Source organism: Bacillus sp. FJAT-49711, assembly GCF_018343715.1.
Classification (GTDB): Bacteria; Bacillota; Bacilli; order Bacillales; family Bacillaceae_C; genus Lederbergia.
Genome location: NZ_JAGYPL010000002.1, coordinates 288,357 through 346,027 on the forward strand (window position 1 = coordinate 288,357; position 57,671 = coordinate 346,027).

A 57,671-nucleotide genomic window follows, 5' to 3' on the forward strand; every position below is an offset into this window, starting at 1 on the left:
AATAAAATCTAATTGTGATGTTTCTGAAATTATGTTTGGTTGAAATCCTGTTTCCCGGCAGGCAGATAAAATTAAATTTCTTAGCTCAAATTCTTGATTAAACATTATGAATTTTTCCTTTTTTAGTGCCTCCAGTGTCACTTCTTCTTTTTTAACGAGAGAATGGGAGAGAGGAACAACAAGTTTTAAATTCTCATTAATGAATGAATAGTAGTCAAGCTGACTGTGATCTTCAGGAAGAACGATTACACCTAGATCTAGTCGATTGTCGATAATCTTTTCCTCAATTAGTTTTGACCCATCCTCTTCTAACTGGAACGTCACGTCAGGATATTCAGTATGGAAGGAAGCGAGAAGCTCAGAAAAAAAGAATGAATTAGTAATCGTAGGCAACCCGATGCGTATACGTCCTTTTTTTGGAGTGAGCAAGTTGCCAAGCTCGGTTTTGAGCAAATCTACTTGCTTTACAATGATGTGTGCATGTTTGTTCAGGACGTGGCCTGCATCCGTTAGGATGATCTTTTTTCGCGAACGGACGAAAAGTGGTGTGCCTAATTCCTCCTCCAATGATTTTATAATTCTGCTAAGTGCAGGTTGTGTAATATATAAGTTTTCAGCCGCCTCGGTAAAACTGCCGGTTCGGGCTACTTCCATAAAATACTCTATGTATGTCGTTTTCAATATGTTCAACACCTTTGTATACAGAAAGTGATTTTACCTAGTTTATCATATACGAAAAAATAAGGTGAATTTTGAAAGCGAAAAGCCTTAAGGCTTTCTTTGTATATAGATCCGAGCCGCTAATTCCTTCCTCTTTTATAAAAAATCTATGACGAGCTTGGGTTTCCAAGCTCGTTTTGAATAATTGGCAGCTTATTCTCATTTTATATTAAATACCATATAGATCATATAAAACCTATGAACAGATAGTCTTTGTTCATAGGTTTTAATATAATATAGGTTAAAGAGAACAGAAACAGATTATTTGAACAAGTATATAATGAATGAATATATGAAAAGGGGTTTGAAAAATGGAAAAAAAGATTGATAGAGAAAGGTTAATGGCTAATTTATTTAAGGCGCGTTTTCCATTTCTTTATATATCGACGTGGGAAGAGGAAAGAGCACTTTCTCTCATTCAATCAATTGCTTCCAACCAAGAATTAATTAAGACGCAAAGAAAAGTGTTGACATGGAAGCTAACGACAGGATTTGAGGGAGAAGAAACTGGGAAATCAGGTACAAGATCGGCGATTAAAGCTTTAGAAATGATTGAAAGTTATCAAAGTCCTGCCATTTTCGTACTTCAAGACTTTCATATATTTTTCGGTGATGAAAGGCGTCAGCCAGATCATCAAGTTACCCGCAAATTAAGGGATATTAGCTTTAAATTAAAGCGCAGCCCCATTCCGAAAAACGTTGTATTTCTTTCTCCGGTTTTATTATTGCCGCATGATCTTGAGAAGGATATCACAATATTTGACTTTAACCTGCCTACCTTTAATGAAATCAAACAAATACTGGAAGAAATGATAGCTGTTAATAAGCAAAGCGGTCGAATTGAAATAAGCCTCAATGAAGAGGAAAAAGAAAAACTTGTAAATGCTGCACTAGGACTAACTTTATCTGAGGCTGAAAATGCGTTTGCCCGAGCAATGGTGGACGATGGAAAACTTTCCATCGATGATGTAGATGTCGTGCTTGGCGAAAAAGAACAAATCATTAAAAAGACGGAAATTCTTGAGTTTGTTAATAATCGTTTAAATATGGAGGATGTAGGTGGGCTGGAAAATTTAAAAAGATGGCTGCGAAAAAGAAATAAGTCATGGCTCGAATCAGCACAAAAATATGGCCTTCCCGCTCCAAAGGGTGTATTGATTACAGGTGTGCCTGGTTGCGGTAAAAGTCTTATCAGCAAAGCGATAAGCGAGATGTGGCAGCTCCCTTTATTACGGCTCGACATCGGAAAAATTTTTAGCGGGCTTGTTGGCAGCAGTGAAGAGAATATGAGAAAAGCAGTTCAAACGGCAGAAGCAATCGCTCCTTCAATATTATGGATCGATGAGATCGAAAAAGGTTTTAGCGGAGTAAATTCTTCTGGAGACGGAGGAACAACATCTAGAATTTTTGGTCATTTTCTAACGTGGATGCAAGAAAAGGAAAAGCCTGTGTTTGTTATTGCAACCGCAAATAATATTTCTAGCTTGCCTACTGAATTATTGCGCAAAGGGCGATTTGACGAAATATTCTTTGTCGATTTGCCGACACATCGGGAAAGAATTGAGATATTCCGAGTTCATTTAGAGAAAAGGTTAAAAGATCCTGCCATTTATGGTGATTTTCATATAAATCAAGACACTCTTAATAGACTTGCTAGCTTGACAGAAGGATTTGTCGGTGCTGAAATTGAACAAGTAGTCATTAATGGGTTATTTGAAGCATTTTACGAAGATCGAAGTGTTACATTACATGATTTCGAAAAAATATGTAAACAATTTATCCCATTGTCGGTCACGCAAGCGGAGCATATAAAAAGTATTCGTGACTGGGCAAATGTTAGAGCTGTAGCGGCAACTCCGTTTGAAGATCGATCAGAATATAGTGAAAGTGTTGAAACAGCTGATAGCGATATTAGTACATCACGCGGTGGCCGCACGATTGATTTTTAGAAAGAAAGGTGGATGAAGCTCTATGAGTATTGAACTCGTCCTCATACCAGTAGGGATTGTCGTCATACAAGCAGCTAGTTCATTAATTGAGAAAAAAGAAGGGAATACATATAGCATCCAAACGGTAATGAAGCGGCAGCATCTATTGCAAAAGGCGGTACAACAATATGGCTGCAACGTATCTGAAATAAACGAAAACGACTACTTGACGGAAGTGGGAGACATTAAAATCTTTTTCCGACAGAATGAAAAGGGGATATTTGAAGCGATATTTGATGAAAGTGTCAAAAAAGAGGACGCTGTGGAATTTATTGATAACCTGCATACCGAATATAAATATCTAATTCAGCAAGAGACGTACGAAAGACTAATGCAGCAGGCACATGAAAAAGGCCTTTCGTTGGAGTCAGAAGAAATTCAGCAAGACCGCTCTATTCTTTTAACCTTTAATATAAATCAATTCGATTGATAGGTGGGTAAAATGAACGATAAAAAGCTAACAATCAAAATTACAGAAGACGGGAAAATATTCGCTGAGACGATAGGGATTAAAGGCGCGGAATGCATGGAATACATTGAGCTTTTAGAGGAGCTGCTTGATGCGCAAATTGTTGATTCTGCGTATACGGCAGAATACTATGAAACAGAAAGGCGGATAACTCTCCAAAACGAGCAGTTCATTAAGGAGGAATAAAGTATGGCAATTACCAATAAAGGAAAGGCATGGGAACTAAGGAATTCGATCTGGATGCTTTGGGCGATTTTTTCATTCGGATTTTTGAATTATATTTCGTTTTTTTATACAGCGTATCGGGTGAAACAGAGGAAGTGGTTTATTGCCGGTATTATATATTCATTAATATTAATTATGAATATGGTTGTAACTGAAATTGTTTCAAAAGATCACTGGGTTTACGATCTATCAATGGCTACTTTTCTATTTGGTTGGATTTTTTCAGTTTTCCACGTATATAAAATCAGGGCAGAGTACTTATTAAGGCTCGAAGCGAGGATCACATCCGGACAAAAGGAAAAAGAAATTCAATCTTTGAAAGAGCAAATTAAACGAGAATATAGTGGAATTGAACCATTCCATCATGCGAATGACGATTCGAAGGAAACTTTAATTCAAACGAATCATGAAGAAGAAATGGGTATTATTGATATTAATACAGCTACGGAAGAAGAGATTGCTAGAGTACCGGGAATAGGTGCTTTATTTGCAAAAAAAGTAGTAGAAGCAAGGGACAAGGAAAATGGTTTTACTTCTTTTGACCACTTTGCACAAGTCATGTCCATCAAACCGCACCTTATTGCAAAGATCAAGCCTCATCTTGCTTTTCCTGAAAAACCAAAATTGAAAATTTCGGAGCGAGCCGAAGGAAGAATTGTGGATTTCTAATGGAACTAGTGATACATCGATATTTACCTCATACTACTGTAGAAGGACCAGGCAAAAGGTTTTGTCTATGGGTACAAGGATGTTCAATTCGTTGTGAAGGATGCGGCATTCCTTGGACATGGTCTAAGAAAAGTGGCAAAACAATGAAAGTCGAAGAGCTTTTTAGAGAAATTAAAAAAAGCAAGGATGAAAATAATATAGAAGGTGTGACATTCTTGGGAGGCGAACCGTTTGATCAAGCGGAAGCTCTTGGGGAGTTGGCTCTTTTAGTCAAAAACCTTGGATTAACAGTCATGACATTTTCAGGCTACTTGTATGAAGATTTGCAAAAAAGAAACGCTGCCCTAAATCTACTTGCCAACACTGATTTATTAATTGATGGGCCATTCATAAAAGATAAGCTGGACTTAAGCCGTCCATGGGTTGGATCTTCAAATCAAAGATATCATTTTTTGACTGCCTCCTATAAGCATTTAGAAAATAACTTAATGACAATCGGGAATAAAATTGAAATTCGCATTGGTGAAGATGGATCTGTGTCAGTCAATGGAATGGCAACACAACAAACATTAAGTGAGTTATTTGATAGGAAGGAATTTAGAAAAATAAAAAGCAAGTAATTGGTATTATTATAGAAACTCATTAAATTTAACGGCATCATCTAATAAGATTTCGAACGAGACCGCTTGGTTTAAGGCCAAGCGGTCTCGTACATTAATCTATTGTAATAACACCTTCACTGCCTTGCTTTACACTGCCTTGTTTCTTTACATTCAGCTTCGTTAAATTTGTAAAAATAACCGGAGTAATCTCTGATGTTGCATTGTTTTTGATGTAATCTAGATCAAATGTAAGAATTTCTTGACCCTTTGATACACGGTCGCCTTCTTTTACATGAGAGGTAAAGCCTTCTCCTTTGAGGTTTACGGTATCAACTCCTACATGGATTAGGAATTCATATCCTTGTTTTGATCTGATTCCAATGGCATGCTTTGTCGGGAATACACTTAAAATTTCTCCGTCAACCGGGGAGACGACCTTTCCATTTTCCGGGATAATCGCAAATCCATCTCCCATCATTTTCTCGGAAAAGACCTGATCTGGAACATCTGTTATTGGAATCACTTCTCCCGTAATAGGCATAACAAAATCATTTTCTTTTATTGGTAAAAGGCTATTCGTATCAACAGGATCATCACAAGACTCAGATTCGGTAAACTTCACATGATCCATATCCATCTTCTTCATAGCGTCCGCTACGAATTCCACATCAGTTCCGACAACGACTTGTAAATTTGTTTTGCTTAATTTCGATATTCCTTTGGCGCCATGCGCTTTTAAAGAGCTATCCTGCACCTTATCCATATCTCTTATATTGAGACGGAGGCGGGTTGTACAGTTATCGATAGCCGTAATATTATCTCGGCCGCCTAGATCTTGGATGAATTGATATGCCATCCGCTCATATTTATTACCAGTCGGACTTACAATATCATCCTCTTCAATAATCTCTTCATCCTCACGCCCCGGAGTTTTAAGATTTAACGCTTTAATTAAAAGATAGAAAATGATGAAATAGACAGCCGCGTATATGAGCCCAATTAATAATAGGAGCCATGGTTTTGTTGCGATATTAAAGTTTAGTAAATAATCAATGCCGCCTGCTGAAAATGTAAAGCCGTCTTTTATTCCAAGTGTCGTCGTCAGCCATAATGATATTCCTGTTAAAACGGCGTGAACTCCGTATAAAAGCGGCGCTACATACATGAAGGAAAATTCAATCGGTTCTGTAATCCCTGTTATAAAGGAAGTAAGTGCGAGACTGATAAACATCCCAAAAACGGCTTTCCTTCGCTCCGGTTTTGCTGCTGCAATAATGGCAAAAGCGGCCGCTGGAAGTCCAAACATCATGACTGGGAAGAACCCTGTCATGTACGTTCCAGCTGATGGGTCCCCAGCAAAAAATCTTGCAATGTCTCCTGTTTTTTCGTTAAATTCACCAAATTGGAACCAAAATAAATTATTTAATACGTGGTGAAGGCCAAGTGGAATGAGCAATCGATTGAAAAACCCGAATAGTCCTGCTCCTGCAGCACCAAGGCCAATAATCCAGTTTCCTAAACCATCGATGGCATTTTGAATGGGCGGCCATCCAAATCCAGCAATAAACGCCAATACAACCATAACGAGAGAAGTAATGATCGGTACAAAGCGGCGTCCGCCAAAGAATCCAAGCCAATCGGGCAGCTTTATATCGTGAAAGCGATTATATAAAGAACCTGCGATGATACCGGCAATAATCCCGCCAAGAACTCCCATATTAATTGTTTCGTTTAGTGCCTTTGCGCCTTCAGTCAGTACTAAATAACCGATAGCGCCCGCTAAAGCAGCGGCTCCATTACTATCCTTAGCGAAGCCAATCGCGACTCCAATGGCAAATATTAAGGCTAAATTATCAAAAACGGCGTTTCCAGAGTTGGCAAGAAACGGAATGTCCAATAAATCAGGTTGTCCAAAACGCAAAAGCAAACCTGCCGCTGGCAAAACCGCAATTGGAAGCATTAATGCTTTACCAATCCGTTGTAAAAATCCTAACATAAATGATTCTCCTCCTATTTTAGTATGTATTGAAAGCTCTAATCAGTAGGTATGTCATTTCTTTACCCCAATTCCCTATTTAATATCGTTGTGAAATTGCAAGGTGACATAATTTTAAGATATTTTGCCAATAATTAACTAAATATATTCAGCGAAGTGTAAATGGACTATTTATTGTCGATTTGCTTTCATGAAAAAAACACTGAACATAAGCTTCAGTGTTTAATATCATTTTATTGTTGTAAGCTCAGTGTCTTCAATTCCCAATAGCGCCCGATAGGCCTGTGGCTGGACGATGATGTCGGCCAAAGTGTATTTATCTAAAACAGACAAGTAAGCTGCAAGTGCTTCGTAAAGGATATGCTTTAATCCGCAAACAGGCGAAATAGTACAATATGCATCTCCTTTTTCAAAACACGGGACGAGTTGAAAATCTTCCTCTGTTTTTCTGACAATTGCTCCAATATTAATTTCACCTGGGGCAACAGCTAATTTAATCCCACCGCCGCGTCCTCGGATTGTCTTAATCACTCCCATTTTCCCAAGTTCATGAATAATTTTTGTTAAATGGTTTTTCGAAATATGGTAAGCCTCGGCAATTTCAGAAATAGTAGAAAGAGCATCGTGAGGCTTGGATGCAAGAAAAATAAGGACTCTTAAGGAGTAATCTGTATAATTCGTTAGTCTCATGTCTTCACCTACTTGGGTTCATTATACAATTTCTGTGATAAAAGGTTAAACGGATTTGCTAAAGTTTGTTCAATATTGAACATTTAAAGTAATTTTTGTGACAGTTTTTTTAAAGCTTCCTTGAGAGGATTGTTAAAAACGGATTGTAGGGTTTAACATTAAAGATGTATTTAAAATATATGTTTAAAGGGGTTTTAAAATGGCACTCTCAAAAAGAACGATAGATATTATTAAATCTACTGTCCCTGCTTTAGAAGTACATGGTGTTCAAATCACGAGTGTTTTCTATAAAAAAATGTTTTCCGCTCATCCGGAATTATTAAATATATTCAATCATGCAAATCAATCGCAAGGTCGTCAGCAAACTGCACTTGCGAATATGGTCTATACGGCAGCAAAACATATTGATCAATTAGAAAATATTCTTCCAGCTGTTCAACAAGTCGCATATAAACATCGTGGGCTAGGAGTTAAACCTGAACATTATCCGATTGTTGGGAAGTTCCTGCTTTTGGCGATTGAGGAGGTACTTGGTGAGGCGGCAACGGACGAAATATTGGAAGCATGGGGAGAAGCGTATGGCTTCATAGCTCAAGCATTTATTGACCTTGAAGATGGACTATATGAAGAAGCAAAAAACCAAGCAGGCGGTTGGGATGGATTCAAGGACTTTGAAGTAATCGACAAGGTAGAAGAAAGTGAAGTGATCACTTCTTTATATTTAAAACCTTCGGATGGGAAGCCTATTCCAGTATTTAAACCAGGACAATATATTACAGTTCGAGTTAGTATTCCAGGTGAGCACTATAAGCTAAATCGTCAATATAGCCTTTCCATTGCCCCTGGCAAGGAATACTTCAGGATTTCAGTTAAGAAGGAAACAGATTTTGTTCCTAATGGTAAAGTATCGAATTACTTGCATGATCATGTGTTGGTAGGAGATAAACTTGAAGTTAGTGCTCCTGCAGGCGACTTCCATTTAAATGAACAGGAAGACGCCCCCATCGCATTAATTAGCGGTGGAGTAGGATTAACACCGATGATGAGCATGCTTGATGCATTAGTGCAATCTAATTGTAAAAGAAAAGTGACTTACATCCATTCAGCTAGAAATGAAGGGGTTCATGCATTTGCAGAAGATGTACGTCATTTGATTTCCCAATTGGAAAATGGCGACTTTTATTTTGGTTACGAAAAACCAATGGATCGGAATGGAAACCATCACTTTACTGGATATATTACGAAAGAATTTTTGCAAAATAAAATGGATGAAAATACAGTCTGCTATGTTTGCGGACCAGTTCCATTTTTAAAAGCAGTTGTGAACATTCTAGAAGAACTGGGTCTTCCAGAAAACAATATTCGATATGAATTTTTTGGACCAGCAATGCAATTACAAAAAGAAAAAGCTACTGTTTAAGTTAAGGCTGTCTCAAGGAGGAGATGAATTCCTCAATTGAGATAGCTTTTTTGTTTGTGAAGATCGACTAGCAATCGTCCTGACCTTCTATAATAAGGAATCTTGTTCGCCTTGCAGATTCAGTTCAGGTTACAAAAATGTAAGGATGGAGGATAAATTGTAAGGATAAGTTATGGTTGCACCTCTTCGTTTCTTTTATAGTTAGACATATAAGATAAACGAGGGTGGATGGAATGAAAAATCATATTGTATTAGAGGCTGCAAATATAAAAAAGGTTTTTGGATCAAAGGGAAACATTCAAACGGCATTGGATGATATCGAGCTAGACATATATAAAGGCGAATTTGTAGGAATTATGGGGCCATCTGGTGCAGGGAAATCAACACTATTAAATGTGTTATCAACCATTGATGCTCCAACTTCAGGTGAAATAAAGATTGATGGGGAAAGTATCCTCAAATTTAAAGAAGAAGATTTGGCTGATTTTAGAAGGGACAAATTGGGTTTTATTTTTCAGGATTACAACTTAATTGATACCCTAACTGTAAAAGAAAATATTATCCTTCCGCTTTCTTTAGCGAATGTGTCGGTTGATAAAATCGAAAATACAGTAACTGAAGTATCTAAAGCGCTTGGAATTGAAGGGATTTTACAATCTTATCCTTATAACATTTCAGGAGGGCAGCAGCAAAGAACGGCAACAGCTAGAGCGATTATTACGAATCCTAGCCTAATATTTGCAGATGAACCGACAGGAGCACTTGATTCGAAATCGGCCTATATGCTGCTCGGAACACTCTCCGATTTAAACGAACAAGAGAAAGCCACAATCTTAATGGTCACCCACGATGCATATGCAGCAAGCTTTAGCAGTCGGGTTTTATTTATTAAAGATGGGTCGATTTTCACCGAAATCAGGAAGGGAGAGCGCAGCCGCAAGCAATTTTTTGGGCAAATCATTGATATCCTCGCTACCCTTGGAGGAGGTGGACATCATGACGTTATTTAGCCTTGCCAAAAAGAATATTAAAATGAATACGAAGCACTACTTGCTTTACTTTTACCCGATGGTATTCAGTATCGTAATTTATTTTACATTCGTTTCACTCCAGTACAATAAGCAAATTAACGAATCAGCGACAGTCCTTGGGAAAGTTCAGCCAGCTTTTATGGCTGCCTCAGGTTTGTTGTTGCTATTTTCAGCGATTTTTATATGGTATTCAAATGATTTTTTTATAAGAAAACGAAAAAAAGAGGTCGCTTTATATTCATTGTTTGGGATGCGAAAGAAGCAGGTTGCGAAGCTCTTATTTTATGAAAACCTCATAATGGGAATCATGGCTCTTGGGATTGGAATGATGATTGGCGTCCTTTTATCTAAGCTTTTTATGATGCTTTTGATAAGGCTAATGGGGTTTTCAATCCTCGCTAACTTTGAAATATCATCTGGGGCGGTTATTCAAACGTTAGTCGTTTTCGTTGTGATCATTTTCGTGACATCTATTCATAATTACCGGATGATATACCGATATACATTATTGGATTTACTAAAAGCAGATAAGCAAGGGGAAAAACAGCTCAAAGTATCAAAAGCGGGTGCTATAGCATCACTATTGGCCCTCGGGATAGGATATTATGTTTTACTACAACCAAGTCATTCTTCTATATATAAGGAATACGGCTTCGTTGCCGTTCTATTTTCCTTGTTCATGATTTTAATAGGTTCTTTTCTTTTTATTCGCTCTGTTTTTGCAGTTATGTTAGAAAGAATGATGAATGCAAAGGGGCTTTATTTTAAAGGTACGAATTTAATCAGTGTTTCTCATCTTTGTTTTCGAATGAAAGGAAACACGCTCATCTTATCTATGATTGCTTTATTAAGCACAGTGACGCTTTTTGCGCTAGGGACCATTTTTAGCTTACATCATAATTTAACAGCAACGGCTCAAAGGAATTATCCGTTAAGTCTCATGTATACTTCGCAAAGTAAAGAGGTGGACGCGGAAGTCGCAATTTTAATTAAGGAAAGCGGAGAACATCCCATCATTTTTTCGGATCGTATAGAGTATTTACAAGTAGAAGGTGATCTATCAGAAACGGGAAGATGGCCAGATCAGTTTCCAATTATGCTTTTATCAGAAAAGGAATATCAACGATTAGCTGAGAAAGTAGGAGACTATGGTGCGGGCATTGAAAAAGATGAAGCCATTGTTTTTAATGATGGAAATATCAATCAGCACGCTGACCCTTATACAGGTAAAACGATTTCGATAATGAATCAGAATTTTACGATTCAAAGATACGAACAGAAGGCGATGTTAAATCAAAGTTATTATATGTTTCCAATGGTCATCGATGATGCCAACTATCAGCTGATTAAAGAGAATGGTAATGTAAAAGAATTGCAAATCTATAAATTGAAAAATGAAAAGTCAATGGAAACGTTAATGGGAAATATTGAAGAAGTGGTATTGAATGATGTTCACGGTGAGTATGATTCTTTCTTATTTTCTTCCTTTTTTCTTGAGTATCAGAAAGGGACCCAAACTTACGGGTTGCTTATTTTCATAGGAGGATTTTTAGGAATTGTATTTTTGCTGGCCACTGGAAGCATGCTGCATTACAAACAGTTAACCGAAGCTACAGCCGATCAAGGACGTTATCAAGTACTTAGTAAAATTGGAATGAGCCGCAAGCAAATTCGAATAACAGTAGCCAAGCAATTATTGCCTGTTTTTTTACTTCCGCTAGTGATTGCCATTCCTAATAGTTCATTCTTAATAACGGCGCTTGCTAGGTTTTCAGAAATTAATATGCTTCTGCCATTTTTAGGCACAATCGCGATATATATCACAATTTATTCCATTTACTATTTGATGACTGTTAGAAAATATAACATGATTGTGAATTAGTAAATAGCTCATATCGGCTGACGCATCTAATAGAACTGCCGAATAATCTGATAGACCACTTAAAACGGCTAATAGAATTGAATAACGGCTAATAGGATGTTCGAAACGGCTAATAGAATCGGATAACGGCTAATAGGATGTTCGAAACGGCTAATAGAATCGGATAACGGCTAATAGGATGTTCGAAACGGCTAATAGAATCGGGTAACGGCTAATAGGATGTTCGAAATGGCTTATAGAATCTGACAACGGCTAATAAAGTCTCCAAAATTTTTAAATAGAGTTTCATAAATGGCTGATGGAATCAATTTTAAGAAAAGGACGTGATGCCGCATCACGTCCTAATTAAGTATTCTTCTCTTAACAAATCGACTGTTCTTGAAAAAGAAATTGAGGCCTCGGTATAATTCCCTTCCACTGAATGAAGGGTGAGCTGATGCCCTAATTTGGATGCGATCCTGTTTGCGAGATACAGCCCCACTCCAGTTGAGGCAGCAATTTGTCTGCCATTTTTTCCTGTAAAACCTTTCTGGAAAACTCTTGGCAAATCTTCTGCAGCAATCCCAATACCGTTGTCGCGGATTACAATTCTTCTTTCTTTTTGTTGAATTTGAACTGAAATCATCCCGCCAACTTCGGTATATTTTAATGAATTTGATAAAAATTGATTAAGGATAAATAGAAGTCCTTTTTTATCTGTTAAGACTTCTAATAAAGCTAGATCCAATTCAAGCTTTACTTTTTTAGACAAAAATAATTTCCGATTCCCTTTTATTGCTTCCTTTATTATTTGTTCAATGTTCCATTCTTGAATGAAATAATCCTTGCTGAAATCACTTGTTCTATTATAATAAAGAGCTTGATCGACCAGATGCTCAATCTTATCAATTTCCTCTTCCATGCTATTTGGTATTTGTTCTGTCTCAATCATCATTTTCGTAACAGAGATCGGTGTTTTGATTTCATGTACCCATGATGTCATATACTCATGCCATTCTTTTTGTTCATTATGAATTTGTTCGAGCTTTTTCTCATATTGATCCTTTTGAATGTGTAGTAGTTGAGTCCATAATCTTATTTCGGATGTGTGAGTTTGTAAGGGTTCTATAATATATCCTGAATGGACTTTTTCATTTGCATCACGATAGAATGATTTTTTCTTGCGGAAATCAAATAATAAATAAATCGAAAAAAGTAAGATTAATATGAACAATAAATACAGAAGATTGTTTATATGTATGTGAATGTTTGGATCCAACCAGATGATGACTGTTGTGGTTGCCAAGCTAAAGAAAAAAACAAGCAAAAGCGACAGATGGTCAGAAAGGTAGTTTTTCCAAGTCATTGTAATAAGTATCCTTGTCGTTTCTTAGTCGCGATGGCATCTTCAACCCCAATTTCCTCTAGCTTTTTTCGCAGCCGATTTACATTTACTGTAAGAGTGTTGTCATCAATAAACTGTTCGTCTTCCCATAGTGCCCGCATGATTTCATCTCGGGAAATTATTTGACCTGCTTTTTTCATTAAGAGGTAAAGAATTTGAAACTCATTTTTCGTAAGTGCTGCCTTTTTATTCCTGTACTCAACATAGGAGTTTTGTATATTAAGAGTGAGCTCTCCAACCGAGAGTAAGTCCTTCTCTACAATAGAGCTGGACCTTCTTAAAACAGCATTCATTTTTGCTACTAACACTTCGAGTGAAAATGGCTTTTGGATATAGTCATCCCCACCCATATTCATCGCAATGACAATATCCATACTTTCTGAGCGCGACGAAATAAAAATGATTGGTACATCCGAAAGTTGACGAAGCTTGCTGCACCAATAAAAACCATTATTTCCGGGGAGATTGATATCTAAAAGAATAATATGCGGATTTTCCTTCAATGTTATTTGGTCTATACGCTCGAAGTTATCGACAAAAAGAGGCCGGAAATTCCACTTTGCTAAATATTGCCCCATTATGTCTCTCAATTTATGATCATCTTCAACTATTAATACCTTATACATGTTCATCACCTAAATTCAGTATACAAAGGGATTAGTGAATTTAATAGAATCAATCTTCATATACTCACTGAAAAGTGTAATGTAAAAATGCATTCGAGATAAAGCTTGAGAGAGCAGGCTCTTTTGATTTGGAACAAATGAATTGATGGATAATGATTGCAACTTACTTAACCCTATTTTTCCTTTGTTAAAAGATAATGTTCAATCCCATCTAACATTCGCTCAAGTCCAAAGTCAAAGTCGTTTCCTACAGGGTTTTCCTCTTTATTTTCTTCTGTATAGGCTCCTGACATCAAAACAGGATAAAGATCTGGGTAGTTTTCTTGTTTAACTAGTTTTTTTAGCGCCGCGGTATAGTCAAGGCCGCTAATTTCACTAGGAAGTTTTCCGGTCTGAATTGCTTTGTTCATATCCTTTATGATAATTCCACACCAACGTGAATATCCGCTGAGGAGAAGAACAATCGACATTTTTTCATAATCGTTTAATGGGAGATTACGCGTCGTTCGGAGCGCCATATCGACTGCTTTGAGCTGATTTGGAGTAACAGGTACGCTTGTAATGGGAATGTCGCTAAACCAAGGGTGGTCCTGAAAAACCTTAATACAGATTCTTACATACTGTCGCATTTTTTCACGCCAATCTGTTTCCACTTCTCCATTTGGATAATCAATATCTGTAACTTTCTCCTGCATAAGTAAAAGTAAATCATCTTTACTAGGAATGTATCGATACAATGACATTGGCGTAAATCCTAGAGATGATGCTAGTCGGCTCATTGATAAAGCCTCGAGTCCTTCCGTATCTGCAATATCTATAGCCGCTTCAACAATTTGTTCAATACTTAGTTCCCTTTTTGGCCCACGCTGTGGTTGTTTTCCAAGTCCCCAGCTTATAGCTATCCCAGAAGGCAAACCTTCTATTTTATCTTCAAACTTTTCTTTTTCCTTCAAGTCATTCACCTCTAGTTTTATCACTAGCACCATTTCAAAAAAATACAAAAAATCAGTTGTATTTCAATTGTATATGCAATATACTGTGTATGCAATAAACTGTTTATGTTATATACAAATATTATTTTCCAGAAGGAGGGAGACGTTTGAACCAGTCAGCTATTGAAGTAAGAGGTTTAACAAAGAAATTTGGGAAACAAATTGTGTTGGATAGGATCGACTTGACTGTTCAGCAAGGTGAGATTTTTGCCTTGCTTGGTCCAAATGGTGCGGGGAAGACGACATTGATAAATATTTTATCAACATTGATTAACCCTGATGCAGGAAGCGCTCGAGTGGCTAGTTACGATATCGAGAGAAATAGAGAAGAAGTAAAAGGCTCCATTAGTCTTACTGGGCAGTTTGCAGCGGTTGATGAAATGTTAACTGGAGAAGAAAATTTACAGATGATGGGCAGGCTATTAGGTTTATCAGGAAAGGAAACACGTTCTCGCGCAAACGAGTTAATCGATTATTTTGATTTAAAAGATGCTGCTAAAAAAAGAGTCGGGACATATTCAGGGGGGATGCGGCGGCGCTTGGATTTAGCGGGAAGCCTTGTTGTCCACAGACCAATTTTATTTTTGGATGAACCGACAACAGGTCTTGATACTCGCAGTAGACGTGCATTGTGGGACATTATTCTTGAATTGGCTAGAAAAGGAGTTACGGTATTCCTTACGACACAATATTTAGAAGAAGCAGATCAACTAGCTGACATTATTGCAGTAATTTCAAATGGTCAAATTGTAGCACAGGGGACTCCGGTAGAAATGAAATCGCGGATTGGAAATGAAGTGGTTGAACTGCGGAATGAGAAAGACGAGGTCATTAGGGAGATTCCAACGAATGGAAGTATTCATGAAGTTAAACAGATTCTTGAAGATGTGGCTTTTACGATGCCGAAAAATACACGAATAAGCATCCGCAGACCAAGCTTGGACGATGTTTTTTTATCGCTAACTTCTGAAAAAGGGAGAGATTCATGATGAACATGATCACTCAATCAAAAAGACCATCGTTGTGGATCACAAGTTCTGTATTCATAAAAAGAAGCTTACTCCATAGCCTTCGTAACGTAGATGCGTTGATAATGGCGATTATGCTTCCAATTATTCTCATGTTAATGTTTACGTATGTATTTGGAGGAGCCATTGATCCAAGTGGGCAATATGTCAATTATGTAGTTCCAGGTATCATTTTATTGTGTGCAGGATTTGGGTCATCTTCGACAGCGTTTGATGTGGCCACTGATATGAAGAACGGCATTATTGATCGCTTTAGAACGATGCCTATTCAAAGTATGAATGTGATTACAGGGCATGTCGTTGCAAGCCTTGCACGTAATCTTCTCGCAACAAGCATCGTCATAATTATGGCCCTCGTTGTGGGATTTAGGCCAAGTGCAACTATATTTGAGTGGTTTGCTGCAATAGGTATTATTGCTTTATTTATATTGACCATAACATGGCTGTTTGCTGCAATCGGACTTATAGCCAGTACTCCAGCGGCGGCAAGTGGCTATGGATTTATCATATTATTTCTCCCATACCTGTCAAGCGCTTTCGTTCCAACAACTACAATGCCTAAATGGCTGCATGGAGTAGCTGAAAACCAACCGATAACACCTATTATAGAAACCATTCGCTCGCTCTTAATGGGTGGTGCAATTGTTAATTATATATGGTGGGCAATTGGATGGTGTTTATTCATTCTATTCCTGTCAATTATATGGTCCGCTTGGACATTTAAAAGAAAAGCGGGGCATCGTTAAGTTATGAAAAAATCCAAGATCAATGTCTCCTTTGTGGAATGACAATGGAAACGTTTAATGGAACATTATTCTTTCATCTCCATCTAAAATTTCTCTAATCAAAAAATTAATAGTTTTCTCAAAAAATCAAGTATAATAGAATTTACATTTATGATTAGGGGTACAGAACAATGATGAAAGAATGGAAGAAGATACTATTACTTGCAATACCATCAATTGCCTCGTTTGCTTCATCGACACTTACAGGTACGATAAATTTGATTCTAGTTGGTCATTTAGGAGCATTGGCCATCGCCATTGTCGGTGTGACGAATGTTGTCATGTATAATGTTTGGGCGCTGTTTTCGGGGATTGGCCATACTACGAACTATTTAGTTGCCCAAAATTATGGATCAAACAACATGAAAAAAGGGATAGAGAGAACGTATATCGCTTTTTACCTTTGTATAGCAGCTAGTGCTTTTATTTTACTAGTTGGGCTGATTCTGCCTGAAGGAATTTTCAAAGTGTTGGGAAGTTCAGCGGAAATGATAGAACAAGGAAAAAGCTATTTGCAAATTCGTTTCCTTGCGATGATATTCGGAACCTTTACGTTTGTGTTTCATGGGTTTTTACGTGGTGTAGGTGATACGAAGACGCCGATGATTAGTACAATCATAGGTGGGGCTTTAATGATTTTTCTCACATATGGATTAACATATGGCCATTTTGGCTTTCCGGAAATTGGGTTGGTTGGTGCAGGGATTGCCTTTTTTGTAGGTGAACTTGTGACATTTCTATTTTGCGCTTATATCTATTTCGTAAAATTACATCCGAAATATGGCACGCGTGTACGAATTGCTTTTAACCGCTTAGAATCTAAATTAATCTTTGGTGAAAGTTCAAAGTTAGGAATTCAGGAATTCTCCTTGGCGATGGCAATGTTCGTCTTTACTGGCTTTGTCACGAGATTAGGGACCGAAGCATTAGCTGCGAATGAAATTGCCTTGAGCGTAATGAGCTTTGGTTTTATGCCTGCCTTTGCGTTTGGATCAACTGCAACTATTTTAGTTGGTCAAGAAATTGGAAAAGGGAAGCCTCTTAACGGGAGAAGAGCGGGAACAAACACCGCTATTTTAGGGTGTATATTTATTTTATTGCTTGGCGTTATTGAGTTCTTCTTTTCGGAACAAGTTGCAAAGATCTATACCCAAGATGCCCAGGTCTTTCATTTGGCGGGTAAACTCATCATGATCTCAGCTTTTTTACAAATATTTGATGGATTGTTGAACTTCTATGCTGGGGGTCTTCGTGGAATTGGCGACACTTCATTCCTACTTAAAATTTCATTAGTATTAGGTTGGTTATTATTTATTCCACTAAGCTATGTATTAACCTTTACACTAAATTTAGGCAGTGTTGGAGCATGGATTGCGCTATATTCGTATTTAATGGTGTTTGGAATTGCCGTGATGATTCGTTTTTATCGAACAGACTGGGATACTGTTAGATTAAAAACGGTCGAAGGTGAAAGCTGATTTTTAGGAGCTTAAGCAACGAGAAATTACTCGTTGCCTTAAGCTCTTTTTAATGCTAGATATATCTTGTGAATAATGTGATGCTCAATTATAATACAAGACAATACAAATATATTTCTAAGGAGGAAAATGAGGCATGTTAAAGTTTGATGAAGAAGTTTTTTTACAGTATGTAGAAAAAAGTGGTTTATCCTTTAGAGATCAAATAGAAGGCTTTGTCGATGATATTTGCGAAAAAGGATATAAAAATATTTTTCTTATCGGCGTTGGTGGAACCGTTGCCATGATGTATCCGTATGAATACATATTAAACTCAAACTCTACTATAAATGTCTATGCTGTGAATGCAGCGGAATTCATGGCTATGAATCATAGGCAATTTGGCAAGGATTCCGTATGTATTTTTACGTCTGAATCGGGTACGACGAAGGAAACAGTGGCAGCAGCGAAGTATTGTAAAGAAAGAGGCGCCACTACATTTGCATTGGTTGCAATCCCGAACACACCTTTAACACAGATTGTTGATTATTGTGTTACAACTGGTTCGGAAAAGCATTCATTTGATACTTTCTTTTTACTTTTATATATAGTGATTTTCCGATTTATACATAATAACGATGAGTTCCCTCAATATGAGCAATTCACAGAGGAGGTTTCCCTGCTTCCACGTGCCATTGTTCAGGCTGTACAATCCTTTGAAGAAAAAGCAGAGAAGTTTGCTGTTAAACATAAAGAAACAGATTATCATATGTTGGTGGGCTCTGGTATCTTGTGGGGCAACACGTATTCATATGCGATGTGTATTTTAGAGGAAATGCAATGGATTCGTACGAAGTCGATTCATGCCGCAGAATTTTTTCATGGAACGCTTGAACTCGTTGAAGAAGATACAAGTGTTATTTTATTCAAAGGTGAGGATGAAACAAGACCGCTGATGAATCGGGTAGAAAAATTCGTTGAAAAAATTACAAAGGAACTTGCAGTCATTGATACTAAAGACTTTAAAATGGAAGGCATCAGTGAAGAATTTAGAAAATATTTTGCTGTTAGCATCAATTGGGCTGTTATCAATCGCTTCAACTCATATCTTGAGCGGGAAAGAAATCATCCATTAACCCTTAGAAGATATTACAGAAAAATGGACTATTAGAATGTGGAGGGTGTTTCAGTACCCTCCTCCACAAGGCGGGGAGAAGATGAGAATCATTACGGTCGGCGATAATTGTATGGATGTCTATCAGCCAAGGGGTGAAGCGTATCCTGGAGGAAATCCCGTAAATGTTGCTGTATTTTTAAAACGGTTAGGAGCTCGTTCAGCTTATATTGGTTGGGTAGGCAGTGATTCATATGGAGAAGTAATGAAAAACAGTATTTCAGAAAAGGGGGTCGATGTATCCCACCTATCAAAGAAGGAAGGGAAAACGGCTATCTCTTATGTGGAATTGGTGAACAATGAACGTTGTTTTGGAGATTATTACGAGGGAGTTATGGCTGACTTTATTTTAACAAGGGAGGAACTAGATTTTATTGGAAAACACCTGCTTGTACATGCGGGGATTTACGGACATGTGGAAGGATATTATCCGCTTTTTAAAGAAATGGGAGTGTCTACCTCTTTTGATTTCTCTGATAAATTAGATCATCATCTTGTTGAATCATTACCGAAGTTCGTGGATTACTCATTCTTCTCCTACACGAAAGATGATTCCTTTATCCGCGAATATTTAATGAATATTAACACCCTTGGATCTCCCATTGCTGTTGCAACTTTAGGTGAAAATGGTTCTATAGCCTATGATGGAGAAAATTTTTACACATGTTGTGCAGTTGATTCTGATGTAATCGATACGATGGGAGCGGGAGATTCTTTTATAGCTGGTTTTATTTACGGAAGAGTGAAAGGGCTTTCCATAACGGATTGTTTAGATTTGGGTTCAAAAATGGCAGCAGAAACGATCCGATACTTTGGGGCATGGTGACCAGTATTTCTAGGCAATGTATAATAGATGAATAATAGAATGATAAGGGAAGATTTATATGAATTTAAATCCAGCGACTCCTCAGCCATTGTACATGCAAATAAGGCAAATGTTGAAAAATAATATTCAGGATGGAACATACAAACAAGATGAACAGATACCAACTGAGGCAGAGCTATGTGAAATGTATAATGTTAGCCGAATCACGATTCGAAAAGCTATTGAGGAATTAGTTAAGGAGGGGCTATTAACGCGAATTCCTAGAAGAGGGACCTTTGTTACGACAAATAAATTCCAGAATGAATTATTATCAGTTAGTGGATTTTCTGAATTCAGTCACCAGCTAGGAATGATCCCTAATTCACGAATATTAAAAAGTGAAGTAATTCCTGCATCAGAAGATATAGCTGAACATTTATCCATTGAAGTGGGAAGTCCTATTCTAGAGCTGGAAAGGCTCATGTATGTAAATGATCGTCCTCTTTTTTATGATATTGCTCATTATTCACTCATTCGTTTTCCTGATTTAGAGAAGAAAATTACTGGAAATGAATCGACCTACAAAATTTTTTCGGAAGATTATCAAACGGAAATTGTTAGCAATGATAAAATTATTGATGTAATTGGTGCGACAAAGGAATACGCTCATTTATTTGGATGCGATATTGGCGCAAATCTATTTAGGATATTAAAAATAGCTTATGATGCTAAAGACGAACCAGTCCACCTTTCTACTTATATGTGTGAGACGAGCAAGGTTAATTTGACCGTTCACCGGACGAAGTAGGACAGATCCTTATTATTTTTAAAAAAATTGCAGGTTTTTGCAATTTTTTATTGAATTAGTGAAGTAGTAAACGAAATGAAAAGGGGGAAAGAAGATGGAAACATTGAAAAACCCATCTAGCTTTCATATGAGGGAAAATACAAAAAGTTTCTTAGAGATTATAAATATAGAAACTGGTGAGAGAAAAACGTTGGCTGCATTTGATTATGTGATAGAAGCTCCTAATTGGACTCGTGATGACAAGCTTATTTACAACAGTGGAGGTCTTCTATATTCTTTTGACATCCATACTCTTGAAAACGCTGTGATTGATTCGGGATTTGCCAACTTTTGCAATAACGATCATGTTTTGTCTCCAGATGAAACTCAAATTGCTGTAAGCCATCATACGTTGGAAGATCGGCAATCCCGTATATATATTTTGCCGCTTAAAGGTGGCAACCCAACGCTTATAACACCAATGGCGCCTTCTTATTTGCACGGCTGGTCACCTGATGGCAAAACATTAGCTTATTGCGCTGAACGGAATGGTCAATATGATATTTATACGATCCCTGCAAACGGAGGAGAGGAAGAGCAGTTAACGAATTTCTCGGGGTTAGATGACGGTCCGGAATATTCACCAGACGGCAAACATATTTGGTTTAATTCGACACGTTCGGGCCTTATGCAAGTCTGGCGCATGAATGCAGATGGCAGCGAGCAGACGCAAATGACATCTGAAGAAAGCAATAACTGGTTTCCACATGTATCTCCAGATGGAAAAAGCATAGCCTATATTGCTTATCGAAAAGGTGATGTCGAACCAGGTGATCATCCACCGAATAAAGAGGTGGAGTTACGTTTAATGTCAAGTTCAGGAGGCGAATCACGTTCACTTGTAAAACTGTTTGGAGGACAAGGAACGATTAATGTGAACTCCTGGTCACCAGATAGTAAGTATTTAGCTTTTGTAAGTTATGAACTTACGTAATGGGGCATGGTGCCTATAGAAGCCCATTAGAAAATGATCTTTTATAAAATAAATTTGGAAATTAAGTCTGCTAGATTACTAAATAAAGCGCGCTTTAAATGTTATTCTATTAATAGATGCATGCTTGCCTGTCAAGGCGGGGCATCCATGTAAATATACATAATGGGGAGGAAATGGGTATGAAAATTGGTGTATCAAGCTGGAGTTTGAACAAAGAATTTGTTGAAAAAGGGATGACGATGGTAGACTTCGTTCGTGTCGTTAAAGAGGACTTCGGAGCAGACGCAGTTGAAATGGTTCATTGGATGGTAGGTAATGTTAGTCCAGAGGGTGCAGAGAAAATGAAATTTGCTCTTGAGCAGTTCAGCAGTCCTGACCCTGAAAAAATTCAGCAAGCAATCGGCGGCTTTATGGAAGTCATGGATGAAATGAGCCTCAACAAGCCGGAAAATCTTGAAGACGTGAAGCAAGCACTTGAGAAATACGGCGTGAAAGTGCTCAATATGCCAATCGATTACGGTAATATCTCTGGGTTGGATGAAGAAAAACGCAAATCAGATTTAGAAGTTATTAAATCCTGGATCGACATAGCGGCTTACTTAGGAAGTAAGGGAGCTAGGGTCAATACTGGACAGCAGCCAGAAGGTGTTTTCGATCTTAGTATAACAGCAGATTCTTATAGAGAACTTGCTAAATATGCCGAGACGAAAGGTGTTGCGTTAGTTCTAGAAAACCACGGTGGTATGTCGGCAGATCCTAAAAATATTATAAAGCTATTTGAAATGGTCAATCATCCAAATTTCCGAGTGTGCCCTGATTTCGGAAACTTTGATCCAGAAATTCGCTACGAAGCGATTGATATGATTTTTAATAACCCGATCTTAGTTCATGCGAAAACATATGAGTTCAATGAAGACGGAAGTCATGTTCAATTCGATTTTGGCAAGTGTATGGACATCGTGAAGAAGCATCATTATGACGGTTACTACTCAGTAGAATTTGAAGGACCTGGTGATCAGCGAGAAGGTGTCAGGAAGACCATTGATCTATTGAAGAAGCATAGTTAAATCACAAGAAATCGTCCTTTAATTGGACGATTTTTTTCAATTATCCGCAAGGAGGATAATCACGTATGTTCATGGAATTTAATGTTAAAGGGAGCTGGTAGTTGATGGAATATAAAATTAAAACTTATGAGGAAGCGATAAAGGTTATTGAAGAGATTGGCTTGTTGCCACTTGCGCCATTAATAGCAGACTATCCTTCCTTAGGCAGCATAACTGAACCAGGAGCTTGGCATTCCGATACGGAATTCGATCCTTGGAATTGGAGAATAAAGTTTTCTACAGATGGGGTTGCAGGATACGGAAAATTCATTAAGAAAAAGTCAATTTTGGTATCCCGTCAGCTTCTTCCATACGTAAAAATTGTTCTTGGATTAAATGAATCTGTAAAGGAACGCTATTTTAAAGGAAATATATCGAAAGAAGCTCGTGATCTATACGAGATTATTAGTCAAGAAGAGGGGATAGATACTAGAGTATTGAGGTCAAGAGCAGGCCTAAGGGAAAAAGAACAAAAAAAGTTATTCGATCGTGGATTGCTAGAATTGCAAGGTTCGATGGATATCGTTATTTCTGGGATTAAAGAAAAAGTGAGTGAAGATGGTGAAAAGAAAGGGTGGAGCAGTACAGCTTTTGAAACGTATGATTCTTGGGCAACTAGAAATAACATTGAAACGATTTATTTGAGCAAGGAAGAGGCACGAGATCATTTAATGATCCACTTTTCAAATATATGCGGTCCAGAATTAGTAAAAAAAATAGCAAAGATTTTTAGATAGAATTAGAAAGGTAGATTTCCTTAAATGCTGGAATGGCTTAATACGAATATTAGTTTAGCAACGGTAGTTTGGCTTTTCCCATAATATTTTTAATGCATGACTTTGAAGTTATTATTTTCGTTGAGTCATGGTTCGAGAAAAACTATTCAAGAGTGGAACCAAAGGTGCCAAAAAGGATGAAAAAGGTATTTCGTGATTTATCCGAAACGACCGCAGCGAGATTTTCGATACCCGTATTTATGCAATTTATTGTATATATTATCGCTACCTTTCTTGTCGTGGAAAAAGATTTCTATCATTTATTTTTAGGTTTAAAGGTTTGTTCTCTTATTTCTTCACCTTTTTACCCATGTCGGTCAATCTCTATTTTTGGGGACTTACGCGCTTGGAGTAGGAAGTGCCTTGCTTATAACACTGCCGTATTCTTTATACTTATTTTATCGATTACTAATGGAAAATATCATTAGCTATACAGATATGATTGTTAGCCTTCCATATGGGTTGATTCCTTTTTTCTATTGTTTGGATTGGGCAGGAAATTTAATCCTAAAATATTGCCAGGTAAGAAAATTTCATGAAATTCGCTCCAACAACATATATTATCTACCTTCCAAATACAGCGTATTCCTCTTCCTAAAGGGTATAATAATGGATATATTTTAAAAAACACTTTCAAAGGAGAGTCTATGGCTAAACAAGAAGCGGGATGGAACTTAGAGAACAGCTATGTAAGAATGCCGAGTTCGTTTTTCACGGACACCAACCCTACCCCGGTAAATTCACCAAAGTTAATCATTCTCAATCAACTTTTAACCACGGCCCTCGGTTTTAACATAGAGGCACTTCAAAGCGATGGTGGCGTGGCAGTGCTCGCAGGAAATAAAATTCCTGAAGGTGCTGTGCCTATTGCACAAGCGTATGCTGGGCATCAGTTCGGAAACTTTACGATGTTGGGAGATGGCCGTGCTGTTTTGCTGGGGGAGCAGATTACGCCTCGAGGAGATAAGGTGGATATCCAGCTGAAAGGTTCAGGTAGAACCCGCTATTCCCGAGGCGGCGATGGTAGAGCTGCGCTTGGTCCAATGCTGCGTGAATATATTATGAGCGAAGCGATGCATGCTCTCCGAATTCCTACTACTAGGGGTCTAGCAGTGGTGGCAACAGGTGAGATGATTATTCGAGAAACGGAGCTGCCGGGTGCTATTCTAACCCGTGTGGCTGCTAGTCATCTTCGTGTCGGGACCTTTGAATACGCAGCGCAGTGGGGGACGGTAGAAGACCTAAAAAAATTAGCTGACTATGCGATAGAGCGCCATTATCCGAGTATTGAAGCGAATGAAAATCGCTACCTTGCATTTCTTGAAGCGGTGATCAAGCGTCAGTCCGAACTTATTGCAAAGTGGATGCTTGTCGGCTTTATTCACGGAGTAATGAATACAGACAATATGACGATAAGCGGAGAGACGATTGATTATGGCCCGTGTGCTTTCATGGATACGTACGACCCGGCGATTGTCTTTAGTTCGATTGACATTCAAGGGCGCTACGCATATGGAAATCAGCCTTATATTGGAGCATGGAACTTATCACGATTTGCCGAAACGCTATTGCCGCTATTGGATGAAAATCAAGAGAAGGCGATTGAAAAAGCTCAAGAAAAGATCTCAAATTTCAGCACTCTATACCACTCCTATTGGCTTTCTGGTATGAGATCAAAGCTAGGTTTTTTTAGCTCGGAAAAAGAGGATGAAGCGTTAATAAATGATCTCCTTGATATAATGAAAAAGCAACATGCTGACTACACGAATACTTTCCTAGCTTTAACTTTTGATACAAAGGGTATGTGTGAATCCCCAGAATTCATTAAATGGAAAAATAGGTGGCAGGCAAGACTCGAAAGACAACCAGAAACAAAAGATTCATCAATAGAATTAATGAAGAAAAGTAATCCTGCAATCATCCCGAGAAATCATCATATGGAAGAATCTTTAGAGGCAGTGGTTGAACGTAGTGACTATAGCGTGATGGAGAGGTTTCTTACTGTACTTTCAAACCCATATGAGCATTCACCTAAACAAGCGGAATACGCCTTAGTGCCTGATTCGAAGACTCCTTATCGAACTTATTGTGGAACATAACTTTTAATAACACCATGCTGCCTAATTTCTCTAGGCAGCATTTTTAATAAGTAAATTGTTTGGGAATCAATGGTGCTGGACAAACTGCAAGCTGAAGTAAAGGATTTGTCCAACAAAACCTGGATGCTGGACAAACTGCCAGTGAAAAACCTATATTTGTCCATCGTGGCTTCTAAGATGGAAAACGATCAGGAGAAAGCAAAGAAAAGAGTTAAGGAAAATTTTTGCGGAAATTGCTAATTCATATGCGCAAATAAAAAAGTCGCAAATCTTGCGACTTTTTACCTTTTCATTATAAAACATAAATGTCTTCCGCATTGTTTGTCTTCACGGTATGAGAAGCCATCCTCGCTTTTAAATGTACAAGTTCGATCAACCGAGATTTTCTCTTCGGGAATACCTGCAAGCATACATTGTTTCTTCACGGTTAGCTGATTATCAATATGATATTTATTAGTACGTTTGTTATAGTGCATAAATTTGTCGGCATAACCTAGATCGTTGAATTTTACATACACATCTTCATCGACTTCAAATTTTTCTTGACTTAAGGCAGGGCATATTTGGACATGAAAATCATTCGGATTACAATTTTCAGCCTGAACTAAATGTTTGAAAAGTTTTAATGTAATTTCTTTTACAGTGCCTTGCCATCCAGAATGTATGACACCGACTACACCTGTTTTTTCATGATAAAAAATCACTGGAACGCAATCAGCATTAAAGCTGGATAATACTAAATTCGGCTCATAGGTGTATAGCGCATCCGTGTCGGGAATGGCAGTTTCCATAAGGTGAGCGCCTCTTCCTTTTTCCTTCATTGTCACCTTATAGGAATTCGAGCTATGGGTTTGCTTTGCGCAGACAAAATTGGACAGTTCACATTGCAAATATGAGGCCAATTTTTTCCGATTCTCCAACACATCTTCAAGGTTTTTACATGCATGAAGAGCCGTGTTATTACTTTCTAATTCGGATAAATCTTTTAACGTTATACCGGCTACCATTTTTTCATTATTTACATAAAGCTTTGTTTTCATGTGATCACCACTTTAAGTATTCGATTTATAAAAATCTCTAAGCAAATACGCAATCCATTTGCAATGAGGATGATTCCGAATATTTTCTAATAATCCTTTTATAATAGCGAGACTTGGAGTTGTGACTAAAAGCTGCTCTTTAAGTAATATTAATGATTCCTTTTCAACGGATTCTTCCATTTCTTCAACTTTTTGATCGATCATTTCAATAATCTGTTCCTTTGTGACAGCCTCATGCATCCCTAAATCAACCAGTTTCTTATGCTCTTCAGAAATAAAAGAGACCGTCATATGCTTAGCTAAAATATTTGTTTTTTCCACAAGTGATTCGGCGAGTAAGTAAAAATCTACTGGGACACTTTTAAATAAAAATAACTCCCCATACATTTTCATAAATCCTTTAATGCAATATATTAAATCGTATTTTGTATATTTTACTTCCTCGCCATATAAACGCTCAATCATTGTTAATATGGTTTTTTCATGTAATTTATCATAGTGGCGCATTTTTAACATGAACTCTTTATTAAAGGTTTGCGTTTGTTCCTTCATAAACATTTTGGCAAAATCCAAATGTTTATAAAAATAATGATAGGTTGCATAGTAAAAGTCATATAATAATTGATCATTATTTGAATTTTTGACTATATGGTCAATATCCGAGGTAATTTCCATCATGAAATGATCAATTAATGTTATGATCAACTCGTCCTTCGATTTAAATGAAAGATAAAAGGCCCCTTTAGAGATTCCACATTGATCCGTTATTTGTTGTACGGATGTTGACTCGAATCCTTGTTTGGCAAACAATTCTAATGCTTTTTCCATAATTAATTGTTTTTTAATCATGTTATTTTTTCGCTCCTATATTCCATCGTTGACAAATGACCAATTAGTCATTACTATAAGTAAATAGGCTTGAAAAGTCAATAGTGCAAGATGTTGCATTCATATTAAAAAGTGGGGGTAGAGGATAACAGTGAAAGGTTTAGTCAATTTTGTACTGAAAAATAAGTTAGCCGTTTGGCTATTAACAATCATTATTACTGCATCTGGAATTTATGCAGGAACACGCATGAAAACAGAGACGATTCCAGATATAACGATTCCATATTTAATGGTAACGGGTGTATATCCTGGAGCAACTCCTGAACAAGTCATGGAAGATGTGTCCATGCCTTTGGAGAAAGCAGCGGAAAACTTAGAAGATGTGAAGGCCGTCTATTCTAATTCTTATTCTAACATGGCAAGTATTCAAGTGGAATATGAATATGGCATCGATATGGATGAGGCGAAGCGAGCATTGCAATCTGCATTAGATGCAGTGAAACTGCCAGAAGACGCGCAGACGCCTAGTATTACAGCGATTAGCATGAATATGATGCCGGTCGTTGCATTAAGTGTAAGTAGTGAAAAAGAAGATATCGTTGAATTAACTTCTACAGTAGAGGATATTTTACTGCCTAAAATTCAGAAAATAGAAGGTGTTGCATCTGCGACAGTCACAGGGCAACACATTGAAGAAGTAGAGCTTATTTATAATAAAGAAAAAATGGCTGAACTGGATCTTACTGAAGACACAGTTAAGCAAATGATTCAAGCAAGCGATTTATCCGTTTCATTAGGTCTTTATGAGTTTGAAGAAGGCGAACAAGCTGTAGCCATCGACGGGAAATTTATGACTGCCGATGAATTAAAGAACATGCTTATACCTGTTACGCCTTCGGAAACAAATCCATCTCCATTTGTAAAGCTTAGCGATATTGCAAAAATTGATGAAGTCGGTAAAGTAGAATCGGTTTCTCGTACAAATGGCAAAGAAGCGATTGCCATTCAAATTGTAAAAGGCCAACAAGCAAACACGGTGGATGTCGTAAACAGTGTGAAAGAGTTAATTAAAGATGAAAAGGCGAAAGTTGATGGCCTGATCATTGATGTATCACTTGACCAAGGTAAGCCAATCGAAGACTCCATTAAAACGATGGTTGAAAAAGCGTTATTTGGTGGATTAATTGCCGTTTTAATTATCCTCTTGTTCTTGCGTGATTTTAAATCGACTGTAATATCAATCGTGTCCATCCCAGTTTCTATTTTTATGGCTTTAATGATCCTGAACTGGTTAGATATTACACTCAATATGATGACACTAGGTGCGGTTACGGTAGCCATTGGACGTGTCATTGATGACTCGATAGTTGTCGTGGAAAATATATATCGAAGGCTGCATTTGAAAGAAGAGAAATTAACGGGGCGAGCACTTATTCGTGAGGCAACACTTGAAATGTTCAAGCCTATTGCATCCTCTACGATCGTAACAGTTGCCGTTTTTGCACCACTCATTTTTGTAGGTGGAATGGTCGGCGAGTTATTCATGCCATTCGCATTGACGATGACGTTTGCGTTAGGAGCTTCGCTATTAGTAGCGATCACGATCGTTCCTGCATTATCTCACTTCTTATTTAAGAAAAAATTATACAGTAAGAAGACTAATAAGAGTCATAAAGAAGCAGGGAAATTAGCGAATTCGTACAAAGGTATCCTTAACTGGACGTTAAACCATAAAGCTATTACCTCTATTATTTCAATTTTGTTATTAGTTGGCAGTTTATGTTTAACTCCACTTATTGGATTTAGCTTTATGGGCAGTGAAGAAGAAAAAGTCATGTATTTAACATACACACCAGCGACAGGCGAGCTAAAAGATGAAACGTTAGAAAACGTGAAAGCTGTAGAGCAGGAAATGTTAAAACGTGATGATATTGATATCGTTCAATTATCTATCACAGATGGCGGCGATCAGATGGCTGCGATGATGGGCGGGGGCGGAAATGGTGCATTAATGTACTTAATTTTTGATCCTGATATGAAGGATTTCCCAGAAGTTCGCAAGGATGTTGAAGACTATGTATTCAATATTGATCAATCAGGCGAATGGAAAAACCAAGACTTTACGTCCATGGGAATGTCAACTAGTGAAGTCAGCTATACTTTTTACAGTGAAGATTTAGATAAACTTAATGATGCAGTAAAAATGGTAGAAGCTGAGATGAAAGAAAACGACGGTCTAGAAGACGTTAAGTCTAGTACAGAGGATCCGTATGTAGAATATACATTTAAAGTAGAGCAAGATGAGTTGCTGCAATATGGCTTAACAACAGGACAAATCGTGATGATGTTAAGTCCAAACAAATCGCAGGATATTTTAACGACGGTTAAAAAAGACGGCGACACATTAAATGTAATTGTCCAGCAAGAACAAAAGGAACAACCAAAATCAATTGACGATATTTTAAAAACAGAAGTACCGACAGCGCTAGGCACAACAATGCCACTTTCCGATCTTGTTGAAGTAGAGAAAGGGACTACCTTGAACACTCTTGCACGCAGTAAAGGTGAATACTACGCAACGGTTTCGGGAAAAGTCATCGGTAATGATGTATCAAAAGCATCTTCTGAAATGGATAAAGCAATTGATAAACTGGATTTACCTAAAGGTGTTTCGGTTGACGTAGCAGGTGTAGCAGCAGATATGACTGAGACATTTACACAGCTTGGTGTAGCGATGCTAGCGGCAATCGCGATCGTTTACTTCATCCTTGTCGTTACATTTGGTGAAGGTACGGCTCCATTTGCCATATTGTTCTCATTGCCATTTGCAGTTATAGGTTCGTTTGTCGGACTATGGATTGCCGGCGAAACGATATCTGTATCGGTTATGATGGGACTCCTCATGTTGATTGGGATTATCGTAACGAATGCGATCGTACTCGTGGATAGAATTGTTCGAATGGAACGCGGAGGCATGAATATGCGCGAAGCCATACTAGAAGCGGGCTCTACCCGTCTACGTCCTATCCTTATGACAGCCATCGCAACAATTGGCGCCTTAATTCCATTGGCGATTGGCGCTGAAGGTGGAGGCGGTATGATCTCAAAAGGCCTCGCGATTACAGTTATTGGCGGTTTAACAAGCTCAACGTTATTGACGCTTATTATCGTACCAATTGTGTATGAAATACTATCTAAGATGCTTAAGAAAAACCGTAAAGAAATAGAAGAAAATTAATGGAAAGGTCCTGCAAGGAGTTATCTCTTTGTAGGGCTTTTTATTTTGGAAATTAGTGCGACTTTAAATTTACAATTGTATATAATTGACATATGATGGGAAACTATCCATGAAATATCGGGGGAAATAATGAATAAAAAAATATGGTTGTCTATAGCTGTTTTTTCTGCATTTTTTTTATTTTTGTTAATTGTTCTTTTGACCCAATGGCAAAGCAAAAATAAGTATATATTTATAAATGGCATTGAACATTTTTCACGAGAGACATCTGATAAAGAAGGCCATTATCTTCTTTTTTATCCTGCGGATTATCGTTTTTCTCAGAAATTTACATTAGTAAAAGAAGTGACGAACAGTGGAGAAGTTGTAAAACAGTACAAAGTTTTTGATGATGATTTTGGAAGAATGATTCCACACCAGAAACCAAATGATACGAATCAATTATATATTTCTTTTTTTGGCGGTATGGGAGGTGAATATTATTTTACGTATGATATTCAAAAAAATAGATTTAAAAAAGAGAATATTGATTATCTAGAAAACAAGGTTGGAATTGACCATATTATGCACTATGGAGATGATGTTGTTTTTCAGACTCTTGCATCACATAAAACGGGCGATCAGCGTTATAATGAAAAATTCGATGGCTTCAAAGTTTCAATTTCAAATGCCGCTACACAACAAAGCATCGAAACAGATTATCGTCGCTCTCCTCTTTCTTCGCCAATCTTACATTTTAGAGGAAAGATATTATATGGGACAGCAGGGGCAATAGGAAATGACGATGAATACGAATATCATGGAATTGCCATTACGGACTTAAATAAGGGTTCTATTACATACGAAACTTTTGGGACAGATAACATGGATTTAACCCCTCTTTTTTCAACGGATGATTATGCTTATATATTAGGAGAGAATGGAAAAATGTATGTCTATAATAAAGATTTTCAATTTAAGATATTTAAGCCTTTTAAAAATATTCCTAAACAAGATTATTATAGTGGAAACGGACAATTAGTTTTAGATGAACATAGAATCTTATATTGTTTAAACGTTGAAGAAGATAAATACTCATTAGGCATTTTCCATATAAAAGATGAACCGGTTTTCGAGTTATTTAACGAAACCTTTGCTAATACAGACAGCTGGTATGAGCCTTTGTATCAGAATACGGAAGAAAAAGAAGTTTATGTAAAAGAGATGAGTAATGATAATGGAAAGAATCATATCATCGTGTTGGATAGTGAAAGTCTTGATGTAAAAGAAAAGTTTCCTGTTCGTGATAACCATTTACTAGATTTTATTGTGAAAGTAAAATAAAAAATTCTTCGAGCGTTCGTACTCGAAGAATTTTTATTATGATTAACCTTTCAAAATATCATCGATTTTTGCAAGTTCTTCTTCACTGAAATCAAGGTTATTTAATGCAGCAACATTATCTTCAATTTGGCTTACACGGCTAGCGCCAATGAGGGCAGATGTCACACGTCCTCCGCGAAGCACCCACGCTAAGGACATTTGCGCGAGCGTTTGGCCTCTTTCAGAAGCAAGGTCATTTAACATTCTAACCTTTTGAACTACTTCCTCTGTCACCTGGTTCTCATTAAGTGCACCAGTTGAACTTGCGGCACGTGAATCCTTCGGAATACCACCTAAGTATTTATTCGTTAACAAACCTTGCTGTAATGGACAGAATGCAATCGATCCAACGCCATTTTCATCTAGCACATCTTGCAACCCATCTTCAATCCAACGGTTTAACATAGAGTAGCTTGGTTGATGGATTAGTAAAGGTGTACCTAAATCATTTAGAATTCTAACGGCTTCCGCTGTTTGCTCTGGAGAGTAGCTTGAAATTCCGACATATAAGGCTTTACCTTGACGAACGATTTGGTCAAGAGCACCCATCGTTTCTTCTAATGGTGTGTTTGGATCTGGACGGTGAGAGTAGAAAATATCAACATAGTCTAATCCCATGCGTTTTAAGCTTTGATCAAGACTTGAAATCAAATATTTTTTCGAGCCCCATTCGCCGTAAGGGCCATTCCACATCCAATAACCCGCTTTAGTAGAGATGACCATTTCATCACGGTACGGTTTGAAATCTGTCGCAAGCATTTCGCCAAACATCGTTTCCGCTGATCCAGCTGGAGGTCCGTAATTGTTTGCAAGGTCAAAATGTGTAATTCCTAGATCAAATGCTCTTCTAAGCATCGCGCGCCCGTTTTCGTATGTATCGACACCACCAAAGTTATGCCATAGCCCTAGTGAAATCGCTGGTAATAAAAGTCCAGAATTTCCTGTACGATTGTATTTCATTGTGTCATATCTTTTGTCATCTGCTAAGTAGACCATTATTTATTCTCCTTTTTCTATTAATTTTAAGGTTTAGAGACCTCAACATAATTTCTCCATACATGAACTGGCTGCCAGTTTAATAGTTTTTTAGCCTTTTCATTGCTAAAAAGGGTTTCGAAGCCAGTTAATTCTTTTTTAAACTCTTTTACATTTGGAAAAACTTGCTCCATCAACTGTTTGCTCTCGATATCCATACTAGTTTCATCATTCGCAATATTTAAGGCGACAGACCCAAGTCCCTCTGTTTCGACAGCAAGTCGATACGCTGTTGCCGCATCCCTAGAATCAATATAGCTCCACACAATGGTTTTACGTTGTTCTGGGTCATGGATAAAGTTTGGGAAATTGGCATACATTTCAGGTGTTATGACATTTCCTAAACGCATGGAAACGACTTGAATCCCCGTTCTGCGATGTATCATGTCGGCTGTTTGTTCATTTACAATTTTTGATAGTCCGTAACTATCTTCCGGTAATTGCGGATGTTCCTCGTCGATTGGCACATATTGTGGCTCTAATAAGTTTCTTGAAAAAACGATGCCGTAGGATGATTCACTAGAAGTAATTACGGCTTTTTTAATGCCTAAATTTCCAGCTGCTTCTAAAATATTGTACGTAGACATCACATTATTTTGGAAAGTTACTTCATTTGGATGTGAATAAGCGACAGGAATAGCAGCAAGGTGAACAACTGCATCCGCACCAGCTAAAACTCCATGAACTTGTCCGAGGTTCGTTAAGTCAGTAATGATAGTTCGACAAAGCTCATCTTTTGGTTTTTTTACATCAGCATTTATGACATCATAGCCATGATCTAAAAACTCTTTTATTACTGAAGGTCCTAATAGACCGCTTCCACCTGTAATGACAACTTTTGGCATGTCAATCACCTCTCTATTGGGTGTAGATTAAAACGCTTACTCACTTCGAAGTATATGCCTACATATTATTTAATACAAGTACTGAAATAATTTTGATATAATAAAAGATAGGTTATTTACTATAATAATTATAGTAACTATTTGCTATAAAGGAGGATATAGATATGCTAGAAGTAAAGGAAGAATTAGTAGTAGAATGCTCAATTGAAAAGGCATTGAACGTAATCGGCGGCAAATGGTCTTTTCTTATTTTAAAACAGCTTTTTGAGGGAACAAAACGCTTCGGCGAAATCCAGAAATCTATTTCAAAAATTAGCCCAAAAGCATTAACAGATACATTGCGCCACCTAGAAGAAAATGAAGTGCTTATTCGGAAGGTCACCCCGACTGTTCCTATTACGGTTGAATATTCCTTAACAGAGAAGGGACAAGCATTACATAAGATATTGAAAGAAATGAAGATTTGGGGATCGCAGTGGACGTAATTTCGCTAATGAATGAAAGAGATGAGAAACATGGATGTAGAAATATCAGCATGAGGTCTGGTTTATTCAAAATTTGGGAATCATTCCCGATTAAATAAGCATTATAATAAGTTTCATCGAGAGATAGTGCATAATTCTCGATCAAAAAGAACTAACGATGATTTTAGTCGAGAAATAGTTCATGAATCTCAACGCGATAGATCTAAGTTTCATTGAAAATCAATACTCATTTAAACAATACATCAAATCTAGGAAAAAAGCGTAGCGTCCACTATTGAAATAGGACTGCTACGCTTTTCCTGATTCTCTATCCTCTTAAAAAATAACCTTGTCCGGATCTGATCCAAATCGGTGGTTTTTATTCATTTGATCAATTATCTTCATATCTTCTTTTGAAAGAGTAAAGTCAAAAATATTAGCATTTTCATGAATGCGTTCTTTGCGTACGGATTTAGGTATTGTCACAACTTCATTTTGAAGATCCCAACGAAGGATAATTTGAGCTGGTGTTTTACCATGTTTTTCAGCTAGCTCAGTAAGTTGTGGCAAATCTAAATTTCCTTGCATAAGTGGAGACCAAGCTTCTAATTGGATGCCTTCATTTTTACAATATTGACGAAGTTCCAGCTGAGTGAGCAAAGGATGAAACTCTACTTGGTTTACCGCAGGGATGACATCGCTATTTTGTTTAAGCGTTTCTAAATGATGGATATTAAAATTACTTACTCCAATTGCACGAATATACCCATCCTTCTGCAGTTTTTCAAAGGCTTTCCATGTTTCTACGAACTTTGTTTTTCCTGGCCAGTGAATTAAATATAGATCGATATATTCAAGACCTAGTTTGCGGCGGCTCTCTTCAAAAGCTTTTAACGTAGATTCGTATCCTTGATCAGAATTTGCTAGCTTTGTAGTGATGAATAGTTCTTCGCGCGCAATGCTGCTTTGCTTAATAGCGGTGCCAACTCCAGACTCGTTACGATAACCGGCTGCTGTATCAATCGAACGGTAACCTGCTTCTAGCGCATAAGTGACCGAATTGATGACTTCATCACCGTCTTCTACTTGGAAGACTCCAAGCCCGAGCCACGGCATATGTACTCCATTGTTTAACACTGTAAAATCCTTGATATTTTGAATAGTCATTGTTATTCCTCCTTATCAAGTAATCCCTTACATTGTATAAGACTATTATAAAAAATGTAAGTAGTGAAATCTTTTAATCTATGTATACTTTTTTATACTAACTTACAATTAAGTAAGTTAGTCAGAAGTATGAGAGGATGTCTCTGATACTTGTTTGACAGTTTTGACAATATGTTCAATAGTATAGATAGACCGTACTTCTCCACTGGTCATATTCTTCTCCCACTAAGATAAACCGCACGTTTCTCAGTCAACCTTACCTCACAGAGTAATCGATTTTAATTCAAACAAAAAACACCACAATAAATACAAAAGGAAAGGAGCTAGATGGGTGGCATCTATGCTTTCAGTCATTAAATGTCCAAACTGTGGGCTTCAGCGATAGAAGATGATTATTACAAAATAGGTGAAAACTACGTTTATTGTGATCAGTGTGGTTACAATTATACATACTAGGACGTCAAAAAAGATCGACGGTAAATTTCAATTAGTTGAAGAAGAATACAAGGGATATGGAGTTTTTAGAATGGTTCATAAGAGTAGTAGAAGTACGTTGAATATGTTAAACGAGCCAATAACAGATGAATCATTAGAAAAATATAAAATAATATTCATGGATGAACTAAACCAAAAGGAAAGTTATCTAGTTTCATTTGAAAACGGGTTATTTACGACTTTACTTGGGAATCCACCAGAGCAATTTTTCCTATCCTTCGAGGAATTTCAAGAGGAGGGAATTCCAAAATCTGTCCCTATGAGTTAGATTTCCGGCTAAAAGAAGAATAACAATGCCCTTGGATGGAGTATGGTCTAAAAATCAATCTTCATTTCATTAGCCGCACACCCAATAACATTAAAAAGGAAATCCCCACCATACTAATGACCCACAACCAAGCCATTTCCATATTGTTTGAATCAATCGCTATATAGATTGCGGTTGGAATCGTTTGGGTTTTGCCAGGGATATTCCCAGCAAACATTAGAGTAGCTCCAAATTCACCTAATCCCCGCGCAAAGCTTAGGATCGCACCTGAAATAATTGCTCGATGTGCAAGCGGAATGGTAATGAATGCAAATAGCTTGAATGCATCTGCACCATCTACACGTGCTGCATTTTCAATATCGTGATCAATCGCTTCAAAGCCTGCTTTCGCAGATTGATACATCAGCGGGAAAGCGACGACAGTGGACGCAATGACTGCTGCCCACCATGTAAACATAATTGGATGTTTAAATATAGTTTCAATCAATTGTCCGATTGGGCTATTTCGTCCAAATATCACAATTAACAAGAAACCTACGACAGATGGTGGCAACACTAAAGGCAAAAGGAATGTTGTTTCAACAAAGGTTTTCCCTTTGAAAGTTGAGTTAGCCATCACCTTTCCGAAAAATAATCCTAATATTATTACGATCAATCCTGAGACAGCAGCGACCTCTAAGGAAAGTTTGATAGGTGCCCAAAAGTTGGTGGCCATTTTAATTAATTCAGTCCTTTAAATCCATGCTTTTCGAAAATATCAATGGATGCTTTATTTTGCAGAAAATCGTAAAATTGGTTTGCTTCTTTTGGATGAGAACTATCCTTTATTATACCGACAGGATAAATAATCGGGGCATGCGTGTTTTCTTTTGCAGATTCCACAATTTGAACTTTTGGTGAAATGAGTGCATCTGTTTTATACACAATTCCTGCATCAACATTGTTTGTTTCTACATATGTAAGAACTTGCCTCACATCTTTAGCATATACGACTTTCTCTTCTAAATCTCCCCATATATTTAAGTTTTCCAATGTTTCTTTTGCATATTGTCCAGCTGGCACAGACTCTGGGGTGCCAATGGAAATTTGATTGGCCTTAACTAAGTCTTCAAAAGATTTAATACCTATACTTGAATCAGTAGGAACGACTAAAACAAGTTCGTTTCCAACTAAATCGATGCCTAGTTTTGGATCGATACGTCCATCTCCTACTAATTGATCAAATTTGTCTTCGGCAGCAGAAAAGAAAAGATCAACAGGTGCCCCTTGAGAAATTTGCTGTTGAAGTGCACCAGAAGCACCGAAATTAAAGTTTAAACTAATATAAGGATTTTCCTCCTCAAAAAGGGGCTTAATATCATTCAATGCATCTTGTAAACTTGCAGCAGCAGAAATGGTCAGCTCCACTTCTTTTTTGGATGTTTCCGATTTATTGGACGAACATCCTGAGACGACAAGTAGCATTAGGAAGAAAAATAAAGGGAAAAGCTTTTTCATCATTCTCACCTTTTCCAACTAATTATAATTACTTATAACTAATTATAATTAGTTATAAGTAAAAAGAGAAGGGAATTAGTGTATATTTTTTTCTAGGTCAATACGTTAAAATAAAAAGGGGAGGGATGAAAATGTCGAAGGAACTTTCTTATACGATTGAAGAAGTGTCACAGCTTCTAAAGGTTTCAAAACTAACCCTTTACGATCTTGTGAAAAAAGGGAAAATACCTGTTTTTCGTGTAGGAAGACAGATTAGAATTGATGCTAAAGACCTTGATGACTACATACTCCAGCAAAAGACAAACGGAATCCCTAAATCTTCTCCGAAGACTCCGAAAAATGACACAAAAAGTTTAAATAAAATTGTTATTAGTGGACAGGATCTTGTTTTAGATATTCTCGGCAAACATATCGAGAAGCATTCATCCTTTAAAGCATTGCGTTCTTTTACGGGAAGTTTAAATAGCCTTATCTCTATGTATAATGGAGAATGTGACATTGTTAGTTTGCACATGTTTGATGGTGATACAGGCGAATATAATCTTCCTTACATAAAAAAAATACTAGTCGGCCATCCTTATATAATGCTCAACCTCCTTTCAAGGAAAGCAGGCTTATATGTTAAAAAAGGGAATCCCCTCCATATCAACTCGTGGTCGGATTTAAATAACGAAAAAATTAAGATTGTTAATAGAGAAAAGGGTTCTGGAGCACGAATCCTTCTCGATGAACAACTAAGACTTCACAAAATTAACCCAAGAAACATCCAGGGCTATGATCATGAAGAGAGCAATCATCTTAGTGTGGCATCTACTGTTGCTGCGGGTTTGGCAGATGTGGGAGTGGGAAATGAAAAGGTTGCAAAAATGGTGAACATTGATTTTATTCCATTAATAACAGAACGCTACGATCTTGTTATGCTAAAAACTCCCGAAAATGAACGACTGAATAATACGGTTAAAAAAATTCTATCTTCCGTGCAATTCCAGTCAGAAGTGAACTCTCTGGGGGATTATGATATTTCACAGACTGGAAAGATCATGTATGAGACGGATTAATAAACTGTTTAGTTTGCTCATCCGATCCGATCTTATTATGGATGCAGTTGTCTAAACTGGTAGTAGTTTTTTCGAACTCGATAAATTTTAATAAAAATACAACTTGACAATAATTTGTAAGTGGAATACTATTTATTTATCAATTAATAAATAAATTAAAGAGAGTTGACCAACATGGCCGTTCGTGAAGATAAAAAAGAACTGATATTGGATAAAGCTGTAGGTATTTTTGCAGAGAATGGATATTACAAGGCAACGACAGCTCTTATCGCAAAAGCAGCAGGAGTTACACAACCATATGTATTTCACTTCTTTAAAAATAAAGAAGAACTTTTTATTGCCGTTATTGATCGGGCAACTAAGAGAATTTATGAAGCTTTTTCAGGGGTGGATGCACCTTCGGATCGATTAATGGATACGATGGGTCATGCATTCCTGGATATAATGAAAACACATAAAGATGAAATCATTTTAGTTATGCAGTCTCATGCCATTTCAGAACCAGAAATTCGTGACCACGTTAAGGAGAAATTTCGGATAGTTCATGAATTAGTTGCTGAAAAGTTAAAAAGAGCAGGAAGTCCAAACCCAGAAGCTGGTGCAAGTCAGTTTTTGGGCACTGGATTTTTGATTACGGTCGCAGAGGTTTTGGAATTACCACAATTGCTTTGTTTTGAATAGAGGAATGAATGAAGGCAGAATGAATCTGTCTTTTTTCACACTATGTTATTTATTGATTGATAAATAAACGCAAAGGGGATTGATGTAAAATGAAGATCGTTTCAAAATTCATTAATAAGTTATTCTCAGAAGAATGGTTATTAGTCATGATGGGAATGATAGGTTTTTTGCTCGCTGCAATCTGTGCCATTTATGTTGCTGTATATGGAGGTGAGATTCTTCCGGAAGGAAATGTGGAGAGTGCATTTTCCTTTAATGCTGCAATTGCTATTTTTATATTGTCCATCGCTGCTTTTTTGCCGATATCTGGGTTAAGTGATCGTAGTCGAAAGAGAATTCGATGGGGATTTGCTGCTACCATTCTAATCTTTTATGGGATTGAAACAATACAGCATTTTCGAGGTATTAATCCAAGATTCACCCAAGTTGGAACGATTACAGATATAGTTGTTGGGATTTTCTTCGGATTGATATCATTGGTGCTGATTGCTTTGACGGTATTTGTCGCCCTTTCATTTTTTCAAAAAAGGAATGTGATCAAACATCCATTTCTCATACTAAGCATACGCTATGCTTTTCTTTCGACGATGATCTCTTTCGCTGCAGGCATTTTCATGTCCGTTCTTCAAAGTCGCTACACTGGGCAAGCTGGAAATTTCATCGTTTTACATGGACTAGGATTTCATGCATTGCAGACATTACCAGTATTAGGTTGGTTAATTGAACAAGCAGAATCCAATGAGAAGCGAGCCCGTGCACTTCTCCACATAGGCAGCGTGTCTTGGTTGATTTCCATTGTCTTTATCGGGATACAAACAATTCTCGGACGTACAGCTTTTGAAATAAGTTTATTGCCAATTCTTGCAGTAATTGCCTTATTAGGTTGGTTTGCAGCGTTAATCGTTTCTTATTTGCATGTACGAAAATGCATCTTCTCAAAAGGTAATCAAGCAGTAATAAATCTAGATGTATAAATAATATTGCAATGGCAATCATTTCTCCCTTATTCCCACTCCGTCATTGTTTCGCTATAATAGGAAAGTATGTTGAATAATCATAGATGATATTTTCATTTGATATAAGCGAAATATTCTAGGAGGGACCTATATTGACGAATATAAAAGGAGAGAGCTTTGTTGCCGACATACATCAATTAGATGTAAAAGGTTCGGGACAGGCGGTCGTTTGGCGAGAAAACGAACATGGGAATTCCAAGAAATTAAAATTAACGATTCCGTACGCTCTTCCAGGTGAAAAAGTGAGTGTCACCGTGGAGCGACCGTGGGTAAGAAGATGGAGAGCGAAGCCGGAAGAAATTTTGCAGTCTCATCCCGAAAGAATAGATCCTGTCTGCCCCCATTTTCAAAAATGTGGCGGATGTGTTTGGCAGCATTGGGACTACTCTGGTCAATTGAAACAAAAAACGAATCATGTAAAACAAGCAATTGAAGCACAAGGGTTTGACCCTTCCCTCGTTCAAGATACTGTAGGGATGGAGGACCCGTGGCATTACCGCAATAAAATGGAATTTACGTTTTCGCCAGATGGAACACTTGGTTTACATGAACAAGGAAATTTTCGCAGTATTATTTCATTAGAAACATGTCTTATTGCCGGTAAAGAAATGGTTGAAGCGGCCATGGAGGTTGCAAAGTGGGCGCTTGAACACAAATTGCCAGGTTATAATAAAGATACTCATGAAGGATTGCTACGTCATTTAATGGTTAGAGAGTCTTTTGCAACAGGTGAAATCATGCTAGCTTTATTTGCTACGGAAGCTCCTATTGCCCATCTAGAGCATGCCGTACACGACTTATCTAAAAGAATTGAGAAAAACTTCCCGAAAGTAAAAAGCTTATTATGGCTCGAAAATACGGAATGGGCTGACCGGGCTCAAGCAGCAAAAACTCATATATTATCTGGCCGTGATTTTATATATGACGAGTTGATTGGATACCGTTATCGTCTTTGGTTTGATACCTTTTTCCAAACGAACCCAACCCAAGCACAAAAATTAGTTGAAATTGCTTTAGAAATGGGGCAACCGAAAAAGACTGAAAAGATGATTGATCTTTTCTGTGGAGTTGGTACCTTCTCGCTTCCATTTGCAAGCCGGGTAGCTGAACTTGCCGGAATTGAAATCGTAGAAACTTCTATTGAATCTGCAAAAAGAAATGCAGAGGATAATAACATCTCTAACACATATTTCTTAGCGAAAGATGCTAGGTTAGGAATCGACCAAGTATTAGAGACCTTTGGAAAACCTGAATTATTATTGCTCGACCCGCCTCGTTCCGGAGCTGGAGGAAAAGTAATGCGGAGAATTGGCCGATCCAAACCAGAGCGCATTGTCTATGTTTCTTGTAATCCAGATACGTTTGCAACAGATATTAAAGAACTTATCCCTTTTGGATATCAATTAGAAGTAGTTCAACCAGTAGATTTATTTCCTCATACGTATCATGTTGAGTGTTGTGCATTGCTAACGTATGTTGGTGTCTAACTAATAAAATATCTTTAAATGCGACCCTAATTTCGTGAATATAAACTATTCCGATCTCTGGGTCCTTTTTTGTCCAACTCCATAATTTAGTGTTCCCTCATACACATTCCTAGAAAGATTTATTTTAAAACCAAAAAGTAGGCATTATTGCTTATAAGTGCTACAAATAAGGTTGTTTAAAAGGAATAATTGATTCATATAGAGAATGAAATAAAAATAAGAAGATGTCCTTGAGTTCAATGAAAGATTATATAAAAAGAAGAAAATTAGGAAGTGGGGGAGAATATGGAATCTAAGCTAATTATCATACGAGGAAATTCGGGGAGTGGAAAAACAACGACAGCGAAAAGTCTTCAAAATCATTTGGGACCAGGAACGCTTTTGGTTTCTCAAGATGTCGTTCGCCGTGAAATGTTGAAGGTTCACGACAGAGAAGGGAATCTTTCTATTGAGTTGATTCGCCAAATTGCAGAGTATGGTAAAGATAAATGTGAATTTGTTATTGTGGAAGGAATTTTATATAAACATTATTATGGTGAAATGCTAAATAGCTTAATCCAGTTCTTTAACGAAAGGATATATACTTATTATTTTGATTTATCGTTTGAGGAAACGGTCATACGTCACAACTCTAGTTCGAAAAAAATGGAATTCGGAGAGGATTCTTTGCGTGCATGGTGGAATCCAAAGGATTATCTCGGTGTAGAAGGGGAAGTACTATTGACTAACGATATGTCACAAAATGAAGTATTAAAACTTATGTTACATCAACTCCAAGGGTAATAGTGCTTGAGTGAAACATGCTATAATTGACAAAATTCCAAGTCTTGGAGGAGTTAAAGTTGAGTGGAAAAATAATAGTTCGTCCTGCATTAAATGAAGACATGAATTCTTTATATATGCTTATGAGACAGTATATTGTAGATTTCTATCACCAGTCTGAACCGAATGAAAATGATTTAAGGAACTTGATTCAACATTTATTGGATAATCCATCAAGTGGCCTTCAGTTTGTGGCTGAAGAAAATGAAAAAATAATAGGTTTTGCCACTTTGTATTTTACTTTTAGTTCTTTAAAAGTAAAGAGACAAGCTATTTTAAATGACTTATTTGTTGCCCCGCAAGAAAGAGGGAAAAAAGTCGGTGAAAAGCTTTTCGAAACCTGCTTGGATTACATTCGAAAGAATCGTTTTGCATCAATGACTTGGGAAACAGCAAAAGACAATCTTATAGCGCAAACTCTCTACAATAAAATGGGCGGTAAACAATCTGAATGGTTAGGTTATGAAATTAGTTAGAATGAAATATGCAAAGAAACGAATGTCATTTACGGGGTGCCATATACAGCACAATGTATGTTTGTTTGGAGAAAAGAAAATAATGAGTGCAAACTAATAAGAGAATATATCGAATTGGAGAGATGATGAACATGCAAAAAGCTGTACCATATTTAATGTTTCAAGGAAATGGAGAAGAGGCAATTAATTTTTACATATCTATTTTTGAGGACGCGGAAATTACAAGTCTAAATCGTGAAGTTTCTGAAGGTAGTAATATGCAGGCTACATTTAAGATTAAAGACCAAGAATTCATGTGTCTTGATAGCACTATTAAACATGGGTTTACGTTTACACCTTCCTTTTCAATCTTTATTACTTGTGATACGGAAAGTGAATTGGACGAGCTATATGAAAAACTATTAGATGGCGGCGCCGCTTTAATGCCTTTAGGTGACTATGGATTTAGTAAGAAGTTTGCATGGGTAAATGATAAATTCGGAGTTTCGTGGCAACTGAATCTTCCAAGTTAATTCGCAGGCATTAGATCATACTACGGTAATACATGTACCCAAGGATATTAATTCCTTGGGTACATTGCTTGCACTACCATTATATGTTGGTTGGTATAATCCGATTTTTGAAAAGTTAAATGCAAAGGAAACAGTATACATAGATGTGAAAAAATCACCACATATATAATAGGTCGTGTGGTGATTCTTGTATTAAGAATCATATTCAATCGTTTGTATTGTGCCATCCTCATTATATTTAATTTCCGTATACTTAACACTGCGTTTATGGTTAACGCCGCCTGATAGAGAAGCATCATGATAAAATAAATACCATTTGCCGTGAAATTCAACAATCGAATGATGGGTTGTCCACCCCAGAACAGGGGTAAGAATAGTACCCTTATAGACAAAAGGTCCTTGTGGACTTTTACTCATCGCATAAGCGAGAAGATGGGTAGTCCCAGTGGAATAGGACAAATAATAATACCCGTTATATTTGTGAAGCCACGGGCCTTCGAAAAATCTTTTTTCCTCATCACCTGCAAGGATAGGATTTCCTTCCTCGTCAATAATGGAAATTTCTCGAGGCTTTTCTTTAAAAGAAAGCATATCATCATTTAGTTCGGCAAATATTGGACCTAATGCAGGTTCGGTTGGAGCTGGACCTTTTCCGTTAGGATCGAAGCTGCCTGTCTGCCATTTTTCCAACTGGCCTCCCCAAAGACCGCCAAAATACATATAAGCTCTATTATCCTCATCAACTAGTACAGCAGGATCCATACTAAAACTACCTTGAATATAATTTTCTTGCGGAGTGAAAGGTCCAGCTGGATTAGAACTAGTAGCCACCCCAATTCGGAAAATTTCATCATGATCTTTCGCAGGAAAATATAAGTAATAAGTATTGTTCTTGAACGCAGCATCAGGCGCCCACATTTGTTGCTTTGCCCATGGAACATCCTTTATATGGAGAACTTCTCCATGGTCTATACAAGGGGAATCAAAATCTTCTAAAGATAATACGTGATAATCCTCCATGGCATATTGGTCGCCATTATCATTGGAAGGGCCATCGTGATCTAAATCATGAGATGGGTAAATATAAATTTTCCCATCAAATACATGGGCTGACGGGTCTGCAGTATAAATATGGTCAACTAACGGTTTATTCGCTTTTACTTTTTTCATCATTGTATACTCCTTCCTGGCATTCTACCATTCTAATTTGGCACAAGAAAATCCCTCAAATAAACTTTGTATAATGGCTAGACAAACTAACATAATATTATTATAATATGGAAAAAGGTAAAAGACAACGCTTACAAAATGTTAGATATACATTATCTATCTTTTTAGGAGATTTAGAAGCATGCTTAAAAGTGACTTAAGCACCCTCCTGAGTATAAAAGTATACTAGTATACGGCTTATTAATTCATAAGTTTCTTATGAATGAGATAAGAAAAAAAAGAAAAGGGGTAGTCAAATGAAGAAGTTTGCGCAAATGCTTATCGTTTTGGTTTTAATCACCGGACTGGCAGCATGTTCCTCTTCTGGGTCTTCTGGCAAAGGCAGTTCTAAAGGAAAGGATGAAGAAATTGAATTAACGTTTTGGTTATGGCCGGGCATGGGGATGGATTCTTATATTAAACAATATGAAGAGGAGAATCCTAATATTAAAATCAAAGTGCAGGAAACGGAATACTCTGATCACCACCAAAATTTACTTACCGTTTTAGCAGCCGGTTCGGGTGCACCAGATATTGCAGCAGTGGAATCTGGTTATATTGAAAGATTTAAAGAAAATAATCAACATTTTTATAATTTACTAGACTACGGTGCTGGAGATATTAAAAGTGATTATTTAGAATGGCGTTGGAAAGAAGCATCAACTAATGATGAGTCTGTTGTATTTGGGATTCCTACGGATGTAGGACCAATGGCCATGGCATATCGAATGGATATTTTTGAAGAGGCAGGACTCCCCACTACCCCTGATAAGGTTTCAGCACAAATGAGTACGTGGGAAGATTATATGGAAGCTGGAAAAAAATTAAAAGCAACCACAGGTAAAAATATGTTTAACCATGTAACTGATTTGTACGCGGCAGTTAGGGAACAAGGTGAAAAACAATATTTTGATGAAAACGGTGAATTAATTATTGAAGATAGTGCTTTAATTAAGAGGGCATGGGATCTTTCGATTGAAGGTATTGAAATTCATAACAATACTCAAAGGGGAACGACTGAATGGTCTGCATCTCTAGCTGCTGGAGATTTTGCAACCGTTTTCCTTCCGCCGTGGATGCTTCAAAATATTAAAAATGATGCTCCTGATACTTCTGGATTGTGGAATATTGCCCTAATGCCAGGTGGTTCAGGCAACTGGGGTGGATCATTATTAACGCTTCCCAAGCAAGGAAAGCATCCTGAAGAGGCATATAAATTTATCACTTGGATTATGTCTCCAGAAATACAGTTGGAGATCTTTAAAGAAAAAGGGAACTTCCCTTCTACTCCAGCCATTTATGATACTGATGAGGTGCAAAACCTAAAAGATGAATTCTTTAATCGTGATGATTTAGGGGCGATTTTCTCTGAGGCGGCTAAATCAGTTAATTATGTTTACCGTGGGCCTATGACCGGGCCGATTAACACTATTATGGGAGATGCATTAATATCGGTAGCGGACAAACAAGCAACTGAGGAAGAAGCTTGGAAAAAAGCAATGGAAGAAGTTAAAAGGCAGGTTGGAAGATAATATTTACCGAAGAGTAAGAGGTAAACTTTTTACCTCTTACTTCTACTCATAGTAGAGGGAGGTAACTATGTGAATAAAGAGATCGAGATCAATAAGAACATAACTGTAAAAACAAAAAAATATAGTAAAAAATCCGCTGATCGATTATCAGGATATTTATTTATATCTCCATTTTTTATATTATTTGGTGTTTTCGGGGTGTTCCCATTATTATTTACATCATTTCTATCATTTCATAAATGGGATATCTTAGGTGCGAAAGAGTTTATAGGCTTTCAAAATTATAAACTTTTATTTACTGATCCTTTATTTTGGAAAGCGTTGGGAAATACATTTAGCATTTGGGTACTATCCACAGTGCCGCAATTAATTGCTGCTTTAATTATTGCTTTTTTATTAAATCAAGCATTTTTAAAGGCTAAGGATATTTTTAGACTAGGTATCTTTATGCCGAATATTACCTCAATCGTTGCTGTTGCTATTGTCTTTTCAGCAATGTTTGGTACAAAGTATGGGCTTGTAAACTATAGTCTTTCGTTTTTAGGGATTGATCCAATCAATTGGAGTGGCTCTTATTTGGGAACTCATGTAGTTATTTCAACAATGGTTATGTGGCGTTGGGTTGGCTACAATGCCATTATTTATTTATCTGGCCTGCAAGGCATTTCAAATGATTTATACGAGGCCGCTACGATTGATGGAGCAAATAAGCTACAACAGCTCATTCATATTACGATTCCACTTTTGAGGCCGGTCATTATTTTTACGGTTCTTCAGTCTACCATCGGTGGTATGCAAATATTCACGGAACCGCTCTTATTCGGTAAAGGTGGAAGTAATCAAGGGTTAACCATAACCTTGTATTTATATGAAGAAGCCTTTACAAGATTCTCTTTTGGTTATGCTGCTGCTATAGCATGGATGCTATTCTTTATCATTATCATATTTTCACTCCTTAATATTTTCCTTACTAGAAAAATTAGATCGGCATAGTTGGGAGGTACATTATATGAAAGAGGTTGGAAGAAATAAAGTATCGAGTATTGTCATTTATGTTTTTATGGTTTTGAGCACGTTAATTTCTATTTTCCCTTTTTATTGGATGTATGTGATCGGATCCAATACAACTAGCGATGTAAATAAGTTTCCTCCGGTGGTGATACCGGGCACTAACTTTATTGAAAATATTCAAAAGGTGTTTGAGAAGATTAATTTCTTTGGGGCCTTGTGGAACTCCTTTATTATTGCTTCTTTCGTTACAATCTCGATTTTGTTTTTTTGTTCTTTAGCGGGATTTGCTTTTTCGAAGTTAGAATTCAAGGGTCGAGATGCATTGTTTATCTTTCTATTAGGAACGATGATGATTCCACCTCAGTTAGGGTTAATTCCAAACTTTATGATTATTAGTAAATTAGGTTGGATTGACGATGTGAAAGCCGTTATTGTTCCAGGGATGGTTTCAGCATTTGGAGTTTTTTGGATGAGGCAATATATTTCATCCGCCGTTCCTTACGAGTTAATTGAGGCATCTAGAATAGATGGGTGCAGTAATTTTAGAACGTATTGGAATATAGTGCTTCCGGCTGTTCGGCCAGGGTTAGCAACATTAGGAATTATTACATTTATGGGTTCATGGAATGATTTCTTATGGCCATTAATCGTATTAAAAGATGAATCGGTTCACACTATTCAAATAGCATTAAGAACTTTAAACGATGTGTATTTTACCGATTATTCAATGATTCTTTCCGGAACTTTCTTAGCAACTTTACCTATATTAATTGTTTTTGTAGTCTTTAGTAGACAGTTTATTGCAGGTATAACGGAAGGTGCAGTCAAAAACTAACAGATATATGACGACAAAATTAAACTTCAAAAAACAAGAATACTAGAGCGAGGGGAGCTCCAGCATTCTTGTTTTTATCCGATTAGTTCACACAGCAACAATCGGATTTCGTACTACCTTAACTTCATAATATGTTATGGTATTGCTAATAATATAGTCTGGACGGCCTCGACCTTTAGAATGTGCTTCTTTAAAAGAGTCACTTTGCGTCCAAGCTTTAAAAGCTTCTTTAGAATCCCAACGTGTATATATAGTTACTTCGTCATAATCAGGTATGTTTTCAGTGAATAATACTTCTAATCCTAAAAAGCCTTCCATCGTTTCAACTTTACCGACTTTATTAAATCTTTCAATTAGTTTATAGCCATTATCTTTTTTAATCTTATTTGTATTTGTCACAATAATCATTGTATTTTCCTCTCCTTAATGTTTATTTTAGGTATGATTAACGGGTAATCTTCTTCATATAAAACACGCGCATCTATTTCATATACCTTTTGTAAAAATCCCGAGGTTAACAGAGATTTAGGCGTTCCACTTTCTACAATCTCTCCCCGTTTCATCGCAATCAAATGTTGGCTGTATGTCGCGGCTTGTTGTAAATCATGAAGAACCATCACAATCGTTATGTTATATTTGCTATTAATATGGTATAGCAGTTCCATTACATCCAATTGATGAGCCATATCTAAGTAGGTTGTTGGTTCATCTAAAAGTAGTATGTCTGTTTTTTGTGCCAAAGCCATCGCAATTCGGACCTTTTGTTGTTCACCTCCTGAAAGACTATAAAATAATCGGTTTTCATGCTTTTCTGTATTAGTCATTTGCATTGCTTGATTAATAATGGCTTCGTCTTCTGTTGTTATTTGGTTGTTCAATAAACTTTTATAAGGAGATCGCCCAAAGGTGATAAGTTCTCTCGCCGTTAAGTTTGGCAAGTGATCCTTTGATTGAGGCAACATGGATACGGTTTGTGCATATTCTTTTGCTTTGTATGTAGTAGTTTTTTTATTTTGAACATATACAGAACCATGATCAGCCGTTAATAATCTCGTTATGACTTTTAATAATGTTGATTTTCCAGAACCATTAGGTCCTACGATTGTTGTAATTTTACCTTTTGGGATAGCAAGTGAAATATCATGTAATTGGAACGCACCGAGATTCAATGTGATTTGGTCTGTTTGAATAGCTGCCATCATAATATTCTCCGTCTCCTTAGCAAGTATAAAAAGAATGGCGCTCCTAAGCATGCGAGTAGAATTCCAACGGGCAACTCGATCGGATCAAACCATGATCGTGCGATCGTATCTGAAAAAACGACCAATGTTGCTCCGCCAATCATGCTTAGAGGAAGTAAGAAACGATAATCTTCACCTACAATAATACGGATAATATGAGGGATGACTAACCCGACAAAGCCAATAAGGCCGGCAACACTAACCGCTACACCTGCTAGGAGGGATGCGAGAATAATAATTAAAAAGCGTTGGAGTTCAACTTTTTGACCTAATAATTTTGCGGTATCATCACCAAGTAAAATAATATTTGCTGGTTTGATAGCAAAGTAGCATAATAGAATGCTAATTATGGCGTACGGAGCCATGAACTCGAAATGATACCAGCCTCTACCATTTAACCCACCAGCAAGCCAAGGAAGAACTGCTTGAACACGGTCGCTGTATATCACCATAATTCCGCTTGTAATTGCTCCTAGCAAGGCGTTAATCGCTACACCCGCTAAAATGATTTTAACTGGAGATGTTCCTTGATCCCATGCAAGTAGATAAATGATCAGCGATGTTATCAGTGCCCCTAAAAATGCCGCTATCGGCAGAAGGTAGCTATATTGTGGCAATATCACCATTGTGATAATAGCAGCTAAACCAGCCCCTGCTGAAACTCCGATAATGCCTGGATCCGCTAATGGGTTTTTCATAACTCCTTGTAATAGCGCCCCAGAAGCAGCGAGGCACCCACCTACTAATAATCCAATCAGAATTCTAGGTAACCGCAACTCCATAATAATTTGTTCATGGAACGGCTCCCCTTTATGAGAAAGAACATCCCATATTTCTGGTAAGGAGATAAAAACGGACCCGTATGTTAATCCGTGAAATGAAACGATAATAAGTAGAATAGGAGCAATAATAGAAGTATATTTTCGTTGCAAGTTTCTTTTCTTTTGTGTCATTTTAATCCTTCGCTTCTTGAAACAATTTGTCTAAATAATCTAGTGCATCTACAACTCTAGTCCCTGGATTAGTGCCGAAGAGATCAGGGGGCAAAATTTCAAAATGATTATTCTGAACGGCTTCTAAATGTTGCCATCCAGCAGTTTGTTTCATCTCTTTAATAAAGCCATCCCTTACTTTCTCGGGATCTCCATGACCCATAAATAATATAAATTGCGGATTAGATTCGATAATTCGTTCGGCATTTAATTGAGCATATTGAGGATAGTTAGCTAGGCTGGCAAAATCACTGGCAATATTTTCACCGCCTGCGAGTTCTACTAAACTACCACTTAATGAATTGGGTAAAGCCGCCATATTCGTCCCGGGTGCCCCATAGACTAACAGCACTCTTTTTTTGTCAGAAGACTGGTTTGATTGAATTGCAGTAATTTTCTCATCGATTGTATCAATAATGTCTCGCGCTTGATTCTCTTCTTGAAGCAGTTGGCCGAATAGTTGAATCTGATTTTTGACATCGTCTACTGAATTTGCCTCTGTTAAAACCATTTTGGCACCAATTGCTTCGATTGCTGGAACATCTTTTATATTCATAGGATTATTTCCTAAGACGACATCTGATCGGAGCATTGTAACCTTTTCTAAATCAATTCCATGCGCTGAACCAACTTCCATTAAATCCTTTAATTCATTGAGATGAGTTGGTAATGTACCTGTAGGTCGCCCAACAAGATTACCTCCTAGGGCATTTATTATATCTAGCTCCCCATTTCCAAGCGTAATGATCTTTTTAGGGGTATCATCGAAGCTGACCGTACGATCAGAGGAGTCTGTAATAGATATAGATTTTCCATCTGCTTGGTTAACGACTGGATTATTAGTATTTGAAGTGTGATCACAGCCTATTAATACAATTACGAAAAGAGTAAACCAAGCTATAGAGAGATATTTCATCGAACACGCCACCTTTGTAACAAATGAGATTAATTCTCAATGAACTTAGACAAATGATAATGAAAATCATTCTCATTGTCAATACTAATTTTATAATTTTTCAGAAATTAATGATGTGGGTGCGCTTCATCAATTATTCACAAATAAAAGGGAAGAAGGAAAAGAAAATTCACTTTTTTGAAAAAGGGCTTGACAAATGTTTTTTCGGCAGTAATATTTAGGCTAGAAAGACATTTTGGAATAACTTCCCTCGCTATACCATAATTTTCATCTCAAATGGGCTGGTAAAGAACATATCACTGCATTTCAAAAAAACAAATACATACTTCGATATACATTTTTTTTTGCGGGCCCATTGAGAATGATTATCATTATTAATTATTAATTATCATTATTTCAGAGGAGGTGAAGTAAATATTATGTTTGCTATTCAAATATAAAAAAAGTAAGGAGGTAAATCTTTTTTTTTGAACTTAATTGAGAATGATTTTCAATTTCAATTATGCGTTCAGATGTCATTATATATGAAAGTTAATCAATGTAAAGAACAAGAGAGGAGAAATAGGAATGAAAAAAATGATCCAAACATCGTTTATGATTACGCTTATTTGCTTATTAACGTTTGTTTTTATCCCCCAAGGGAGTGCTTCAGCAAAAATTGAAGATGGAACTTATTCTGTCGATTATGTTGTTTTAAAAGCTGAGAATAATTCGGTATCAATGGCGAATGATTATTTTTCCAAGCCTGCTACATTAACGGTTGAGAATGGAGTACAGCATATTCAAATAACTCTTAAGAGCAGTGAATGGATTAAAGAGTTGAAAGCACCAAAAGGAGGATCATTTGCGGATGTAACGGTTGTTAGTGAAAATAAAACTGCTGATACCCGCGTTGTAAAATTCAAGGTAGATGGCGACTTGTCAAAACCACTAGAAATGAAGATGCATGTTTATATCGATTCAATGAAACCTGTCTATGATCATAATTATACCGTTCGAGTAGATTTCAAAGTTGATAGTATGAAGAAAACGGGCGGCACTTCGGAGACTAATGACAAAAGTAACGGAAAACAAGATGAAACAGAAAATAAAACACAATCCGGTAATGGAAATAAAGAGGGGAATAAGCAAGTCGAGAATAATCCAAAAACGGGAGATCAATCTTCTTTTGTTTTGCTGTTTATAGCTCTATTCGCTTCCGGCTTTTTCATTATTCGTAAAGTTAACCTTAGTAAACAAACTAATTAAGTAGAAGGAGGAAAGGGTAGATGAAAAAAACGTTGGCAATTATTTCATCCATTTTCATATTTCTCATGATGCTAGCTCAGGCAGTTGGACCGATCTCGGTTCATGCTGAAAGCAACACAGAGAAATATGCAGATGGGGAATATGATTTACCTTTTGTGGTGTGGCAGGCAGACAAGAATGAAACGTCTGTTGCGGATGGCTATTTAAAGAAACCGGCAAAACTTATTGTTAAAGAGGGAGAATATACAGTTCAAGCAACGCTAAACAATAACTCATGGTGGCAGTATTTTAAAACAGAAACTGCATCAAGCACTTTTACGGATGTTGAAAAAATCAATGAAGATAAAGCTGCGGATACAAGCCTTGTTCAATTTAAAGTAAAAGATATAGATCAAATTTTAAATGCAAAGATCCATGTTATTATTAATGGTTTGCCTGGTCTGCCTGATTTTAAATATGATAATAAATACGATATTCGCTTCAATTTTGATACAAGTAAAATTCCACTTGCTCCTGAACCACAACCAGAGCCAGAGCAACCTCAACCAGAAGCGATCAATTTGGCAGATGGAAACTATACAATTGGATTTGCCGCATTACATGCGACAGAAGAAAAAGCATCTGCCATGGCAAGGTATCTTAATAGTCCAGCCAAAGTATCAGTAGAAGGCGGAAAGTATAGTTTAACCATAACGATAAATGATCATAAAACAGTAACAGGCTTACAAATAGAAGGCAAGCAGCCTGCCAAGGTGAGTCCAAACGAGGCGGCTAATACAAGAGAAGTAACGTACGAATTAGATAGTTTGAATGATATGATGGTTGCTCAGGTTCAATATACTTCTGGTGGCCACAATGGAGATCAGCCACTCCGTCTATCATTTGATAAAAATAGTGTTCAAGAAATGGTAGTTGAAGAACCTGAACCAGAAATAATTGATTTGAAAGATGGAAACTATACAATTGGATTTGCCGCATTACATGCGACAGAAGAAAAAGCATCTGCGATGGCCAAGTATCTTGACAATCCTGCCAAATTATCAGTAAAAGGTGGAAAATATAATCTAACGATTACGATAAATGATCACAAAACAGTGACAGGCTTCCAAGTCGAAGGCGAGCAGCCTGCCAAAGTGAATCCAAACGAGGCGGCTAATACAAGAGAAGCAACGTTCGAATTAGATAGTTTACAAGCTATGATGAAGGCGCAGGTCCAATACACAGTAGGTGCCCACAATGGGGATCAACCACTACGTCTATCATTTGATAAAAATAGTGTTCAAGAAATGGTAGTTGAAGAACCTGAATCAGAAACAATAGATTTAAAAGATGGAAACTATACAATTGGATTTGCGGCATTACATGCGACAGAAGAAAAAGCATCTGCGATGGCCAAGTATCTTGACAATCCTGCCAAATTATCAGTAAAAGGCGGAAAATATAATCTAACGATTACAATAAATGATCACAAAACAGTGACAGGCTTCCAAGTCGAAGGCGAGCAGCCAACCAAAGTGAATCCAAATGAGGCAGCTAATACAAGAGAAGCAACGTTCGAATTAGATAGTTTACAAGCCATGATGAACGCGCAGGTCCAATACACAGTAGGTGCCCATCATGGAGATCAGCCACTCCGTCTATCATTTGATAAAGATAGTGTTAAAGCGGATGGCGAAGAAGATCCAGAGGAAGAGGACCCGAAAGAGAACCCTAAGGACAAAGATCCTGAGCTGCAAGATGGAAAGTATACGATTAGCTTTACCTTGGATGGAGCTACAGAAGAAGAACAACGAATTGCAGATAAGTATCTCGGATCATCTGCATCTGTAACAGTAGAAGGTAATAAAAAACGTGTAATGTTAACATTAAAAGAAGAACAATCCATCCGTTCTTTCAAAGTGGAACAAAATGGAGAGTTTATTGAAGCAGAGGTATTAAAAGTTGATGAATCTACAGGCACTAAAATAATTAGCTTTGAAGTCGACAAACTTATTTCTAACATAAAAATTAAAATGGAGATACAAGAGCAACCAGCAGCAGAAAGATTGATGAGTTTTGCAGCTTATAATCTATTAAATGCAGGTGATGATAGCATTGTTGAGTATACATTCAATCTTTCGTTTGATGTGGATAATATCAAACTCGTGGAAGAGGAAGAAGAAACTCCTAAGCCAGGAGATGGGAATACAGAGAGTAAGTATGCAGAAGGTGAATACGATCTTCCATTTAATGTTTTGCAAGATAAGACGGACGATTCTTCAGTAACGAACAACTATCTAATCTCACCAGGAAAACTCATAGTAGCAAATGGAAAACATTTAGTGCAAATCACTCTAAAAAATAGCTCATGGTGGGAATACTTAAAGGTTCAAACAGACCAGTCCGGGACCTTTGCAGATAATAACTTCGTTGATGTAACTACATTAAGTGAAAATAAAAAAGAGGATACTAGACTCGTTCAATTTGAAGTGCCAGATTTGGATAAATTATTAAACGCGAAGGTACATGTGATTGTAAAGGGAATCCCTGGTTTTGAATACGACAACAAATATGATATTCGTATTAAATTTGATACAGAAAAAATACCATTGGTTTCTGGAGAGGATCCTAAGGGAGAGGATCCAAAAGAAGAAGATCCTAAGGGAGAAGATCCAAAAGGAGAGAAACCAGATCCAACCATCGATCCACATAACTTAAAAGATGGCCAATATTCAATCGAATATAAGGTGCTTAAGTATAAGACAAATCAAACGTCTGTTATGAATGATTACATCATAACGCCAGCGACCCTTACGGTAAAGGGCGGTAAGATGTTTGCTGCAATTACATTGAAAAATAGTTCATGGATAACTGAATTACTTACTACAAAAGGCGGTAAACTAGTAGCTCCAAAAGTGTTAAGTACGAATGATCAAGCAGATACAAGAGTGGTGGAATTTGCTGTCGAAGATTTGTTTGAACGATTGGATGGAAGAGTGTCCGTCGATATTCCAACTTTAAACTATAAGGAAACATATATGGTTCAATTTTTATTTGACCCTACTACCATTAAGCTGCTAAATGGTCAAAAAGATCCTAAGGACGATAATGTTGATGATGACTCCGATAAAGATCCAAACAAAAATCCAGTGGTAGATGATGATGACGATTTAGACTTCGATCGTGATAGTGACAAGAACGATAATAAACAAGGTAATAATGATAAAAATAAATCGAAAAATGATGTTAAGAATCCTAAAACTAATGATAAAGCAAAGATAGCTTTATTCCTATCATTATTAATCGGGTCACTCATCCCGCTTGTTCTAAAAATGCGAAGACGTTTTATATAGAAGGCAGTACTAACACTAAAAATATTTCGTTGACATTAAACGATAGCTTTTTCTAGCTTCGACCGTATTACGTTTGCAAAATAAAAGGAGAGTCTTGCAGCCTTCATATAGCTGCAAGACTCGCTTTTTAAGAATAGTAATAGCTTTTGAGGAAGGAGTTGTTAAATGGTGAGGAAAAGTTACATGATTCTTTTTTTTATACTCGTTTTTTTGACTTTAGCTGGTTGCTCAAAGGACGGTCATTCTGCGGCAAAAGAAATAGATAAGCCTGATGCTGAACAAGGAAGGCAAGTTGAGCAGGTGAAGAATGATGACCGTATTGTCGCTACAACTGTTGCTGTCACGGAAATTATGGATGCATTGGAACTTGATTTAGTAGGTGTACCAACAAGCTACAAAGATTTACCTGAACGGTATAAAGGTATTAAAGATGTCGGAAACCCAATGAGCCCTGATATGGAAATAATCATGTCTTTAAAACCAACAGAAGTTATGTCCGTTACGACGTTAAAATACGATTTAGAACCTATATTTGAGCGAACAGGTATTAATGCTTCATATACTAACCTAGAAAGTCTCGATGATATGCATAGTGAAATTTTAAAAATAGGAGAGCGCTATAATCGGAGTGAACAGGCGGAACGAATTGTCAAAGGATTTGAAGAAAAATTAGAGGACATTGAAAAGCAGATAGAAGGAAAAGAATCACCGACTGTTTTGATTTTATTAGGTGTACCAGGGAGTTATCTTGTGGCAACTGAAAACTCGTATATTGGGGATCTCGTGAAGAGATGTGGCGGCGTAAACATCGTTACCGGCGAAGATGTAGAGTTTCTTGCTTCTAATACCGAATATTTACAGCAGGCAAATCCCGATATTATTTTACGAGCTGCTCATGGTATGCCAGATGAAGTAGTGGAAATGTTCGATAAAGAATTTAAAGAAAACGATATTTGGAAGCATTTTAATGCTGTTAAAAATGGACGGGTCTACGACTTGGAAGAAACTCTATTTGGAACAACAGGGAATCTAGCTGCTGCTCAAGCTTTAGATGACTTACTAGCAATGTTATACCCTCAGTGATGAAGTGTACTTTAAAAGACTAGTGAAGACTTCGGAAAAAAGTCAATTTACCTAATGAGCAGTTAGGTTTTTTCTTCCCTTGTTTTGATTGAAGCTTATAAAAGGATGTTAACTATGAAAAAACGAGTATTTAGTTTTATGATCGTCACTCTATTACTAATCTTTGTAACGATATACTCAGCTACAACAGGTAGTATTAAGGTTTCCTCGGTTGAATTAATTCACGGTCTGCTGACAGGTACAAATGACGATGTCCAAGTCATTAAAGATTTACGT

Annotated in this window: 55 protein-coding genes (2 of these 55 cut by a window edge); 37 read left to right on the top strand and 18 right to left on the bottom strand. The window is 37.1% G+C overall.

What is annotated here, in order from left to right; genetic code table 11:
- Positions 1–654, bottom strand: the 5' portion of a protein-coding gene (locus tag KHA96_RS09025; RefSeq protein ID WP_213129888.1) for a LysR family transcriptional regulator. 222 nt of this gene lie to the left of the window's left edge; only the first 654 of its 876 coding nucleotides appear in the window; it begins with the start codon at positions 652–654; its stop codon lies off the left edge, out of view.
- Between the two features lie 377 nt (positions 655–1,031).
- Here KHA96_RS09025 and KHA96_RS09030 point away from each other — a divergent pair, with 377 nt between their 5' ends.
- From KHA96_RS09030 to KHA96_RS09050, 5 genes are read left to right on the top strand one after another with little or no spacing between them, the layout of a single operon-like run.
- Positions 1,032–2,669, top strand: coding sequence for an AAA family ATPase (locus KHA96_RS09030; protein ID WP_213128982.1), 1,638 nt, complete (start codon positions 1,032–1,034; stop codon positions 2,667–2,669).
- Positions 2,670–2,691: 22 nt separating this feature from the next.
- Positions 2,692–3,138, top strand: coding sequence for a DUF1257 domain-containing protein (locus KHA96_RS09035; RefSeq protein ID WP_213128983.1), 447 nt, complete (start codon positions 2,692–2,694; stop codon positions 3,136–3,138).
- Positions 3,139–3,150: 12 nt separating this feature from the next.
- Complete coding sequence (locus KHA96_RS09040; RefSeq protein WP_213128984.1) at positions 3,151–3,363, top strand: DUF2997 domain-containing protein; 213 nt, start codon at positions 3,151–3,153, stop codon at positions 3,361–3,363.
- Between the two features lie 3 nt (positions 3,364–3,366).
- Positions 3,367–4,071, top strand: coding sequence for a ComEA family DNA-binding protein (locus KHA96_RS09045; RefSeq protein ID WP_213128985.1), 705 nt, complete (start codon positions 3,367–3,369; stop codon positions 4,069–4,071).
- The gene (locus tag KHA96_RS09050; protein WP_213128986.1) at positions 4,071–4,691 is read left to right on the top strand and encodes a 4Fe-4S single cluster domain-containing protein; all 621 of its coding nucleotides are present in this window, start codon (positions 4,071–4,073) and stop codon (positions 4,689–4,691) included. The genes KHA96_RS09045 and KHA96_RS09050 overlap by 1 nt, the downstream gene beginning before the upstream one ends.
- Positions 4,692–4,785: 94 nt before the next feature.
- Here the strand turns inward: KHA96_RS09050 and nagE are convergent, their stop codons facing one another.
- The gene (nagE, locus tag KHA96_RS09055) at positions 4,786–6,669 is read right to left on the bottom strand and encodes an N-acetylglucosamine-specific PTS transporter subunit IIBC (protein WP_213128987.1); all 1,884 of its coding nucleotides are present in this window, start codon (positions 6,667–6,669) and stop codon (positions 4,786–4,788) included.
- A 228-nt stretch (positions 6,670–6,897) separates the two neighbouring features.
- Positions 6,898–7,359, bottom strand: a complete 462-nt coding sequence (locus KHA96_RS09060) for an RrF2 family transcriptional regulator (RefSeq protein WP_213128988.1) — start codon at positions 7,357–7,359, stop codon at positions 6,898–6,900.
- Positions 7,360–7,558: 199 nt separating this feature from the next.
- Here KHA96_RS09060 and hmpA point away from each other — a divergent pair, with 199 nt between their 5' ends.
- The 3 genes from hmpA (at position 7,559) to KHA96_RS09075 (ending at position 11,692) form a co-directional block, all read left to right on the top strand.
- The gene (hmpA, locus tag KHA96_RS09065) at positions 7,559–8,779 is read left to right on the top strand and encodes an NO-inducible flavohemoprotein (protein WP_213128989.1); all 1,221 of its coding nucleotides are present in this window, start codon (positions 7,559–7,561) and stop codon (positions 8,777–8,779) included.
- 233 nt (positions 8,780–9,012) lie between these two features.
- The gene (locus KHA96_RS09070; protein WP_213128990.1) at positions 9,013–9,789 is read left to right on the top strand and encodes an ABC transporter ATP-binding protein; all 777 of its coding nucleotides are present in this window, start codon (positions 9,013–9,015) and stop codon (positions 9,787–9,789) included.
- A complete protein-coding gene (locus KHA96_RS09075; protein ID WP_213128991.1) occupies positions 9,776–11,692 on the top strand; it encodes an ABC transporter permease in 1,917 nt (638 codons plus the stop codon). Before KHA96_RS09070 ends, KHA96_RS09075 begins: the two co-directional genes overlap by 14 nt.
- 334 nt (positions 11,693–12,026) lie before the next feature.
- Here KHA96_RS09075 and KHA96_RS09080 read toward each other — a convergent pair whose 3' ends face one another.
- The 3 genes from KHA96_RS09080 to KHA96_RS09090 form a co-directional block, all read right to left on the bottom strand.
- Positions 12,027–13,037, bottom strand: coding sequence for a sensor histidine kinase (locus tag KHA96_RS09080; RefSeq protein WP_213128992.1), 1,011 nt, complete (start codon positions 13,035–13,037; stop codon positions 12,027–12,029).
- Positions 13,034–13,702 carry a response regulator transcription factor gene (locus KHA96_RS09085; RefSeq protein ID WP_213128993.1) on the bottom strand — a complete coding sequence of 223 codons (669 nt, stop codon included), beginning with the start codon at positions 13,700–13,702 and terminating at the stop codon, positions 13,034–13,036. Before KHA96_RS09085 ends, KHA96_RS09080 begins: the two co-directional genes overlap by 4 nt.
- A gap of 173 nt (positions 13,703–13,875) precedes the next feature.
- Entirely contained in the window at positions 13,876–14,688 is an 813-nt protein-coding gene (locus tag KHA96_RS09090) for a TetR/AcrR family transcriptional regulator (RefSeq protein WP_213128994.1), read from the bottom strand.
- A gap of 113 nt (positions 14,689–14,801) precedes the next feature.
- On the opposite strand from KHA96_RS09090, the gene KHA96_RS09095 reads away from it, so the two are divergent.
- From KHA96_RS09095 to KHA96_RS09145, 11 genes are all read left to right on the top strand, one after another.
- Complete coding sequence (locus tag KHA96_RS09095) at positions 14,802–15,683, top strand: ATP-binding cassette domain-containing protein (protein WP_213128995.1); 882 nt, start codon at positions 14,802–14,804, stop codon at positions 15,681–15,683.
- Positions 15,683–16,468, top strand: coding sequence for an ABC transporter permease (locus KHA96_RS09100; protein ID WP_249315530.1), 786 nt, complete (start codon positions 15,683–15,685; stop codon positions 16,466–16,468). The genes KHA96_RS09095 and KHA96_RS09100 overlap by 1 nt, the downstream gene beginning before the upstream one ends.
- 170 nt (positions 16,469–16,638) lie before the next feature.
- On the top strand, positions 16,639–17,985 hold the full coding sequence (locus KHA96_RS09105) for an MATE family efflux transporter (RefSeq protein ID WP_213128997.1): 1,347 nt from the start codon (positions 16,639–16,641) through the stop codon (positions 17,983–17,985).
- A gap of 136 nt (positions 17,986–18,121) precedes the next feature.
- On the top strand, positions 18,122–19,135 hold the full coding sequence (locus tag KHA96_RS09110; protein WP_213128998.1) for an SIS domain-containing protein: 1,014 nt from the start codon (positions 18,122–18,124) through the stop codon (positions 19,133–19,135).
- 46 nt (positions 19,136–19,181) lie between these two features.
- Positions 19,182–19,964: a fructoselysine 6-kinase gene (gene frlD / locus KHA96_RS09115; protein ID WP_213128999.1), complete on the top strand. Its 783-nt coding sequence runs from the start codon at positions 19,182–19,184 to the stop codon at positions 19,962–19,964.
- A 58-nt stretch (positions 19,965–20,022) separates the two neighbouring features.
- Positions 20,023–20,751: a GntR family transcriptional regulator gene (locus KHA96_RS09120; RefSeq protein WP_213129000.1), complete on the top strand. Its 729-nt coding sequence runs from the start codon at positions 20,023–20,025 to the stop codon at positions 20,749–20,751.
- A 94-nt stretch (positions 20,752–20,845) separates the two neighbouring features.
- Positions 20,846–21,724, top strand: a complete 879-nt coding sequence (locus KHA96_RS09125) for a TolB family protein (RefSeq protein WP_249315422.1) — start codon at positions 20,846–20,848, stop codon at positions 21,722–21,724.
- 179 nt (positions 21,725–21,903) lie between these two features.
- On the top strand, positions 21,904–22,791 hold the full coding sequence (locus KHA96_RS09130; protein WP_213129001.1) for a sugar phosphate isomerase/epimerase family protein: 888 nt from the start codon (positions 21,904–21,906) through the stop codon (positions 22,789–22,791).
- A 104-nt stretch (positions 22,792–22,895) separates the two neighbouring features.
- A complete protein-coding gene (locus KHA96_RS09135; protein ID WP_249315424.1) occupies positions 22,896–23,567 on the top strand; it encodes an AlkZ-related protein in 672 nt (223 codons plus the stop codon).
- 68 nt (positions 23,568–23,635) lie between these two features.
- Positions 23,636–24,034 (top strand): HXXEE domain-containing protein, encoded by a 399-nt coding sequence (locus KHA96_RS09140; protein ID WP_213129003.1) that lies wholly within the window; start codon positions 23,636–23,638, stop codon positions 24,032–24,034.
- A 219-nt stretch (positions 24,035–24,253) separates the two neighbouring features.
- Positions 24,254–25,705 carry a protein adenylyltransferase SelO gene (locus KHA96_RS09145; RefSeq protein ID WP_213129004.1) on the top strand — a complete coding sequence of 484 codons (1,452 nt, stop codon included), beginning with the start codon at positions 24,254–24,256 and terminating at the stop codon, positions 25,703–25,705.
- Between the two features lie 281 nt (positions 25,706–25,986).
- Here KHA96_RS09145 and pgeF read toward each other — a convergent pair whose 3' ends face one another.
- Both pgeF and KHA96_RS09155 read right to left on the bottom strand, forming a co-directional pair.
- The gene (gene pgeF, locus KHA96_RS09150; RefSeq protein ID WP_213129005.1) at positions 25,987–26,745 is read right to left on the bottom strand and encodes a peptidoglycan editing factor PgeF; all 759 of its coding nucleotides are present in this window, start codon (positions 26,743–26,745) and stop codon (positions 25,987–25,989) included.
- Positions 26,746–26,757: 12 nt separating this feature from the next.
- Positions 26,758–27,594, bottom strand: coding sequence for a TetR/AcrR family transcriptional regulator (locus KHA96_RS09155; RefSeq protein ID WP_213129006.1), 837 nt, complete (start codon positions 27,592–27,594; stop codon positions 26,758–26,760).
- A 130-nt stretch (positions 27,595–27,724) separates the two neighbouring features.
- On the opposite strand from KHA96_RS09155, the gene KHA96_RS09160 reads away from it, so the two are divergent.
- Both KHA96_RS09160 and KHA96_RS09165 read left to right on the top strand, forming a co-directional pair.
- The gene (locus KHA96_RS09160) at positions 27,725–30,811 is read left to right on the top strand and encodes an efflux RND transporter permease subunit (protein ID WP_213129007.1); all 3,087 of its coding nucleotides are present in this window, start codon (positions 27,725–27,727) and stop codon (positions 30,809–30,811) included.
- A gap of 129 nt (positions 30,812–30,940) precedes the next feature.
- The gene (locus KHA96_RS09165; RefSeq protein ID WP_213129008.1) at positions 30,941–32,134 is read left to right on the top strand and encodes a hypothetical protein; all 1,194 of its coding nucleotides are present in this window, start codon (positions 30,941–30,943) and stop codon (positions 32,132–32,134) included.
- A gap of 42 nt (positions 32,135–32,176) precedes the next feature.
- On the opposite strand, the gene mgrA is transcribed toward KHA96_RS09165, so the two are convergent.
- Positions 32,177–33,169, bottom strand: a complete 993-nt coding sequence (gene mgrA, locus KHA96_RS09170; RefSeq protein WP_213129009.1) for an L-glyceraldehyde 3-phosphate reductase — start codon at positions 33,167–33,169, stop codon at positions 32,177–32,179.
- A 26-nt stretch (positions 33,170–33,195) separates the two neighbouring features.
- Complete coding sequence (locus KHA96_RS09175) at positions 33,196–34,053, bottom strand: NAD-dependent epimerase/dehydratase family protein (protein ID WP_213129010.1); 858 nt, start codon at positions 34,051–34,053, stop codon at positions 33,196–33,198.
- Positions 34,054–34,217: 164 nt separating this feature from the next.
- Between KHA96_RS09175 and KHA96_RS09180 the strand changes: the two genes are divergently transcribed.
- A complete protein-coding gene (locus KHA96_RS09180; protein ID WP_213129011.1) occupies positions 34,218–34,538 on the top strand; it encodes a winged helix-turn-helix transcriptional regulator in 321 nt (106 codons plus the stop codon).
- Between the two features lie 315 nt (positions 34,539–34,853).
- Here the strand turns inward: KHA96_RS09180 and KHA96_RS09185 are convergent, their stop codons facing one another.
- Positions 34,854–35,684: an aldo/keto reductase gene (locus KHA96_RS09185; RefSeq protein WP_213129012.1), complete on the bottom strand. Its 831-nt coding sequence runs from the start codon at positions 35,682–35,684 to the stop codon at positions 34,854–34,856.
- 424 nt (positions 35,685–36,108) lie between these two features.
- Between KHA96_RS09185 and KHA96_RS09190 the strand changes: the two genes are divergently transcribed.
- Complete coding sequence (locus tag KHA96_RS09190) at positions 36,109–36,447, top strand: type III secretion system chaperone family protein (RefSeq protein ID WP_213129013.1); 339 nt, start codon at positions 36,109–36,111, stop codon at positions 36,445–36,447.
- 61 nt (positions 36,448–36,508) lie between these two features.
- On the opposite strand, the gene modB is transcribed toward KHA96_RS09190, so the two are convergent.
- Entirely contained in the window at positions 36,509–37,162 is a 654-nt protein-coding gene (gene modB, locus KHA96_RS09195; protein ID WP_213129014.1) for a molybdate ABC transporter permease subunit, read from the bottom strand.
- Between the two features lie 5 nt (positions 37,163–37,167).
- Positions 37,168–37,944, bottom strand: coding sequence for a molybdate ABC transporter substrate-binding protein (modA, locus tag KHA96_RS09200; RefSeq protein WP_213129015.1), 777 nt, complete (start codon positions 37,942–37,944; stop codon positions 37,168–37,170).
- 131 nt (positions 37,945–38,075) lie between these two features.
- On the opposite strand from modA, the gene KHA96_RS09205 reads away from it, so the two are divergent.
- From KHA96_RS09205 to KHA96_RS09235, 7 genes are all read left to right on the top strand, one after another.
- The gene (locus tag KHA96_RS09205) at positions 38,076–39,002 is read left to right on the top strand and encodes a helix-turn-helix transcriptional regulator (protein ID WP_213129016.1); all 927 of its coding nucleotides are present in this window, start codon (positions 38,076–38,078) and stop codon (positions 39,000–39,002) included.
- A 174-nt stretch (positions 39,003–39,176) separates the two neighbouring features.
- Positions 39,177–39,683, top strand: coding sequence for a TetR/AcrR family transcriptional regulator (locus KHA96_RS09210; protein WP_213129017.1), 507 nt, complete (start codon positions 39,177–39,179; stop codon positions 39,681–39,683).
- A gap of 89 nt (positions 39,684–39,772) precedes the next feature.
- Positions 39,773–40,657 carry a hypothetical protein gene (locus KHA96_RS09215; RefSeq protein WP_213129018.1) on the top strand — a complete coding sequence of 295 codons (885 nt, stop codon included), beginning with the start codon at positions 39,773–39,775 and terminating at the stop codon, positions 40,655–40,657.
- A 134-nt stretch (positions 40,658–40,791) separates the two neighbouring features.
- Complete coding sequence (gene rlmD, locus KHA96_RS09220; RefSeq protein WP_213129019.1) at positions 40,792–42,186, top strand: 23S rRNA (uracil(1939)-C(5))-methyltransferase RlmD; 1,395 nt, start codon at positions 40,792–40,794, stop codon at positions 42,184–42,186.
- 285 nt (positions 42,187–42,471) lie between these two features.
- Positions 42,472–42,969: a kinase gene (locus KHA96_RS09225; RefSeq protein WP_213129020.1), complete on the top strand. Its 498-nt coding sequence runs from the start codon at positions 42,472–42,474 to the stop codon at positions 42,967–42,969.
- 59 nt (positions 42,970–43,028) lie between these two features.
- Positions 43,029–43,484: a GNAT family N-acetyltransferase gene (locus KHA96_RS09230; RefSeq protein WP_213129021.1), complete on the top strand. Its 456-nt coding sequence runs from the start codon at positions 43,029–43,031 to the stop codon at positions 43,482–43,484.
- Positions 43,485–43,615: 131 nt separating this feature from the next.
- Positions 43,616–43,996 (top strand): VOC family protein, encoded by a 381-nt coding sequence (locus KHA96_RS09235; protein ID WP_213129890.1) that lies wholly within the window; start codon positions 43,616–43,618, stop codon positions 43,994–43,996.
- Between the two features lie 192 nt (positions 43,997–44,188).
- Here KHA96_RS09235 and KHA96_RS09240 read toward each other — a convergent pair whose 3' ends face one another.
- On the bottom strand, positions 44,189–45,169 hold the full coding sequence (locus KHA96_RS09240) for a glycoside hydrolase family 43 protein (protein WP_213129022.1): 981 nt from the start codon (positions 45,167–45,169) through the stop codon (positions 44,189–44,191).
- A 293-nt stretch (positions 45,170–45,462) separates the two neighbouring features.
- Here KHA96_RS09240 and KHA96_RS09245 point away from each other — a divergent pair, with 293 nt between their 5' ends.
- From KHA96_RS09245 to KHA96_RS09255, 3 genes are all read left to right on the top strand, one after another.
- Positions 45,463–46,737, top strand: a complete 1,275-nt coding sequence (locus KHA96_RS09245; RefSeq protein ID WP_213129023.1) for an ABC transporter substrate-binding protein — start codon at positions 45,463–45,465, stop codon at positions 46,735–46,737.
- 69 nt (positions 46,738–46,806) lie between these two features.
- The gene (locus tag KHA96_RS09250; RefSeq protein WP_213129024.1) at positions 46,807–47,730 is read left to right on the top strand and encodes a carbohydrate ABC transporter permease; all 924 of its coding nucleotides are present in this window, start codon (positions 46,807–46,809) and stop codon (positions 47,728–47,730) included.
- Between the two features lie 16 nt (positions 47,731–47,746).
- Complete coding sequence (locus KHA96_RS09255; RefSeq protein ID WP_213129025.1) at positions 47,747–48,583, top strand: carbohydrate ABC transporter permease; 837 nt, start codon at positions 47,747–47,749, stop codon at positions 48,581–48,583.
- Between the two features lie 87 nt (positions 48,584–48,670).
- Here the strand turns inward: KHA96_RS09255 and isdG are convergent, their stop codons facing one another.
- Genes isdG through KHA96_RS09275 form a run of 4 tightly spaced genes read right to left on the bottom strand, consistent with a single transcriptional unit; the run spans position 48,671 to position 51,732 of the window.
- Positions 48,671–48,991, bottom strand: coding sequence for a heme oxygenase (isdG, locus tag KHA96_RS09260; protein ID WP_213129026.1), 321 nt, complete (start codon positions 48,989–48,991; stop codon positions 48,671–48,673).
- Positions 48,988–49,782: an ABC transporter ATP-binding protein gene (locus tag KHA96_RS09265; protein WP_213129027.1), complete on the bottom strand. Its 795-nt coding sequence runs from the start codon at positions 49,780–49,782 to the stop codon at positions 48,988–48,990. The genes isdG and KHA96_RS09265 overlap by 4 nt, the downstream gene beginning before the upstream one ends.
- Positions 49,782–50,777 carry a FecCD family ABC transporter permease gene (locus KHA96_RS09270; protein ID WP_213129028.1) on the bottom strand — a complete coding sequence of 332 codons (996 nt, stop codon included), beginning with the start codon at positions 50,775–50,777 and terminating at the stop codon, positions 49,782–49,784. Before KHA96_RS09270 ends, KHA96_RS09265 begins: the two co-directional genes overlap by 1 nt.
- A 1-nt stretch (position 50,778) precedes the next feature.
- Entirely contained in the window at positions 50,779–51,732 is a 954-nt protein-coding gene (locus KHA96_RS09275) for an ABC transporter substrate-binding protein (protein WP_249315426.1), read from the bottom strand.
- Positions 51,733–52,299: 567 nt separating this feature from the next.
- Between KHA96_RS09275 and isdC the strand changes: the two genes are divergently transcribed.
- The 4 genes from isdC to KHA96_RS09295 all read left to right on the top strand — a co-directional run.
- Positions 52,300–52,980 (top strand): heme uptake protein IsdC, encoded by a 681-nt coding sequence (isdC, locus tag KHA96_RS09280; RefSeq protein WP_213129029.1) that lies wholly within the window; start codon positions 52,300–52,302, stop codon positions 52,978–52,980.
- A 20-nt stretch (positions 52,981–53,000) separates the two neighbouring features.
- Complete coding sequence (locus KHA96_RS09285) at positions 53,001–56,312, top strand: NEAT domain-containing protein (RefSeq protein ID WP_213129030.1); 3,312 nt, start codon at positions 53,001–53,003, stop codon at positions 56,310–56,312.
- Positions 56,313–56,477: 165 nt separating this feature from the next.
- Positions 56,478–57,395, top strand: coding sequence for a heme ABC transporter substrate-binding protein IsdE (gene isdE / locus KHA96_RS09290; protein ID WP_213129031.1), 918 nt, complete (start codon positions 56,478–56,480; stop codon positions 57,393–57,395).
- Positions 57,396–57,509: 114 nt separating this feature from the next.
- Positions 57,510–57,671, top strand: the start of a protein-coding gene (locus KHA96_RS09295) for a FecCD family ABC transporter permease (RefSeq protein WP_213129032.1). Its footprint extends 822 nt past the window's final position; only the first 162 of its 984 coding nucleotides appear in the window; it begins with the start codon at positions 57,510–57,512; the stop codon falls past the right edge of the window.

What these genes read in the sequence shown, in the direction of transcription:
- KHA96_RS09030 (WP_213128982.1), top strand. Translation starts at nt 1,032, where the DNA reads ATGGAAAAAAAGATTGATAGAGAAAGGTTAATGGCTAATTTATTTAAG.
- KHA96_RS09035 (WP_213128983.1), top strand. Translation starts at nt 2,692, where the DNA reads ATGAGTATTGAACTCGTCCTCATACCAGTAGGGATTGTCGTCATACAA.
- KHA96_RS09040 (WP_213128984.1), top strand. Translation starts at nt 3,151, where the DNA reads ATGAACGATAAAAAGCTAACAATCAAAATTACAGAAGACGGGAAAATA.
- KHA96_RS09045 (WP_213128985.1), top strand. Translation starts at nt 3,367, where the DNA reads ATGGCAATTACCAATAAAGGAAAGGCATGGGAACTAAGGAATTCGATC.
- KHA96_RS09050 (WP_213128986.1), top strand. Translation starts at nt 4,071, where the DNA reads ATGGAACTAGTGATACATCGATATTTACCTCATACTACTGTAGAAGGA.
- nagE (WP_213128987.1), bottom strand. Translation starts at nt 6,669, where the DNA reads ATGTTAGGATTTTTACAACGGATTGGTAAAGCATTAATGCTTCCAATT.
- KHA96_RS09060 (WP_213128988.1), bottom strand. Translation starts at nt 7,359, where the DNA reads ATGAGACTAACGAATTATACAGATTACTCCTTAAGAGTCCTTATTTTT.
- hmpA (WP_213128989.1), top strand. Translation starts at nt 7,559, where the DNA reads ATGGCACTCTCAAAAAGAACGATAGATATTATTAAATCTACTGTCCCT.
- KHA96_RS09070 (WP_213128990.1), top strand. Translation starts at nt 9,013, where the DNA reads ATGAAAAATCATATTGTATTAGAGGCTGCAAATATAAAAAAGGTTTTT.
- KHA96_RS09075 (WP_213128991.1), top strand. Translation starts at nt 9,776, where the DNA reads ATGACGTTATTTAGCCTTGCCAAAAAGAATATTAAAATGAATACGAAG.
- KHA96_RS09080 (WP_213128992.1), bottom strand. Translation starts at nt 13,037, where the DNA reads ATGACTTGGAAAAACTACCTTTCTGACCATCTGTCGCTTTTGCTTGTT.
- KHA96_RS09085 (WP_213128993.1), bottom strand. Translation starts at nt 13,702, where the DNA reads ATGTATAAGGTATTAATAGTTGAAGATGATCATAAATTGAGAGACATA.
- KHA96_RS09090 (WP_213128994.1), bottom strand. Translation starts at nt 14,688, where the DNA reads ATGGTGCTAGTGATAAAACTAGAGGTGAATGACTTGAAGGAAAAAGAA.
- KHA96_RS09100 (WP_249315530.1), top strand. Translation starts at nt 15,683, where the DNA reads ATGAACATGATCACTCAATCAAAAAGACCATCGTTGTGGATCACAAGT.
- KHA96_RS09105 (WP_213128997.1), top strand. Translation starts at nt 16,639, where the DNA reads ATGATGAAAGAATGGAAGAAGATACTATTACTTGCAATACCATCAATT.
- KHA96_RS09110 (WP_213128998.1), top strand. Translation starts at nt 18,122, where the DNA reads ATGTTAAAGTTTGATGAAGAAGTTTTTTTACAGTATGTAGAAAAAAGT.
- frlD (WP_213128999.1), top strand. Translation starts at nt 19,182, where the DNA reads ATGAGAATCATTACGGTCGGCGATAATTGTATGGATGTCTATCAGCCA.
- KHA96_RS09120 (WP_213129000.1), top strand. Translation starts at nt 20,023, where the DNA reads ATGAATTTAAATCCAGCGACTCCTCAGCCATTGTACATGCAAATAAGG.
- KHA96_RS09125 (WP_249315422.1), top strand. Translation starts at nt 20,846, where the DNA reads ATGGAAACATTGAAAAACCCATCTAGCTTTCATATGAGGGAAAATACA.
- KHA96_RS09130 (WP_213129001.1), top strand. Translation starts at nt 21,904, where the DNA reads ATGAAAATTGGTGTATCAAGCTGGAGTTTGAACAAAGAATTTGTTGAA.
- KHA96_RS09135 (WP_249315424.1), top strand. Translation starts at nt 22,896, where the DNA reads ATGGAATATAAAATTAAAACTTATGAGGAAGCGATAAAGGTTATTGAA.
- KHA96_RS09145 (WP_213129004.1), top strand. Translation starts at nt 24,254, where the DNA reads ATGGCTAAACAAGAAGCGGGATGGAACTTAGAGAACAGCTATGTAAGA.
- pgeF (WP_213129005.1), bottom strand. Translation starts at nt 26,745, where the DNA reads ATGAAAACAAAGCTTTATGTAAATAATGAAAAAATGGTAGCCGGTATA.
- KHA96_RS09155 (WP_213129006.1), bottom strand. Translation starts at nt 27,594, where the DNA reads ATGATTAAAAAACAATTAATTATGGAAAAAGCATTAGAATTGTTTGCC.
- KHA96_RS09165 (WP_213129008.1), top strand. Translation starts at nt 30,941, where the DNA reads ATGAATAAAAAAATATGGTTGTCTATAGCTGTTTTTTCTGCATTTTTT.
- mgrA (WP_213129009.1), bottom strand. Translation starts at nt 33,169, where the DNA reads ATGGTCTACTTAGCAGATGACAAAAGATATGACACAATGAAATACAAT.
- KHA96_RS09175 (WP_213129010.1), bottom strand. Translation starts at nt 34,053, where the DNA reads ATGCCAAAAGTTGTCATTACAGGTGGAAGCGGTCTATTAGGACCTTCA.
- KHA96_RS09180 (WP_213129011.1), top strand. Translation starts at nt 34,218, where the DNA reads ATGCTAGAAGTAAAGGAAGAATTAGTAGTAGAATGCTCAATTGAAAAG.
- KHA96_RS09185 (WP_213129012.1), bottom strand. Translation starts at nt 35,684, where the DNA reads ATGACTATTCAAAATATCAAGGATTTTACAGTGTTAAACAATGGAGTA.
- modB (WP_213129014.1), bottom strand. Translation starts at nt 37,162, where the DNA reads ATGGCCACCAACTTTTGGGCACCTATCAAACTTTCCTTAGAGGTCGCT.
- modA (WP_213129015.1), bottom strand. Translation starts at nt 37,944, where the DNA reads ATGAAAAAGCTTTTCCCTTTATTTTTCTTCCTAATGCTACTTGTCGTC.
- KHA96_RS09205 (WP_213129016.1), top strand. Translation starts at nt 38,076, where the DNA reads ATGTCGAAGGAACTTTCTTATACGATTGAAGAAGTGTCACAGCTTCTA.
- KHA96_RS09210 (WP_213129017.1), top strand. Translation starts at nt 39,177, where the DNA reads ATGGCCGTTCGTGAAGATAAAAAAGAACTGATATTGGATAAAGCTGTA.
- KHA96_RS09215 (WP_213129018.1), top strand. Translation starts at nt 39,773, where the DNA reads ATGAAGATCGTTTCAAAATTCATTAATAAGTTATTCTCAGAAGAATGG.
- KHA96_RS09225 (WP_213129020.1), top strand. Translation starts at nt 42,472, where the DNA reads ATGGAATCTAAGCTAATTATCATACGAGGAAATTCGGGGAGTGGAAAA.
- KHA96_RS09235 (WP_213129890.1), top strand. Translation starts at nt 43,616, where the DNA reads ATGCAAAAAGCTGTACCATATTTAATGTTTCAAGGAAATGGAGAAGAG.
- KHA96_RS09240 (WP_213129022.1), bottom strand. Translation starts at nt 45,169, where the DNA reads ATGATGAAAAAAGTAAAAGCGAATAAACCGTTAGTTGACCATATTTAT.
- KHA96_RS09245 (WP_213129023.1), top strand. Translation starts at nt 45,463, where the DNA reads ATGAAGAAGTTTGCGCAAATGCTTATCGTTTTGGTTTTAATCACCGGA.
- KHA96_RS09255 (WP_213129025.1), top strand. Translation starts at nt 47,747, where the DNA reads ATGAAAGAGGTTGGAAGAAATAAAGTATCGAGTATTGTCATTTATGTT.
- isdG (WP_213129026.1), bottom strand. Translation starts at nt 48,991, where the DNA reads ATGATTATTGTGACAAATACAAATAAGATTAAAAAAGATAATGGCTAT.
- KHA96_RS09265 (WP_213129027.1), bottom strand. Translation starts at nt 49,782, where the DNA reads ATGGCAGCTATTCAAACAGACCAAATCACATTGAATCTCGGTGCGTTC.
- KHA96_RS09270 (WP_213129028.1), bottom strand. Translation starts at nt 50,777, where the DNA reads ATGACACAAAAGAAAAGAAACTTGCAACGAAAATATACTTCTATTATT.
- KHA96_RS09275 (WP_249315426.1), bottom strand. Translation starts at nt 51,732, where the DNA reads ATGAAATATCTCTCTATAGCTTGGTTTACTCTTTTCGTAATTGTATTA.
- isdC (WP_213129029.1), top strand. Translation starts at nt 52,300, where the DNA reads ATGAAAAAAATGATCCAAACATCGTTTATGATTACGCTTATTTGCTTA.
- KHA96_RS09285 (WP_213129030.1), top strand. Translation starts at nt 53,001, where the DNA reads ATGAAAAAAACGTTGGCAATTATTTCATCCATTTTCATATTTCTCATG.
- isdE (WP_213129031.1), top strand. Translation starts at nt 56,478, where the DNA reads ATGGTGAGGAAAAGTTACATGATTCTTTTTTTTATACTCGTTTTTTTG.